Source organism: Paracoccus sp. Ld10, assembly GCF_045064235.1.
Taxonomy (GTDB): Bacteria; Pseudomonadota; Alphaproteobacteria; order Rhodobacterales; family Rhodobacteraceae; genus Paracoccus.
On sequence record NZ_JBISHD010000004.1, the window covers coordinates 1 to 57,671 of the forward strand.

General features: G+C 65.6%; 46 protein-coding genes. 23 read left to right on the forward strand and 23 right to left on the reverse strand.

Features of this window, described 5'->3' with window-relative positions:
• Nucleotides 1-230: 230 nt before the first annotated feature.
• Together ACJJVR_RS01350 and ACJJVR_RS01355 are read right to left on the reverse strand one after the other, a co-directional pair.
• Nucleotides 231-422: a hypothetical protein gene (locus ACJJVR_RS01350; protein ID WP_405401625.1), complete on the reverse strand. Its 192-nt coding sequence runs from the start codon at nucleotides 420-422 to the stop codon at nucleotides 231-233.
• A 310-nt stretch (nucleotides 423-732) separates the two neighbouring features.
• Nucleotides 733-3,720: a GAF domain-containing protein gene (locus tag ACJJVR_RS01355; RefSeq protein WP_405401626.1), complete on the reverse strand. Its 2,988-nt coding sequence runs from the start codon at nucleotides 3,718-3,720 to the stop codon at nucleotides 733-735.
• 108 nt (nucleotides 3,721-3,828) lie between these two features.
• Here ACJJVR_RS01355 and ACJJVR_RS01360 point away from each other — a divergent pair, with 108 nt between their 5' ends.
• The 3 genes from ACJJVR_RS01360 to ACJJVR_RS01370 all read left to right on the forward strand — a co-directional run bounded on the left by ACJJVR_RS01360 (nucleotide 3,829) and on the right by ACJJVR_RS01370 (nucleotide 7,940).
• Entirely contained in the window at nucleotides 3,829-5,715 is a 1,887-nt protein-coding gene (locus ACJJVR_RS01360) for a cation:proton antiporter (protein ID WP_405401628.1), read from the forward strand.
• Between the two features lie 78 nt (nucleotides 5,716-5,793).
• Entirely contained in the window at nucleotides 5,794-6,108 is a 315-nt protein-coding gene (locus tag ACJJVR_RS01365) for a hypothetical protein (RefSeq protein ID WP_405401630.1), read from the forward strand.
• 182 nt (nucleotides 6,109-6,290) lie between these two features.
• Nucleotides 6,291-7,940 (forward strand): BCCT family transporter, encoded by a 1,650-nt coding sequence (locus tag ACJJVR_RS01370; protein WP_405401631.1) that lies wholly within the window; start codon nucleotides 6,291-6,293, stop codon nucleotides 7,938-7,940.
• A 241-nt stretch (nucleotides 7,941-8,181) separates the two neighbouring features.
• Here ACJJVR_RS01370 and ACJJVR_RS01375 read toward each other — a convergent pair whose 3' ends face one another.
• On the reverse strand, nucleotides 8,182-8,745 hold the full coding sequence (locus tag ACJJVR_RS01375) for a carboxymuconolactone decarboxylase family protein (RefSeq protein WP_405401632.1): 564 nt from the start codon (nucleotides 8,743-8,745) through the stop codon (nucleotides 8,182-8,184).
• Between the two features lie 203 nt (nucleotides 8,746-8,948).
• On the opposite strand from ACJJVR_RS01375, the gene ACJJVR_RS01380 reads away from it, so the two are divergent.
• The 3 genes from ACJJVR_RS01380 (at nucleotide 8,949) to ACJJVR_RS01390 (ending at nucleotide 11,025) form a co-directional block, all read left to right on the forward strand.
• On the forward strand, nucleotides 8,949-9,533 hold the full coding sequence (locus ACJJVR_RS01380) for a TetR/AcrR family transcriptional regulator (protein ID WP_405401634.1): 585 nt from the start codon (nucleotides 8,949-8,951) through the stop codon (nucleotides 9,531-9,533).
• 293 nt (nucleotides 9,534-9,826) lie between these two features.
• Nucleotides 9,827-9,967 (forward strand): hypothetical protein, encoded by a 141-nt coding sequence (locus tag ACJJVR_RS01385; RefSeq protein ID WP_405401635.1) that lies wholly within the window; start codon nucleotides 9,827-9,829, stop codon nucleotides 9,965-9,967.
• A gap of 443 nt (nucleotides 9,968-10,410) precedes the next feature.
• Entirely contained in the window at nucleotides 10,411-11,025 is a 615-nt protein-coding gene (locus ACJJVR_RS01390) for a hypothetical protein (RefSeq protein ID WP_405401638.1), read from the forward strand.
• A gap of 164 nt (nucleotides 11,026-11,189) precedes the next feature.
• Here ACJJVR_RS01390 and ACJJVR_RS01395 read toward each other — a convergent pair whose 3' ends face one another.
• The 9 genes from ACJJVR_RS01395 to map form a co-directional block, all read right to left on the reverse strand.
• Complete coding sequence (locus ACJJVR_RS01395; protein WP_405401639.1) at nucleotides 11,190-13,778, reverse strand: molybdopterin-dependent oxidoreductase; 2,589 nt, start codon at nucleotides 13,776-13,778, stop codon at nucleotides 11,190-11,192.
• Nucleotides 13,775-14,101, reverse strand: a complete 327-nt coding sequence (gene nirD / locus ACJJVR_RS01400) for a nitrite reductase small subunit NirD (RefSeq protein WP_405401641.1) — start codon at nucleotides 14,099-14,101, stop codon at nucleotides 13,775-13,777. Before nirD ends, ACJJVR_RS01395 begins: the two co-directional genes overlap by 4 nt.
• Nucleotides 14,102-14,114: 13 nt before the next feature.
• Complete coding sequence (nirB, locus tag ACJJVR_RS01405; RefSeq protein WP_405401643.1) at nucleotides 14,115-16,544, reverse strand: nitrite reductase large subunit NirB; 2,430 nt, start codon at nucleotides 16,542-16,544, stop codon at nucleotides 14,115-14,117.
• Nucleotides 16,545-16,548: 4 nt separating this feature from the next.
• Entirely contained in the window at nucleotides 16,549-17,343 is a 795-nt protein-coding gene (locus ACJJVR_RS01410; protein ID WP_405401644.1) for an ABC transporter ATP-binding protein, read from the reverse strand.
• A gap of 11 nt (nucleotides 17,344-17,354) precedes the next feature.
• Nucleotides 17,355-18,242, reverse strand: a complete 888-nt coding sequence (gene ntrB, locus ACJJVR_RS01415; protein ID WP_405401645.1) for a nitrate ABC transporter permease — start codon at nucleotides 18,240-18,242, stop codon at nucleotides 17,355-17,357.
• 4 nt (nucleotides 18,243-18,246) lie between these two features.
• On the reverse strand, nucleotides 18,247-19,551 hold the full coding sequence (locus ACJJVR_RS01420) for an ABC transporter substrate-binding protein (protein ID WP_405401646.1): 1,305 nt from the start codon (nucleotides 19,549-19,551) through the stop codon (nucleotides 18,247-18,249).
• Nucleotides 19,552-19,818: 267 nt separating this feature from the next.
• A complete protein-coding gene (locus ACJJVR_RS01425; RefSeq protein ID WP_405401648.1) occupies nucleotides 19,819-20,991 on the reverse strand; it encodes an ABC transporter substrate-binding protein in 1,173 nt (390 codons plus the stop codon).
• Nucleotides 20,988-21,569 carry an ANTAR domain-containing response regulator gene (locus ACJJVR_RS01430; protein WP_405401650.1) on the reverse strand — a complete coding sequence of 194 codons (582 nt, stop codon included), beginning with the start codon at nucleotides 21,567-21,569 and terminating at the stop codon, nucleotides 20,988-20,990. The genes ACJJVR_RS01425 and ACJJVR_RS01430 overlap by 4 nt, the downstream gene beginning before the upstream one ends.
• 104 nt (nucleotides 21,570-21,673) lie before the next feature.
• A complete protein-coding gene (gene map / locus ACJJVR_RS01435) occupies nucleotides 21,674-22,423 on the reverse strand; it encodes a type I methionyl aminopeptidase (RefSeq protein WP_405401651.1) in 750 nt (249 codons plus the stop codon).
• A gap of 117 nt (nucleotides 22,424-22,540) precedes the next feature.
• Here map and ACJJVR_RS01440 point away from each other — a divergent pair, with 117 nt between their 5' ends.
• From ACJJVR_RS01440 to ACJJVR_RS01470, 7 genes are all read left to right on the forward strand, one after another.
• The gene (locus ACJJVR_RS01440; protein WP_405401653.1) at nucleotides 22,541-23,233 is read left to right on the forward strand and encodes a GntR family transcriptional regulator; all 693 of its coding nucleotides are present in this window, start codon (nucleotides 22,541-22,543) and stop codon (nucleotides 23,231-23,233) included.
• 37 nt (nucleotides 23,234-23,270) lie between these two features.
• Complete coding sequence (locus ACJJVR_RS01445) at nucleotides 23,271-24,236, forward strand: TRAP transporter substrate-binding protein (RefSeq protein ID WP_405401655.1); 966 nt, start codon at nucleotides 23,271-23,273, stop codon at nucleotides 24,234-24,236.
• Nucleotides 24,237-24,285: 49 nt separating this feature from the next.
• Nucleotides 24,286-24,786 carry a TRAP transporter small permease gene (locus tag ACJJVR_RS01450; protein ID WP_405401657.1) on the forward strand — a complete coding sequence of 167 codons (501 nt, stop codon included), beginning with the start codon at nucleotides 24,286-24,288 and terminating at the stop codon, nucleotides 24,784-24,786.
• Nucleotides 24,786-26,063: a TRAP transporter large permease gene (locus ACJJVR_RS01455; protein ID WP_405401658.1), complete on the forward strand. Its 1,278-nt coding sequence runs from the start codon at nucleotides 24,786-24,788 to the stop codon at nucleotides 26,061-26,063. Before ACJJVR_RS01450 ends, ACJJVR_RS01455 begins: the two co-directional genes overlap by 1 nt.
• 9 nt (nucleotides 26,064-26,072) lie before the next feature.
• On the forward strand, nucleotides 26,073-27,146 hold the full coding sequence (locus ACJJVR_RS01460; RefSeq protein WP_405401659.1) for an L-idonate 5-dehydrogenase: 1,074 nt from the start codon (nucleotides 26,073-26,075) through the stop codon (nucleotides 27,144-27,146).
• The gene (uxuA, locus tag ACJJVR_RS01465; protein ID WP_405401661.1) at nucleotides 27,143-28,360 is read left to right on the forward strand and encodes a mannonate dehydratase; all 1,218 of its coding nucleotides are present in this window, start codon (nucleotides 27,143-27,145) and stop codon (nucleotides 28,358-28,360) included. The genes ACJJVR_RS01460 and uxuA overlap by 4 nt, the downstream gene beginning before the upstream one ends.
• A gap of 69 nt (nucleotides 28,361-28,429) precedes the next feature.
• Entirely contained in the window at nucleotides 28,430-29,503 is a 1,074-nt protein-coding gene (locus ACJJVR_RS01470) for a Fic family protein (protein ID WP_405401662.1), read from the forward strand.
• Here ACJJVR_RS01470 and ACJJVR_RS01475 read toward each other — a convergent pair.
• Complete coding sequence (locus ACJJVR_RS01475) at nucleotides 29,500-30,666, reverse strand: replication initiation protein (protein WP_405401664.1); 1,167 nt, start codon at nucleotides 30,664-30,666, stop codon at nucleotides 29,500-29,502. The two genes, ACJJVR_RS01470 and ACJJVR_RS01475, sit on opposite strands and share 4 nt — an antisense overlap.
• Before the next feature lie 520 nt (nucleotides 30,667-31,186).
• On the opposite strand from ACJJVR_RS01475, the gene ACJJVR_RS01480 reads away from it, so the two are divergent.
• Together ACJJVR_RS01480 and ACJJVR_RS01485 are read left to right on the forward strand one after the other, a co-directional pair.
• On the forward strand, nucleotides 31,187-32,593 hold the full coding sequence (locus tag ACJJVR_RS01480) for an AAA family ATPase (protein WP_405401666.1): 1,407 nt from the start codon (nucleotides 31,187-31,189) through the stop codon (nucleotides 32,591-32,593).
• Complete coding sequence (locus tag ACJJVR_RS01485; RefSeq protein WP_405401667.1) at nucleotides 32,571-33,680, forward strand: ParB/RepB/Spo0J family partition protein; 1,110 nt, start codon at nucleotides 32,571-32,573, stop codon at nucleotides 33,678-33,680. Before ACJJVR_RS01480 ends, ACJJVR_RS01485 begins: the two co-directional genes overlap by 23 nt.
• Nucleotides 33,681-33,950: 270 nt before the next feature.
• Here ACJJVR_RS01485 and ACJJVR_RS01490 read toward each other — a convergent pair whose 3' ends face one another.
• The 6 genes from ACJJVR_RS01490 to ACJJVR_RS01515 form a co-directional block, all read right to left on the reverse strand.
• Nucleotides 33,951-35,375, reverse strand: coding sequence for a M20 family metallopeptidase (locus ACJJVR_RS01490; protein ID WP_405401668.1), 1,425 nt, complete (start codon nucleotides 35,373-35,375; stop codon nucleotides 33,951-33,953).
• 16 nt (nucleotides 35,376-35,391) lie between these two features.
• Nucleotides 35,392-36,393, reverse strand: a complete 1,002-nt coding sequence (locus ACJJVR_RS01495) for an ABC transporter ATP-binding protein (RefSeq protein WP_405401670.1) — start codon at nucleotides 36,391-36,393, stop codon at nucleotides 35,392-35,394.
• Complete coding sequence (locus tag ACJJVR_RS01500) at nucleotides 36,390-37,370, reverse strand: ABC transporter ATP-binding protein (RefSeq protein ID WP_405401671.1); 981 nt, start codon at nucleotides 37,368-37,370, stop codon at nucleotides 36,390-36,392. Before ACJJVR_RS01500 ends, ACJJVR_RS01495 begins: the two co-directional genes overlap by 4 nt.
• Nucleotides 37,367-38,281: an ABC transporter permease gene (locus tag ACJJVR_RS01505; RefSeq protein ID WP_405401673.1), complete on the reverse strand. Its 915-nt coding sequence runs from the start codon at nucleotides 38,279-38,281 to the stop codon at nucleotides 37,367-37,369. The genes ACJJVR_RS01500 and ACJJVR_RS01505 overlap by 4 nt, the downstream gene beginning before the upstream one ends.
• Nucleotides 38,278-39,255, reverse strand: a complete 978-nt coding sequence (locus tag ACJJVR_RS01510; RefSeq protein ID WP_405401675.1) for an ABC transporter permease — start codon at nucleotides 39,253-39,255, stop codon at nucleotides 38,278-38,280. The genes ACJJVR_RS01505 and ACJJVR_RS01510 overlap by 4 nt, the downstream gene beginning before the upstream one ends.
• 64 nt (nucleotides 39,256-39,319) lie before the next feature.
• Nucleotides 39,320-40,924: an ABC transporter substrate-binding protein gene (locus ACJJVR_RS01515; protein ID WP_405401677.1), complete on the reverse strand. Its 1,605-nt coding sequence runs from the start codon at nucleotides 40,922-40,924 to the stop codon at nucleotides 39,320-39,322.
• Between the two features lie 145 nt (nucleotides 40,925-41,069).
• Between ACJJVR_RS01515 and ACJJVR_RS01520 the strand changes: the two genes are divergently transcribed.
• Together ACJJVR_RS01520 and argE are read left to right on the forward strand one after the other, a co-directional pair.
• Nucleotides 41,070-42,026 carry a LysR substrate-binding domain-containing protein gene (locus ACJJVR_RS01520; protein WP_405401679.1) on the forward strand — a complete coding sequence of 319 codons (957 nt, stop codon included), beginning with the start codon at nucleotides 41,070-41,072 and terminating at the stop codon, nucleotides 42,024-42,026.
• 10 nt (nucleotides 42,027-42,036) lie between these two features.
• Nucleotides 42,037-43,203 carry an acetylornithine deacetylase gene (gene argE / locus ACJJVR_RS01525; protein WP_405401680.1) on the forward strand — a complete coding sequence of 389 codons (1,167 nt, stop codon included), beginning with the start codon at nucleotides 42,037-42,039 and terminating at the stop codon, nucleotides 43,201-43,203.
• A 15-nt stretch (nucleotides 43,204-43,218) separates the two neighbouring features.
• Here the strand turns inward: argE and ACJJVR_RS01530 are convergent, their stop codons facing one another.
• Nucleotides 43,219-44,055 carry a DUF1206 domain-containing protein gene (locus ACJJVR_RS01530; RefSeq protein WP_405401682.1) on the reverse strand — a complete coding sequence of 279 codons (837 nt, stop codon included), beginning with the start codon at nucleotides 44,053-44,055 and terminating at the stop codon, nucleotides 43,219-43,221.
• Nucleotides 44,056-44,248: 193 nt separating this feature from the next.
• Between ACJJVR_RS01530 and ACJJVR_RS01535 the strand changes: the two genes are divergently transcribed.
• Nucleotides 44,249-44,401 carry a hypothetical protein gene (locus tag ACJJVR_RS01535; RefSeq protein WP_405401683.1) on the forward strand — a complete coding sequence of 51 codons (153 nt, stop codon included), beginning with the start codon at nucleotides 44,249-44,251 and terminating at the stop codon, nucleotides 44,399-44,401.
• A 1-nt stretch (nucleotide 44,402) separates the two neighbouring features.
• Entirely contained in the window at nucleotides 44,403-44,972 is a 570-nt protein-coding gene (locus tag ACJJVR_RS01540; RefSeq protein WP_405401684.1) for a DUF2585 family protein, read from the forward strand.
• Here ACJJVR_RS01540 and ACJJVR_RS01545 read toward each other — a convergent pair.
• Nucleotides 44,935-46,179 carry a nucleotide disphospho-sugar-binding domain-containing protein gene (locus ACJJVR_RS01545; RefSeq protein ID WP_405401686.1) on the reverse strand — a complete coding sequence of 415 codons (1,245 nt, stop codon included), beginning with the start codon at nucleotides 46,177-46,179 and terminating at the stop codon, nucleotides 44,935-44,937. The genes ACJJVR_RS01540 and ACJJVR_RS01545 overlap by 38 nt on opposite strands.
• A 204-nt stretch (nucleotides 46,180-46,383) precedes the next feature.
• The gene (locus tag ACJJVR_RS01550; RefSeq protein ID WP_405401687.1) at nucleotides 46,384-47,130 is read right to left on the reverse strand and encodes a hypothetical protein; all 747 of its coding nucleotides are present in this window, start codon (nucleotides 47,128-47,130) and stop codon (nucleotides 46,384-46,386) included.
• Between the two features lie 386 nt (nucleotides 47,131-47,516).
• Between ACJJVR_RS01550 and ACJJVR_RS01555 the strand changes: the two genes are divergently transcribed.
• From ACJJVR_RS01555 to malQ, 4 genes are read left to right on the forward strand one after another with little or no spacing between them, the layout of a single operon-like run.
• Nucleotides 47,517-49,586, forward strand: a complete 2,070-nt coding sequence (locus ACJJVR_RS01555) for an alpha-1,4-glucan--maltose-1-phosphate maltosyltransferase (protein WP_405401689.1) — start codon at nucleotides 47,517-47,519, stop codon at nucleotides 49,584-49,586.
• Entirely contained in the window at nucleotides 49,583-52,882 is a 3,300-nt protein-coding gene (gene treS, locus ACJJVR_RS01560; protein ID WP_405401690.1) for a maltose alpha-D-glucosyltransferase, read from the forward strand. Before ACJJVR_RS01555 ends, treS begins: the two co-directional genes overlap by 4 nt.
• Entirely contained in the window at nucleotides 52,879-55,059 is a 2,181-nt protein-coding gene (gene glgB / locus ACJJVR_RS01565; RefSeq protein ID WP_405401692.1) for a 1,4-alpha-glucan branching protein GlgB, read from the forward strand. Before treS ends, glgB begins: the two co-directional genes overlap by 4 nt.
• Nucleotides 55,056-56,882 (forward strand): 4-alpha-glucanotransferase, encoded by a 1,827-nt coding sequence (gene malQ, locus ACJJVR_RS01570; protein WP_405401693.1) that lies wholly within the window; start codon nucleotides 55,056-55,058, stop codon nucleotides 56,880-56,882. Before glgB ends, malQ begins: the two co-directional genes overlap by 4 nt.
• Before the next feature lie 202 nt (nucleotides 56,883-57,084).
• Here the strand turns inward: malQ and ACJJVR_RS01575 are convergent, their stop codons facing one another.
• Nucleotides 57,085-57,441 (reverse strand): hypothetical protein, encoded by a 357-nt coding sequence (locus ACJJVR_RS01575; RefSeq protein ID WP_405401695.1) that lies wholly within the window; start codon nucleotides 57,439-57,441, stop codon nucleotides 57,085-57,087.
• Nucleotides 57,442-57,671 lie beyond the last annotated feature (230 nt).

A 57,671-nucleotide genomic window follows, 5' to 3' on the forward strand; every position in this document is an offset into this window, starting at 1 on the left:
CGCATGAGAGCTTGCTCAACTGTCGTCTCAGTTCCGTCTCCTACCTTGCGCATCTACACAAGTTGCGCCCGGTCCCGCCGGGTTAATTGCCATGGAACAGGAGGTTGACAACGACCATGAGAACAGGGTCTTGAGTGGTGCTCCCGGATAGGGCGGTCGGTCCGCGGATATCAGCCCTCAAGTTCCTGTTTTTGAGTTAAAATATCGACGCCGACGGATGAATGCGGCAGCTATTGCGTGCAGGTTTTCTGAATGCTGCCCGCGCCGATATCGATCTGAATACGAGCGTCCGCCCGACCCGCTTGCCAGAACAGCGCGTCAGGCAGGGCGAATGCATAGGCGTCCCACAGCACCCGCAAATCGCCGGACAGCCGTACCACACTGCATCCCACCCGCCCGCCGATGGCCACCTGCGATGGCATGGTGAGCGCACCATAAAACGCCGGATCATAGATCCTGTACCGACACCCCAACATCGCCGGCGACCGGTTTCATCAGGCTGTGTCGGCGCCCGGTCACCATGTGATTGCCCTCCACGCCGGTCGGCATGTGCCACACGGAACCAAGGTCGATCGGGCCCGATACCGGACCGACCGTCAGGCGTCCGCCATTCAGCGGATCCTATTTGTGATCAAGCCCCTTGATGATCCGGTTGCAAACCGCCCTGTGCCGCGCCTTTGACCTGGATCAGGACCAGCAGCGACGACAGTTTTTCATAGGCCCGGAATACCCTTACCTTGGGGCGTTTTGCGGGACGTCCTGTAGGGCCGACAGGCTGCCCGACAGACAGCATCGCAACCCCGCGGGGGGATAGTTGATCGTGACCGTGTCGATGCCCGACATGCCGGCGCGTATCAGACGCGAGCCAAAGCCCTCGTGTGTTGGGGGTTGCACGACCGGTCCCCCGGTCTCGATCCACTCAAACACAAGCTGCGGCGGTGTCGGGCCGTCGTCCTGCACGGTCCAGCGGACCTCGACCTGCCCATCCGGGGTGGACAGGGCGCCATATTTGCACGCGTTGGTCGTCAACTCGTGGCAGATCAGCACCAATGCCAGCGCGGAATCGGAACGGACGTCAATTTCAGGCCCGATGATGCGGATCCGCGCAGCCTCGGACAGCAGCGAGGTGGTCGACCCCACGATGTCGCGCAACGACGACGCATCCCGGCGTCCGGTCATCAGAACATCATGCGCCTTTCCAAGCGCGTGGATGCGTTCCCCAAGCGTGATGCGTGCCGATGCCAGATCAGGCGCCGTGCGCAGTGTCTGACTGACGATCGACTGCACCAGTGCAAGGTTGTTTTTCAGACGATGCGCCAGTTCACCGTGAAGGATGGCTTGGCGGTCCTCGGCTTCGAGCCGCGCCATCGCGGATCGCATCCGCAACGCGACATCCTCGACAAAGGCGGTTTCCGCGTCGGTCCAGTGCCGTACTGCGTCGTCATTGACGAACAGGATGGCCACCATGCGCCCACGCTCGACAATCGGGACATTGATCAGGCTGCGGATGCGCAGGCGATCCAATGGGTCGGTATCCGGCGCGGTGCGGGGGTCCAACCGGATGTCCGGAATGACGACGGTCCGGCCATCACGCAGATCGGCGGCATAGGTGCCAAAGTCGTCAAGGCGATAGCTGCCGACAGCACCGGGATGATCTCTGCGGGTCCAGTCGCCCGGGATTTTGACGGTAACGCCGTCGGCGGCCATCGAACCATACCCCACGCGCCCGACATCCAGGGTCGTGCCGACGATCCGTGCGGCCATGCCGGGCATTTCCTCGGGGCTGGACGCCTCCAGCAGGTCATCGTCCAATTCGCGCAGCGCCTCGCGACGGCGTTCCGCCAGCACACGGTCGGTGACCTCAAGGAAAATGACCGTGAAACAGTCGGTATCAGCAGGCTGACAGACGCCATCGAACCAGCGACCGATGGTCCCCAACTGCCGGGTGAATCGGACCGCCTGCCCGGTCTTGACGACATCAGCGAAATCGTTGACCCAGGCATCATCGATGCCGGGGAACAGCGTTCGGATGGTGTTGCCGACCGCCATCGCGGAATCGATGCCGAAAAGCTCTCCCCAGGCTTTGTTGACCTCCTCATAGGTCCAGTCGACGATCGTGCCATTCGCGTCGCGCACGACCCGTCCGACGATGAACCCCTCGTGCAGGTCGTGGAACAGGCCGCGCCACTTGGCCTCGCTGGCCACCAGGGCTGCCTGGCTTTCCGCCAGTCGCAGACTGCCAAGGTGCTGGTCGGTGCGATCGCGGACGATCTTGATGAACCCCAGATGTTCGCTCCGATCCCCCCAAAGCGGCATGACGTTGCCGCTGGCATAGAACCGCGATCCGTCCTTGCGGACGTGCCAGCGTTCATCGACGGCGGATCCATCCTGCAACGCACGATGCATTTCCACGCCTGACCGGCCAATCGATTTGTCATCGGCGGTATAGAACCGCGACGCGTCCGATCCCCGCATCTCCTCGGCACTCCAGCCAAAGATCAGTTCGGCGCCGGTATTCCATTCCGTCACGATACCGCCCCGGTCCATGACGATGATGCCGAACTCGGTCACGCTTTCAAAGGTCTGGCGATGGCGCGTCTCGGCATCGCGCAGGGCGCGGGCGGCACTAGCCTCGCTGGCGTCGCCGAATGCAGATCCGACCTGCGCGGCAAGGATCTGCATCATCACCAGATCGCGCGGCAAAAGAACATCCGCCTGTTGCGACGTGACCTTGAGGACGGCGATCGGCTGCCCGCGCCAGGTGACCGGCACCACGATCATGGACTTGATGCCAAGCCCGCGCATCAAGCCGGCGTCGATGCGGTTGTCCAGTTCCACGTCCCGGCAGATCAGGGGCCGTGCCTTATGCAATGACCGTCCTGACAGGGTATCCGCCAGGGGCACCCGCCTGCCGGCATGCGATGACAACGACCCGCCCACGACCGAGTAGATCAGGCAATCGCCGTCGACCAGTTCAACGACAGCACCGTCCGCCGCACCCACGATCGTCAGCGCCGCCTGAACGATAGCCGTGAACATCCCGTTCAGGTCCGATCCGGCCGCCGATACCGCGCCCTGACTGCCGATCAGCGCCTCCAGGCATGCCGCCTGCTCTCTTTCGTTCACCTGCCCCAGGGCCTGCTGAACGATCGCGTCGTCCCGCTCTGCCAGGGCACGGCGCAGCGCCAGTTGCGTCATCACCTGGTTGGCCAATGACACAAGGCCGCTCCGCTGTGCGACCGTCAGGCCACCGGGGCGCGGGACCATGTCGATCACGCATAGCGTCCCAAGTGTATGCCCGTCGGTCGTGTTCAACGGCACGCCGGCATAGAACCGCATGCCGGGCGGTGCCGTCACCAGCGGGTTCGACGCCGTTCTGGGATCATTGCGAAGATCCTCTATCTCCAGGATCTCCACCATGCCTATGGCATGCCGGCATACCGACGATTCAAGGTCGGTCTGGCACGGCTCGAAGCCCTGACGGGCCTTGAACCATTGCCGGTCACGGTCAACCAGACTGACAAGAGCGACCGGCGCGTCACAGATCTGCATGGCCAGGGCAACCAGATCGTCAAAGCCCTGCTCTGACGGCGTATCAAGGACGTCAAATCGGGCAAGGGCCGCCAGTCGGCCTGGGTCGTCGCTTTGCGTCACAAGGGACGGCCGGTATAATGGTGCATCAAATCCGATAAAGTCATTCAAAGTGCCTGCGTGTGGCATATCATGCCCGTTGCGCGGTAAATAGTCAGACTTTCGCGCGGCATGCAAATGTTAAGGAACCGTGCCGAGTATGGTGACTTGTCACCTCGGCACAGCAAAGGGACATTCATGGAAAGCGAAATCATGCAGGGGCTTACTCCCGTGCAGGTTGTGGCGCTGGTCGGCGTTCTTGGCGTGGGGGCGCAATGGCTGGCATGGCGGCTGCGGCTGCCCGCGATCGTCCTGATGCTGGGGGTCGGGCTGCTGGTGGGACCCGTGATGGGGCTGTTTCTGCCGGAACGCGATCTGGGGCCGATCTATCGTCCGCTGATCTCGGTCGCGGTTGCGATCATCCTGTTCGAGGGCGGGTTGACCCTGACACAACATCGCCTGGGTGACGCGCGCGGGCCGGTCCAGCGGCTGGTCTATCTGGGTGCGCCGTTGGGGTGGGCGTTGTCGACGCTTGTGCTGTGGCTGGCGGTGGGCCTTTCGTGGCAATCGTCGGCGGTGTTCGGCGGCGTCATGGTCGTCACCGGACCGACGGTCATCGCGCCGATGCTGCGTCAGGCAAAGCTGCGTGCCAGGCCGGCACAGATCCTGCAATGGGAGGCCATTCTGAACGACCCCCTCGGCGTTCTGATCGCCGTCCTGCTGCTGGAGGTCGTGCTGGTCCTTGAAACCGGCCTGTCGGCGGGGGCGGCCGTCTGGATCATCGGGTCGGGGATCGGCTTTGCCGCTCTTGCCGGATGGGCCGCCGGCGCCGGAATGGCGCTGGCGTTTCGCCGGGCCATGGTGCCCGAATACATGAAGGTGCCGGTTCTGTTCGTGACCGTGCTGGCCGTGTTCGCCGCCACCGACACCGTCCTGCACGAGACGGGCCTGCTGGCGGTCACCATCATGGGCATGGTTCTGGCCAACGCGAAACTGTCCTCCTACACCGAGATCCACCGCTTCAAAGAACATGCCACGATCCTGCTGGTGTCTGGTGTGTTCGTGCTGATGGCGGCATCGCTGGACTTTTCGACCCTGAACGAGCTGACGTGGCGCGCGGCACTGTTCGTTGTGCTCATGGTGGCACTGGCCCGCCCCCTCCAGGTGCTGCTGCCGCTGATCGGCAGCGATCTGCCCATGAAGGAACGCTGGCTGATCGCCCTGACCGGACCGCGCGGGGTGGTGATGGTCGCGGTTTCCGGCCTGTTCGGCGACAAGCTGGTTCAGGCGGGCATCGACGACGGTGCCGCGCTGGCGCCGCTGGCGTTCATCATCGTGCTGGCGACCGTCATCATCCACGGGTTCACGCTGGCGCCGATGGCCCGTCGTCTTGGCCTGTCCGGTCCGGAACGTCCGGCGCTGTTGATCGTCGGCGGCTCTCCGTTTGCGGTAGCCCTGGCGCAGGCGCTGGAGCGGGCAGAGGTCGGCACCCTGATCGCCGATACCAACCGCCAGCACCTGAACAACGCTCGCCAGGCGGGAATTCCGACCTATCACGGCGACATTCTGGGCGAGGTCGCGGAACACAAGGTCGAGTTCATCGCCTATCCCACCGTGCTGGTCGCATCCGACAATGACGCCTACAACACGTTGGTGGCGACGGACATGGGCCCGGATGTCGGCCGGGAATATGTCTGGCAGCTCAGCCGGGTCCGCGAACGGTCGCGCCATGCCCTGCCCGCGCAGTTGGGCGGGCAGCGTCTGCACGGAGGCCCGACCTTTGACGAGGTCAACCAACGCATCGCCGACGGATGGACGTTGCGCAGCACTCGCCTGACCGACGAATACAGCCTGGACGACTGGCGTCAGGACCGCCCCGATGCCGTGCCTCTGCTGACCATCAGCAAAGGAGAGTTGCGGTTTCTTCAAGAGAACGTTCCCCTTTCCGCGCAGCCCGAGGATTGGGTCACTGCCTTCCTGCCCGCAAAGGACAAGGATGGTTCAAACGCCGTACCCGCTGACGTCTCTGCCGAGGCATCCGCGGTCGTACATGATCACCGCAACACGCCCAAATCGGGAAATTAGGTGCCGGAGACGGCTTTTCATCGGGGCCCCTGATCCTGCATGGTCGGTTCCACCCTCGCCGCACGCAGGATACCGATCATGCGCCCTTTCCTGATGGCCGCCGCATTTGTGGCGGTGGCCCCGGCACTGGCATTCGCCCAGGCTGCCGCACCCGCCGGATCGACCCCGGCGCAACAGACGATGGTCGTTGACTGGGCAAGGTATTCGACTGCGTGCCGCGGCGGCGCGGTTGACGGCGCGCAAGACGTCGGGCTGGGATATTGCGGTGCGGCCAGCTATCTTCTGTATCGTCTCAGCGTCGAGGGCATCTGTCTGGACACGACCACCGCATCCTTCTTTTCACGATGCGCGCCGGGTTCGATACCCGATCCACTGGACGGTTACCCATTCTGATCTGCGGGGTGCGTTCCGCCCTGCCACGTTGGATTTACGCCGGTGACGGACGCCACCCACGCGTGATGCCATCGACATTCCGGCCATGCACGGCACGGGGGACGGTCCGCGAAACGCTTTGTCTGGAACGATGAGCCGTTGTGGGGATTATCCCAAGCGTATCAAAACGGCGGGGGAACGGCATGAAAAGATTGGCAAACACACTGGGCCTGCGGGTCGATCCGACGATTTTCTTTGTTTCTGCGGGGCTCAGTCTGATTTTTGTCGTGCTGCTGGTGGCCATGCCCGAAACGATCGGCGCGGCATTTTCGGTCAGCCGTGCGTGGATCGTGACCAACCTGGGCTGGTTCTTCATCCTGGCGGTGAACGTCTGGTTGGGCTTTCTGATCTATGCCGCGATGTCGCGCCATGGGCACATCCGACTTGGGCCCCGCAACTCGCGCCCGGAATACTCCAACCTGTCGTGGTTCACGATGCTGTTCGCGGGCGGTATCGGCACGGTGCTGATGTTCTGGGGCGTGGCCGAACCGATCAGCCATTACCAATCCCCGCCCCTGCCCGGAGTAGAGCCGTTCACCCTGGTCGCGGCCCAGGACGCCATCGCGATCTCGCTGTATCATCTGGCCCTGCACACCTGGACGATCTTTGCGCTGCCGGGACTGGCCTTTGCGTATTTCATCAACCGCTATGATCTGCCCGTGCGGGTCAGTTCGGTGTTTTATCCGTTGCTGCGCGAGGGCATTCACGGCCCCGTGGGCAAGACCATTGACATCGTCTCGATCCTTGGAACGCTGTTCGGTGTCGCGGTGTCGCTTGGGTTGGGGTCGTCGCAGGTGGCCGCAGGCCTGTCGGCGCTGTTCGGATGGGCAGACGACACGGCATTGCGTCTGGCGATCCTGGCCAGCCTGACGATCGTTGCGACGATCTCTATCGTCGCCGGGCTGGACAAGGGCGTCAAGGTTCTGTCGAACATCAATATCGGCATGGCTGTCGGTCTGATGGTGTTTGTGCTGATCACGGGATCGACCCTGTTCCTGTTGCGCGGCGTCGTCGAGACGATCGGCCTCTACCTGTCCAATCTGCCCCGGCTGGCGTTCTGGAACGACATGCTGCATGGCGGCGGAATGGGGACCGGCGAATGGGGCTGGCAGGGTGACTGGACGGTGTTCTATTGGGCGTGGACGGTCACGTGGTCGCCGTTCATCGGCTTGTTCGTGGCCCGGATCTCTCGTGGGCGCACGGTCCGGGAATTCGTCTTTGGGGTGCTGCTGGCACCGTCTTTGTTCACGGTCATCTGGTTCGCGATCTTTGGCTGGCAGGCCATGGCCCTCGACGGGCTGGGAGAGGCCGCCCGGACAGCGATGGGCCCCGCCGCCGGCAGCATCAGCAGCGCCGTGACCGAATCCGTCCCGCTGGCGATGTTCGCGTTCTTTGCCGAATTGCCGTGGGCACCATTGATGCAGGGCCTGGCCGTGTTGGTGGTGGCGATCTTTTTCGCGACGTCGTCGGATTCCGCATCGCTGGTTGTCGACATGCTGTGCACCGGCACTGCCGAACCCGGTCCGGTCCGCCAACGCGTCTTTTGGGGACTGGCCGAGGGCATGATCGCCGCAACCTTGATCCTGCTTGCGGGCGAGGCCGGGCTGACCGCGTTGCAGGAGGTCATTACCGTCGTCGGCCTGCCGATCTTTCTGCTGGTGTCGATGATGATCCCCGCGCTGATCCGGGGTTTCGCCGCAGAAGAGATCGACCACATCACCATCGGCAAGCGGCCTGCGCTGAGCGAATTTGACCCGTCAACACCGGACGAACCCCACACGGCAGCCGAATGACGCCGTCCCGGAATTCGACTGCCACATGGGATGCGCCATCGCCCTGAAATGCCAAAGCAGCGGCCGGGAAATCCCGTCCGCTGCTGATGGTGTATTTGGCACGCCACTGATCGTTTGCACGGTCATGTCGGGACGGGCCCACGGGTACAGGGAAAATCGTGAAAACACGGACGCCCGTCCGAAACGCTGACAGGCCATCGTGACCCAGCCCCGGCGCGTTTCCTTGCCGGGGCCGTTTTGTTTATCGCTCCGCTTTGGGCGTCCATGCAAACTGCTGCATCGGGGCATCGACAGGCGTGTTGGCGATGTGGTTGGTATAGTTGCTCATGACCTTCTGCGCGAGGCCGAGGATCACGTCCAGCACGTGGCGCTGCTCAAAGCCCGCATCGTAGAATGCCTGAAGCGTGGCATCATCAACGTTGCCACGTTCGCGCACCATGGCCAACGTGAACGTGCGCAGCGCTTCCAGCTTTGGCGTCGGAAGGGGCGTTTCGTCCCGCAGCGCGGTCGAAATCTCGTCGCTGACCTTCATCATCTTTGCGATGCCGGTATGGGCCGGGACGCAGTAATGGCACTGATGTTCGACGTTGATCGTCTGCCACACCACGGTCTTTTCGTCGGCATCGAATGCGGTCTCTTCGGCGAACAGACGGTGCAGGACCTGATAGCCCTCAAAGGCGGCGGGCGATGCCGCCAGAACGCTGTGCAGGCCCGGCAGGCGGCCAAAGGCTGCCTTGGATTTTTCGATCAGCGGGATCGACTTTTCCGGGGCATTGGTCTCGTCAAGGCGGTCTAGCGTGGTCATGAAATGATCCTTCCTGAATTGCGTCATGCAATGGATGTGGCACCTACATGCACGTTCTTGAGCGATCACTCAAGTCATAAAAGAGTGATCGCTCAAATTCGGCTATTCGTGGTTTTCGATCTGTCTGATGCGCGTCCAAGCGTGTACAAGGCGATATGCCACGCGCACCCGCATACAATCGCGAAACGGCCCTTGATGCAGCCATGACCCTGTTCTGGCTCAAGGGTTACAACGCGACCTCGCTCAAGGATCTGGAGGAGGCGCTGAAAATGCGTCCCGGCTCGATCTATGCGGCATTCCAAAGCAAGGAGGCATTGTTCCTCGCCGCATTGGAGCTTTATGCCGGACGCATGAGGACAGAGCTTGCGGCGACGATCGCCAATGCCCCATCCACCCTGACCGCGCTTCGGACCTATCTTGTGTCGCTTGGCGGACTGGATCGCTGTGACAAGCCGTCGACCGCCTGCATGCTCGTCAAGTCGCTGCTGGAGATCCAGACCGATCATCCGGCGCTGCGCCGCGTCGTTGTCGATCACCTCAACACCATCCTGACCCTGCTGGAGGATGGTTTCGCCAAGGCCCGTGCGGCCGGTGAACTGCCGCCCGACGCGGACCCGGCGCGGCTGGCCAAACGGATGCAGACCTATGTCTTTGGCCTGAAGATCCAGGCACAGCGAGAGACGGATCCGCTGGCCTTGCAACTATTGGCGCAGGACCTGGCCGATGAGATCAGCGCGCATCGTCAAACGGCCACAGCGTTGCACCACCAGGGTCTCAGCCCGGCCTGAAGGCACGAAAGACGGCACCCTGCCATCGCATCGCCCCTGCATGAACCCAGACAGGGGACAGTTCCGGCGGCTCGTCCCGCACCCGCGAACCTGCCGCGACATCCACGCAGCGCTTGGTTTGCATACGGCCCCATGGGAGTCGCCTGCGCCATGGGGATCCGGACACGGCCGGAAACCACGCGGCGCATCCTGCAACCCGGACCAAACGCCCAATGTCATCATGCAGACTGATGTCATGGCAGGGCTGCATTCCGCACTGGGCAGCGCCGCATTCGCCCAAGACGACCCAGCCCATGATCATCGCCGTCGATAATCATGAGCAGACACGAATGCGCAAACGGCAGCAGCCCGTGACAGGTGTTGGAGGGTCAACAGAGATGTCCTCCCGCGACGCTCGGATGCGGCGCGATGGCATTCGCGTGATCGGCCAATGACGCCGGCCTGCGCCCTTCTTAGGTCGCGGGCCGGCGGAACCGGTCGCGCGGCCTGCGTTGCGCCCGCGATGACATCCGCGGGCGCATAGGCAAAGCGCATCCCAATATGCGCAGTCTTGCGTGGTCGATGCGGTGGCACACATGCCCGTCCGGTCCGTCACGGAAAGGGGCCACGCAAACCCTCCGGCCGGTCGGGCGCCGCCTGCGGGCACGGCAGCGGCGTCACTGATCAGGGAACCGTCGTGCCTCATTTTCGAACAGATAGTCATTATGATTCCGCTGGACTGACGACGCCGCGCAGGCGGCTTTTTGCCAATTGCCGCGGATAACCTTAACTTTACGTGACAGGCGGGCACGTTTCGCTATGGATCCAGTCACTTGTGATCAAGACGTGCGGGTGACGGGATATCCGGGACGCACGCATCACCGCAAAGGTCCGTGCCATGATGCAACCCCATCGTCCGCTGAAAGCCCGTCTTGGGGCATTGTCCGTGATCGCCTGCCTGATCGCAACACAAGCCGGTGCCCAGACAGGCGGGGGCAATGGCCCGACTGCACGCGACATCTGGCGACATCTGCCCGCTCTGCCCGGGCAGATCGTGGAACCCGCGCCAGAGGCTCTGTCCGCTGCTCCGCCAGCGCCACGACCCGCGCGTCCCGCCGCAGCCGAACCCGCGCCGCAGACCTTGGCCTCCGCAGCCCCTGTGGCAGCAGTGCCCGTCGCGCGACCGCAGAACCCGCCGGCGGCAAATCCCGCCACATCGTCACGCACGCTCGGCCAGGCGCGCGTCGTTATCCATTATTCCGAACGTGACAACCCAGAGCGTGTCGAACAGGTCGCCCGCCTGCTTCGCGCGGTTGGCACAGGCGAGGTCGAGACGCGCCCCGTCCCCTATATCATCGACCGCCAAAGCATCCGTTACTTTTTCGCGGCTGACCGGGATGTGTCCGGAATCATCGGCGACGCGATCGGCGGAGGCGGCAGGGCGACCGTGTCGGATTTCACCTTCTTTCAGCCATCGCCAAGGGGCGGCACCGTAGAGATCTGGCTTCCCTGATCAGCGCGTGTGAAATCGCGCACGGTTCGCGGCCTGTTTCGACGCCGCATCACACGGGTGACCAACCCCGCCCCTGTCAGGCCGCGCCCGCCCCACGCGGACGACCTGTCACGCGACCCTCTGACAGCGCGGCGATCTCATCGCGACAGGATCTGGCCTGATCGCTATTCTGCGGCCTGTATCTGGGGTGGGCGGGCCAGCAGCGTCGCCAGTTCAGGCCGGCATGATCCACAATTCGTGCCCGCGCCGGTCGCCTTGCCCAGGGCTTCGACACTGCGACAGCCCCGCCCCATGGCCAGCCGGATCGTGTTCACCCCCACGCCATGACAGGCACAGACCACGGGCCCCGGATCGGGCATGTCCGTCCGGGGACGCCCGGCCAGTGCCCCCGCCGGTGCGCGCCCCAGCATCGCGGCCAGATGCGACCGCGACAACGCCACGGGGTCCGGGCCGACGAACAGCGCCGCCGCCAGACGGCCGTTTCGGTGGAACGCCATCCGGTACAGACCCCGCGCCGGATCGCCCAACTGCTGGGCGGGCGCACCCAGACCTAGCAGGCGTTCTGCCCACGCCTGCCAGTCGCCTTGGGCATGCGCTCCCGCCATCTCGACCTGCCAGCCGCCGGGCAGACGGCTTTGCGCCCAATAGGCGCAATCGGGCGTCACCGGGGCGTCGCTGACCAGATACGCATGCCATACCGTGGTCAGTCGACTGATCGTGACCGGTGCCGACTTGCTGGCTGGCTGGCCGGAAATCGGATCGACCTGTCCCGGCACCACCGTGTCGATGCGCCCGGCGGATGCGGTCTGCCCGCTCCAGTGAACCGGGGCAAAGGGGTGGCCGGGGCGCACGTCGTCGCTGATCATCACGCGCAGAATGGCGCGGCCCTGCGGGCTGTCCACCTGCGCGACATCGGCGGCGCTCAGCCCAAGGCGCACCGCATCGTCGGGGTGCAACTGCAGATAGGGTTCCGCCAGATGCCGCGCCAGACGGGGCGACAGGCCGGTGCGGGTCATCGTGTGCCACTGATCCCGCGTCCGCCCGGTGTTCAGCAGCATCCGCCCCGCGGAGCGTTCGGGAACCTGCGCGGCGACCGGCACCATCCGCGCGCGCCCGTCCGGCGTGTGGAACCGCCCCGTCCCAAAGAACCGCCCGCCGCGCTGTGCTGGCCCCTGCGGCCAATGCACAGGCGCCAGCGTTTCGTAATCTGTCGCGGCCAGGTCTGATATGTCGAAATCACTGCCCAACGCCCCCGCGACGCCGGAAAGCGCGGCGTGTTCCGCAAAGATCTGCCCCGGTTCGGTCCAGCCGAAACCGTCGAACCCCATCCGCCGCGCCACCTGCGCCACCGCCCACCAGTCGGGCCGCGCCTGCCCCGGCGCGGGCAGGGCCGCGCGTTGCCGGCTGATCAGGCGTTCGGAATTGGTGACCGTGCCCTCCTTTTCGCCCCATGCGGCGGCAGGCAACAGCACATGGGCCAGACGCGCGGTGTCGGTATCGGGCCAGGCCTCGCTGACGACGGTGAAATCGCACGCGGCGATGGCGCGGGCGACGCGGTCGGCATCAGGCATGGTGACGGCGGGGTTGGTGTGGATGATCCACAGCGCCTTGATGCGTCCCTCCTCGACCGCGCGGAACATGTCGACGGCCTTCAGGCCGGGGCGGTCGGCCATGCGGGGCGCGTTCCAGAACCCCGCGACCGCGTCGCGATGCGCCCCATCCTCCAGCGACAGATGGCAGGCCAGCATGTTCGACAGGCCGCCGACCTCGCGCCCGCCCATGGCGTTGGGCTGTCCGGTGACGCTGAACGGACCCATGCCGGGGCGACCGATGCGCCCCGTGGCCAGATGACAGTTCAGGATCGCGTTGACCTTGTCGGTGCCTGTGTCGGACTGGTTGATGCCTTGGGAGTAGACCGTGACGACCTTGTCGCACCCCGCCCACAGGTCCAGAAACGCGGCCAGATCGCGCGGGTTCAGCCCGGTGGCTGCCGGGTCGGCCAGCCGCGCCACGCTCAGCGCCGCGTCCAGCCCCGCGACATGGGGCAGGAAATCGGCATCCACCCGGCCCGTGTCGAACAGGTGGCACAGCAGCAGATTGAACAGATGCGCATCCGCCCCCGGCGCGATGGCCAGATGCAGGTCGGCCCCTTCGCAGGTGGCGGTGCGGCGCGGGTCGATGACGACGATGCGCATCTCGGGGCGCGCCGCGCGGGCGGCCATCAGCCGTTGGTGCAGGACCGGGTGGCACCACGCCAGGTTCGACCCGGTCAGCACGACCAGATCGGCCAGTTCCAGATCCTCGTACAGGCCCGGCACGGTGTCGCTGCCAAAGGCGCGGCGGTGCCCGGCAACCGACGACGCCATGCACAGGCGCGAATTGGTGTCGATGTTGGCGCTGCCGATGAACCCTTTCATCAGCTTGTTGGCGACATAGTAATCCTCGGTCAGCAATTGGCCGGACAGGTACAGGGCCACCGAATCCGGCCCGTGCTGCGCCACCGCATCAGCAAAACGGTCGGCCACCAAATCCAGCGCTACGTCCCATGGCGCATCCGCCCCGTCGATGCGCGGGGTCAGCAGGCGGCCCTCGGTCGCGACGGTTTCGCCCAACGCGGCGCCCTTGACGCACAGGCGGCCGTGGTTCGCGGGATGGTCCGGGTCGCCCCGGACCACCAGCCCGCCCTGCCCGTCCGGCGTGGCCAGCACCCCGCAGCCCACGCCGCAATAGGGGCAGGTGGTGCGCACCGTCATGCGACCCGCCGCAATGCGCAGATGTCCATCAGGATGCGGCCGCCCTCGACCCTCACGCGGTGGGTCGCGACATGGCCGCTGTCGGTGCCCTGCGCCTGCCCGGTCGCCATGTCGAACACCCAGTTGTGCAGCGGACAGGTGACGGACGTGCCATGCACGATGCCCTCGGACAGGGGGCCGCCCTTGTGCGGGCAGCGGTCGTCCAGCGCAAAGACCCGGTCGTCCGCGGTGCGAAACACCGCGACACAGCCCTGCGGCGTGCGCACCACGCGGGCGCCCTGTTGCGGAATGTCGTCCAGTGCGGCGATGTCGATCATGCTCATGCGACGGTCCCCCTCATTCTGCTGCGCGAAGTGTCAGGTCGGCCACCGGGGCCCATTCGGCGGGCCTGGCGGCGTGATCGGCCCAGGGGTCGGTCTGATAGACCGCCTGGCTGACCGCGAACCGCGCCACCAGCGCGGCCCGGATATCCAGGTCGGCCACCTGGTCGCGGCACCAGTCCAACCCCACCTTGTCCACCCATTTGTAGATGCGGTGCAGATAGCGGGCGTTCTCGCGATACAGCTGCACGAAGGCCGCGACCACGTCACAGACCGCGTCGGCATCAGGAACCGTCAGCAACGGCACGGTTTCGCGCACGTCCATGCCGGCCGCGCCCGCCACGCTGATCTGGAATCCGCTGTCGACACAGATGATGCCGATATCCTTGCAGGTCGCCTCGGCACAGTTGCGCGGACAGCCGGACACGCCCAGCTTGACCTTGGCGGGCGTCCACGACCCCCATAACAGCTTTTCCAACCGGATTCCCAAGCCCGTCGAATCCTGGGTGCCGAAACGGCAGAACTGTTCGCCGACGCAGGTCTTGACCGTCCGCAGACCCTTGGCATAGGCGTGGCCTGACACCATCCCGGCATCGTTGAAATCGGCCCAGATCGCGGGCAGGTCCTGTTTGCGCACGCCCAGCAGGTCGATGCGCTGGCCACCCGTGACCTTGATCATCGGCACCGTGTACCGGTCGGCGGCATCCGCGATAGCGCGCAGTTCGGCGGCGGTTGTGACGCCGCCCCACATGCGCGGGACGACCGAATAGGTGCCGTCCTTCTGGATGTTGGCGTGGTTCCGTTCGTTGACGAAACGGCTTTGTCGGTCGTCGCGGTATTCCGTCGGCCAATCCGCGATCAGGTAATAGTTCAGCGCCGGACGACAGGACGCACAGCCGCCGACACTTCGCCAGCCCAGATCCTGCATCACCGCCGGGATCGATTTCAGCCCCATCGACTTGATCAGGCGGCGCACGTCCTCATGGGTGTGGTCGGTGCACTTGCACATCGGCGGATTGGCATTGGCGGCAAAGTCGTCGCCCAATGTCAGTGCCATGACCTGTTCGACCAGCCCCGTGCACGTGCCACAGGACGCGCTGGCCTTGGTCAGGCCACGCACCGCGTCCAGGCTGTGCGCGCCGCCCTGAATCGCGGCGGTGATGGTTCCCTTGCATACGCCGTTGCACCCGCAGATCTCCGCCTCAGGCGGCAAGGCTGCAACGGCTGCCAAAGGGTCCGCTTGGGCCCCCCCGGCGAATGCGGGACCGAATATCAGCGTGTCGCGGTCGGCGGTGATGTCGGCCCCTGTGCGGATCTTGTCAAAAAACCACGCCCCGTCCGCCGTGTCGCCGTACATCACGGCACCGATCAGGCGGTCCCCCTCCAGGATCAGACGTTTATAGATGCCGCGTCCCGGATCGCGGAACACGATATCCTCGCGCCCCGGCGCATCGGCGAAATCGCCCGCGCTGAACAGATCGCAGCCCGTGACCTTCAGCTTCGTCGCGGTCTGGACGGGCCGGAACACGGCGTCCTGCCCCGCCAGCGTCGCGGCCAGCACGCGGGCCTGATCGTACAGCGGCGCGACCAGGCCGAACAGCTGCCCGTCATGTTCGACGCATTCCCCAAGCGCAAAGATCGCCGGGTCGCTGGTGGCCATCCGGTCATCGACGGTGATGCCGCGCGCGACCTCCAGCCCCGCATCGTTGGCCAGCCGCGTCTCGGGGCGGATGCCCACGGCCATGCAGACCAGATCGGCGGGATAGACGGTCCCGTCCTCCAGCAGAACCGCCTCGACCCGGTCCTCGCCAAGGATCGCCTTGGTGGCGCCCTGGCAATGGACGCGGATGCCGCGGCCCTCCAGATCGCGCTGCAGCAGATAGGCTGCGGCCGGGTCCAGCTGGCGTTCCATCAGGTGGCCCATCAGGTGGATCACCGTGACCTCCGCGCCCCGCGCGGCCATGCCGGCGGCGGCCTCCAGCCCCAGCAGACCGCCGCCGATCACGACCGCCTTTGCACCGGGGCGGCTGGCGGCGATCATCGCGTTGGTATCCTCCAGGTCGCGATAGGCCACGACACCGGGCAGCTTGTGCCCCGGCAGCGGGATGATGAACGGCGCCGATCCGGTCGCAACCACCAGCGCGTCATAGGGCACCGGCCCGTTCGCGCCGTGCACCACCTGCGCGTCGCGGTCGATTGCGGTCACGCTCTCTCCGAACCGGCAGGTGACGCCATGGGCGCCGTACCAGGCATCGTCATGTGTGACGATCTGCTCATAGGTCTTGTCGCCCGACAGCACCGGCGACAGCATCAGCCGGTTGTAATTGCCGCGTGCCTCGGCATTGAACAGCGTCACGGTCCACTGGCCGGGGGCCTGGTCGAACAGATGTTCCAGCATCCGGCCCGACGCCATGCCCGCGCCGATCACCACAAGGTTTCTGGTCATGGCGCTACTCCGCGGCTTCGACAAAGCGATGACGTTCATAGAGGAACCGCAGAACCCCTTCGCGTGCGCGGACGTAATCGGGCTGGCTGGCCAGCCGGATGCGGTCGCGCGGACGGGGCAGATCGACGGTCAGCACCTCTCCGATGGTGGCGGCGGGACCGTTGGTCATCATCACGATGCGGTCGGCCAGCAGCACGGCCTCGTCGACGTCATGGGTGATCATGATCATCGTGTTGCCAAGCCGGGCGTGGATCTCCATCACCGCGTCCTGCAGATGCGCGCGGGTCAGCGCGTCCAGCGCGCCGAACGGTTCGTCCAGCAACAGGACCTTTGGCTCCATCGCCAGGGCGCGGGCGATGCCCACCCGCTGGCGCATGCCGCCCGATATCTCGGCCGGGCGCTTGTCTGCGGCATGGCTCATCTGGACCAGATCCAGGTTCTGCATGATCCAGTCGTGGCGTTCGGCGCGCGTCTTGGTGCGGCCGAACACCTTGGTCACGGCCAGCTTGATGTTGTCATAGACAGTCAGCCACGGCAGCAGGGAGTGGTTCTGGAACACCACGGCGCGGTCGGGGCCGGGCGCATTGACCTCCTGCCCGTCCAGCAGGATGCCGCCTGTGGTCACGTCGGTCAGACCCGCGATCAGGTTTAGCAGCGTCGATTTCCCGCAACCGGAATGGCCGATGATGCTGACGAATTCGCCCTTGTCGATGGTCAGGGTGATGTCGGACAGCACATGCGCCGTCTTGGACCCGTTCACAAAGGATTTGGACAGATGTTCGATGGACAGATATTTCATGGTCATTCCCCTTACGCGGCCGTACCGCGAGAGACGACGCGTCCGATCCAGCCGACCAGACGATCCAGGATGAAGCCCGTGCCGCCGATATAGGCCAGGGCCACGATGATGTCGCTGAGGCGGGACGAATTCCACGCGTCCCAGATAAAGAACCCGATGCCCACGCCGCCGGTCAGCATCTCGGCCGCGACGATGGCCAGCCAGGACAGGCCCACCCCGATGCGCAGCCCCGAAAAGATATAGGGGGCGGCGGCGGGCACCATGATCTTCCAAAAGAACTCGACCTGGTTCAGGCGCAGGACGGCGGCGACGTTGCGGTAATCCTGCGGGATGGCGCGCACGCCCGCGGCGGTGTTGATGATCACCGGCCAGATCGCGGTGATGAAGATGACAAAGATCGCCGACGGTCCGCTATCCATGAACGCGGCCAGGCTGATGGGCAGCCATGCCAGTGGCGGCACCGTGCGCAGGATCTGAAAGATCGGGTCGAACCCGCGCATCATCAGCGCCGATTGCCCGATGACCGCGCCGGTCAGCACGCCCACCACGGCGGCAAGGCCAAACCCATAGGCGACGCGTTCCAGCGATGTCAGGACCCGCCAGCCCAGGCCGATGTCCTGGGTGCCATAGACATAGAACGGTTCCAGGATCAGGAAACCGCTGTCGATCCAGACCTGTACCGGCGTGGGCAGGCCGCTGCCCTCGCCCGATGCGCCGATCTGCCAGATCGTCATCAGGACGATCATCACGGCAAGCGGCGGCAGGACGTTACTGGCCAGCGACACGCCGCGTTTGCGCCAGGGGGCCAGGCGGTCGACGCTGCGGGGGGGCAGCGCCACGACGGGGGCTGCGGGCTTCGGGGTCAGGTCCAGACGGCGCTTGAGTGCTGTGACGTTCATTGGATCACACCATCGCCTTGATGGACTGGGCGTCCAGATAGGCATCGGGGTCCGCCGGATCAAAGGTCTTGCCGTCAAAGAACGTCTCGACCCCGCGGCTGTCGCCGAAATCGGGCGTCAGACCCAGACCCGCGGCGGCGGTCAGCCACAGGTCGCTGCGGTTGGTGCCGTCCACCAGTGCCTTGGTGTCCAGATCGCCCGGCAGGTACCCCCACCGCTTGTTCTCGGTGATGAACCACGCGTCCAGCGATTTCCACGGGTAGGACGTCTCGCCGTTCTGCCCCCAGAACTTCATCGCCAGCTCGGGGCGCAATTCGTTGCGGCCGTTGCCGTAATTGATCTGGCCCTGGATGCGGCCGACGATGTCCGCGACGGGGACGTTGTACCATTGGCGGCGGCTGATGATCTCGGCCATCTCCTGCTTGTTCTCGGGCAGGTCGCACCACATCTGGGCCTCCATGACCGCCATCATCAGCGCGATGGTGGCGTTCGGATTGGCGTCCACCCATTCGGCACGCATGCCCAGCACCTTTTCGGGGTGGCGCGCCCACAGCTCTCCGGTGGTGGCGGCGGTGAACCCGATGTTCTGGTTGACCAGCTGCTCGTTCCAAGGCTCTCCGACGCAGAACGCCTCCATGTTGCCGACCTTCATGTTGGCAACCATCTGCGGAGGCGGCACCACGATTAGGTCAACATCCGTGTTCGGGTCGATCCCGCCCGCCGCCAGCCAGTATCGCATCCACAGGTCATGCGTGCCGCCGGGGAATGTCATGGCGACCGGAATCTCCTCGCCCGCGGCGCGGCGGGCGGCAAAGATTTCCTTCAGTGGACCGCTGTCGATGCCCACGCCGCTGTCGGCGTATTCCTGGCGCACCGACAGGCCCTGCCCGTCCTCGTTCAGGTTCAGCAGGGTGTACATCGCCAAAGGCTGGCTGTTCTGCATCACGCTGCCGGTGGAATACAGGTGCACCTTGGGGCGCAGGATATGCCCGCCATCGATGCCGCCGGACGCCGACCCCAACGCCATGTTGTCGCGCGTGGCACCCCAGCTGGCCTGCTTTTCCACCAGCACGTCGGGCATGCCATATTTGGCGTACAGCCCCTTTTCGGACGCGATGATCAGTGGCGCGCTGTCGGTCAGGGCGATGTATCCCAGGGTGCAGCCGGTGACCTCGGGCGTGCCGGGGGTGGCGGCCCAGGCCCCTGCGGGCAGGGCCAGGCGGGCGGCGGCCATCGTGGCCAACGCGCCGGAGGTCTGCAGGAAACGGCGGCGCGAGGGGGGCGTGATCAGGGACGTGATCTGGGTCATGGGGCTGGTCCTTGGACTGGCGCGCAGCAGGGCGCACGAACACGAAAAGCCACCTGCCGCAGCCCCGGAAAAAGGGGCACGATCAGATGGCGTCATTGCCGAAAATGGGGAACCGCATCCTTGCGGTCGGGGGTCAAACGCGGTGCGCCGTTGCATCCGCCTTTTCCCGATCATTCGCCACGCGGGCCGCGTCGGTCAAGCGTTCGGGGCATCAATGCCCCCCCTGCCCCGCCGGACGCCGCGAATTGCGCCACCCTGCCCGCGAATTCAGCGCCGCGCGAACGCCCGGTCGAACCGATGGCCGTCAAAGAACGCATCCGCGCCCAGAATCATCTGGCCCTGTTCGGACGCGACCGGGGTCGGAACGGCCATCGCCCCCTCGACCTTGGCCGACGCGGCGGGCAGATGCGCCCCCGCCTCGCGCAGGTGCAGGCGGTACAGGTCGGTGCGGAAACACGCCGCCGCCCGCGCCATCGCCCGGTCCGGGTCCAGCCCGTGCCGCGCGGCCAGCCGTGCGCCCAGCATCGCCGCGGTGCTGCGCCACGGGAATGTCGCGCCCTGCGCGTGAAACCGGATGAACCCCGGACAGTCGCGCAGATCGCCCTCGGGCGTGACATGCAACCGGCCCAGCAGCCCGCGTTCGCACAGTTCCGGCGACAGGTTCAGCCATTCGGCACGCGACAGGATCTCGGCGGCGGTGCCGCGGTTGCCGGGCTGGTCCAGCCAGCGTCCCGCGCGCCACAGCGCCCGCATCAGACGGCCCGTGATGTCGGGGTGACCGTCGGCAAAGGCGCGGGTCATCACCAGCCCCTTTTCCGACGGCGCCGCCCAGATCGCGCAACCGGGCAGCAACAGCGCGCCCACGCCGCGTTCCACCGCGCGCGATGCCCACGGCTCTCCGACGCAATAGGCGTCGACCTCTCCGGCGGCCAGCGCATCGGCCATCCGCGGCGGCGGCACGGTGTGGATGGACAGGCGCCCCGCCAGCGCGGTCCCGTCCAGCCAGTGCCGCACCAGCTCGGCCTGGGTCGAGAACGGAAACGGCACCCCCACCCGCAGCGGCTCCGGATGCGCGCGTGCCAAAGCGTCGCGCGCCGCACGCGGGTCGCGGAAATCGAAACCGTGGCCCTGTTCGCGCATCCGCGCCGCGATGTCGCGCGACACCGCGATGGCCTGCCCGCCCTGCGACAAGATCATCAGCAGGTCGAAATCGGGAAATGCCGGGCCCAGCCCCAGCCCCTGCGCGATGGGCAGCGGCATCAGCATATGCGCCGCGACCACCGACCCCGTGCCCAGCATGTCGCGGCATTGCGCCCAGCTGCCGGCGCGGATCAGGTCCAGATCCAGCGCCTCCTCGGCGGCGAAACCCAGTTCGCGCGCGATGATCAGGGGGGCGGCATCGGTCAGCGGAACATAGCCAAGGCGCAGGCGGTCGGTCATGTCAGCAGCCCCGCCGCCATCACCAGCTGCTGCGCGATATCGGCCACGCGGCGTTTCTGGTCCATGGCGGTCTTGCGCAGCAGGGCATAGGCGGCCTCTTCGTCGATGCCGCGCGCCTTCATCAGGATGGCCTTGGCGCGGTCGATGATCTTGCGTTCCTCCAGCGCGGCCTTGGTGGCGATCAGCTCGGCGCGCATCTTGTGGAACAGGTGGAACCGCGCGATGGCCGCATCCAGGATCGGCTTGATGCGGTCGCGCTGCAGCCCGTCGACGACATAGGCGGACACGCCCGCCTCGATCGCGGCGCGGGTCAGCTGTTCGTCGGACCGGTCGACGAACATCGCCACCGGCCGGTCCAGTGGCCCCGACGCCAGGGCCAGCTCCTCCAACACGTCACGCGACGGGTCGGCCACGTCGATCAGCACGATGTCGGGCTGCGCCTGCGCGATGCGCCGCGCCAGCCCCGTCTCTTCGGCGATGACGGTGATCTGGTGGTCGCCGGATGCGCGCAGCCCGTCGACGATCCTGATCGCCCGGTCACGGTCGCGTTCGACCACGATGATTGACAGCCGTTCCATGCCGCCACTGACGACACCGGGCGGGCCGATGGCAAGCCCCACCCACACGCACCGGGTGCCGGGGCCGCGAACTGCCCAATCAGCGGGCAGTTGGCGGCGCGCGGTCAGTGCGGCAGGGTGACGATGATCGCGCCGCGGTCGGTGGCGACGACGGTGTGTTCGTATTGTACAACGGGCGCGCGGGGCTGGCTGAACAGGGTCCATTCGTCACGCCCGTCGGCGGCACGCAACCCGCCGCGCGACAGGAACGGCTCGACCGTCAGAACCAGCCCGCGGTTGATGCGGCGGCGGTCGCCCTTGGTGGGCCATGTCGCGATGACCTCGGGGGCCTCGTGCAGGGCGCGGCCTACGCCATGGCTGGCCAGGTTGCGGATCAGCGTATAGCCGCGGGCGGCGGCGAACCGGCCGATGGCATTGCCGATCCCGTCCAGCGGCTTGTCGGACCCGACCTGCGCAATGCCGATATCCATCGCGCGCCGTCCGTCGCGGCACAGCCGGTCGATGGCGGGTGCCACCGCACCCATGCCGAAACTGGCACCGGTATCGGCAAAATAGCCGTTCCTGAACGCCGACACGTCGATATTGACCAGATCGCCCGCCGCGATCACCCGGTCGCCGGGGATGCCATGCGCGATCTCTTCGTTGACGCTGATGCAGGTCGCACCGGGAAAGCCATAGCTGTCTTCGGGCGCAGGCACGGCACCCTCACGCTCCAGCAGGGCGCGGCCGATGTCGTCCAGTTCGCGCGTGGTCATGCCCGGCTCCATCGCGCCGGCCATCGTCTGCAGCGTCGTGGCGACGATGCGGCCGATGACCTGCAAACCCTCCAATTCGTCCTGGTTCGTGACGGTCATCGCGCCCTCTTTGTCATTACGTCGCCACCATAGCGCCGCAGACCAAACCCGCCACCTAGAAAAAGCCCTTTACTGGTATGGTAGTATAGTGTAGCGGTGCCGTCGGAGGAGATCACCATGGCCACGTCGTTCCGCACCCGTCCCGAACCGCTGCCCCAGACCCGCGTCAACGCGGCCTCGCAGCTGGCCGACCGGTTGCGCGCGGCGATCATGGACAACACCCTGCCCCCCGACACCCGCTTGTCCGAGGTCGAGACCGCCCAGCAATACGGCGTCAGCCGCCAGCCCGTCCGCGAGGCGTTCATTGCGCTGGCGGCGCAGGGCCTGTTGGATGTGCGCGCGCAGCGGGGAACCTTCGTCACGCGCATCTCTCGGGCGGCGGTGATGGACGCGCGCTTTGTGCGCGAGGCGATAGAGGCCGACATCGTCAAGCTGCTGGCCGCCGACCCGGACCCCGCGCTGATCGCGGACCTGGACGGACAGCTGGACCGCCAGATGGACCTGATCGGCGGATCGGCCCGCGATTTCCTGGACGCGGACGAACTGTTCCACCGCACCCTGGCCGAAGGCGCAGGCAAGGCCAGCGCATGGCGCGTCGTGGTCGAGATGAAATCCCAGATGGACCGCGTCCGCTTTCTGTCCAGCCGGCATTTCCCCGTCGACCGCCTGATCGACCAGCACCGCGCGCTGGTGGCGGGCATCCGGGCGGGCGACGTCCCGCATGCCGAAACCGCCATCCGCGCCCATCTGCGCGGCATCCTGGACGACCTGCCGGTCATCCGGGCCGACTGCCCCGACTATTTCACCTGATCCCGGCCCCGCCGGACAATCCTTGGAGGAGGACACCATGACACAGACCCGCATGATCGCCATTACCCTGGCCGCCGCCCTGACCACCAGCACCGCGATGGCCGCCGACGTCACGCTGAAGCTGGGCCACCTGGCCAACGAGGAAAACATCTGGCACCAGGCCGCCCTGCACTTCGCTGAAGAGGTCGCCGCCGGAACCGAGGGTCGCGTCGAGGTCCAGGTGTTCCCGAACGAATCCCTGGGCAAGGAGATCGACGTCATCAACGGCATGCAGCTGGGCACCGCCGACATGACCATCACCGGCGAAAGCCTGCAGAACTGGGCGCCCAAGGCCGCGCTGCTGGCGCTGCCCTATGCCTACCGCTCGCTGGAGCACATGGACGCGGTCGCCTCGGGCGAGATCGGTGAGCAGATCGAGGCCGAGATCATCGCCAATGCCGATATCCGTCCGCTGACCTATTTCGCACGTGGCCCGCGCAACCTGTCGTCGAACCGTCCCGTCACCACGCCCGACGAACTGGACGGGCTGAAACTGCGGGTGCCGAACGTGCCGCTGTTCGTGACCGCCTGGCAGGCGCTTGGCGCGAACCCCACGCCGATGGCCTTCTCCGAGGTGTTCACCTCGCTGCAGAATGGCACGATCGAGGGGCAGGAAAACCCGCTGGCGCTGTTCCAGTCCGGCGGCTTCTACGAGGTGCAAAAGACCGTCAACCTGACCGAACATGTCCGGTCGTGGATCTATCTGACCATCTCGGAAAACGCGTGGAACAAGCTGTCCGAGGCCGATCAGGCCGCCGTGCAGGCCGCCGCCGACAGCACCCAAGCGTTCGAGCGCGAGCTGTTCCTGACCGACGAAAAGGAACTGGTCGCCGAACTGGAGGCCGCTGGCGTCACCTTTGTCGAGGTCGATCAGCAGGCCTTTGCCGATGCCGCCCGCGACGCGGTGATCGGTGCCGTGGACGCGGACATCCGCCCGCTGGCCGAACAGATCTTCAACAACTGATGGCACGGCGGCGGGACAGCTTGGCCCCGCCCCCACCCGGAGACATCCCATGACACAGGCATTCAAGGGGTTGGAGCGGCTGTGCCGCCTGACGATCCTGACGGCGTTCCTGCTCTTGTCGGCATCGGTCCTGCTGCAGGTCTTTGCGCGCACCTTTCTGCCCACCGCTCCCGTCTGGACCGAGGAACTGACGCGCTTTTGCCTGATCTACATCGGCGCGATCGGCGCCGGGCTGGCGCTGCGCAGCGGCGACATGGTGAACGTGGACCTGCTCTGCGAGAGCCTGCCGGGACGCTGGCCATGGCTGTTGCGGCTCTTCAGCGCGGTGCTGACCGTGCTGTTCAGCGCTGGCCTGCTGGCGGCGGCGTGGCAATACACCCGCGTGGGCGTGCGCCAGACCGCGCCGTCCCTGGGCTGGCGGATGGATTTCGTGCACGCCTCGATGGTGGTGCTGTTCGCAACGCTCGGCCTGTGGGCGCTGATGCGCGTCTTCGAGATGCTGACCGGCCGCCATGACGGGCGCGCCATCCCGATATCGGAGGACCTGTGATGGGACTGACCCTGCTTCTGAGCGTATTCGTGCTGGGGCTGGCCATCGGCCTGCCGGTGGCGGTGACGCTTGGCCTGTCCTCGATGGCCTATCTGCTGTTCGCGGACATCCCCTTGGTGGTGATCCCGCAAAAGATGTATGCGGGCATGGACAGCTTTGTGCTGCTGTGCATTCCGGGCTTCATCCTGGCGGGCAACCTGATGAACTCGGGCGGCATCACCGAACGCATCATCCGCTTTGCCAATGCGCTGGTCGGATGGATGCGCGGCGGGCTGGCACAGGCCAACATCGCCGCCTCGATGCTGTTCGGCGGCATCTCGGGCACCGCGGTGGCCGACGTGGCCTCGGTCGGAGGCATGATGATCCCCGGCATGAAACGCGCGGGCTATCCGGCGGCGTTTTCCGCCGCCGTCACCGCCGCGTCCTCGACCGTGGGACCGATGATCCCGCCAAGCGTGCCGATGATCATCGTGGGCTCACTGTCGGGCATGTCGGTGGGCAAGCTGTTTCTGGGCGGCGCCATTCCGGGCATCCTGATGGGGCTTGCGATGATGGCCACCACCGTTGTCCTGGCGCGCAAGCAGGGCTTTCCCCGCGAACCCTGGCAGGGGTTGCGCGAACTGTTCAGCTCGTTCACCGGGGCGGTCTGGGCGATCGCCATGACGGTGCTGATCGTGGGCGGCCTGTTGACCGGCATCACCACGCCCACGGAAACCGCCATCGTGGCCTGCCTTTACGCGATGCTGGTCGGGCTGTTCGTCTATCGCGAACTGCCCGTGCGGGCGATCCCGCGCATCGTCACCAACAGCGCGATCAGCGCCGCCGGAATCCTGGTGCTGGTCGGCACGGCCAACGTCTTCGGCTGGATCCTGGTGTCGGAACGCATCCCCCAGATGCTGGCCGACGGGGTGTTGTCAATGACCCAGAACAAGTTCGTGGTGATCCTGCTGATCAACCTGCTGCTGCTGTTCGTCGGCATGTTCATGGAAACCATCGCGGCGCTGATCATCCTGTTCGTGCCGCTGCAGACGCTGGCGCTGGCGGTGGGCATCGACCCGCTGCATTTCGCGGTCTTTGCGGTGATGAACCTGATGATCGGGCTGACCACGCCGCCGGTGGGGGTGTGCCTGTTCGTGGCCGCCAATATCGCGCGCCTGCCGCTGTCGCCGGTGATCCGGGCGATCACGCCTTATATCGTCACCAACCTGATCATGCTGCTGATGGTCAGCTATTTCCCGCCGCTGTCCACCTGGCTGCCCAACCGCCTGATGCCGTAAGGAGGCACCATGACCCCGACCCGATGCGTCCGCCTGAACGGACAGGACGACCTGACCATCGCCACGACCGACCTGACCGCCCCTGGCCCGGATCAGGTCCGCGTCGCCGTCCTGGCGGGCGGTATCTGCGGATCGGACCTGCATTACTGGCAGGAGGGCGGCATCGGCACCATCCGCGTGCGCGAACCGATCATCCTGGGCCACGAGGCCGCCGGCCGGATCGAGGCCGTGGGCGCGGATGTGACCGGGCTGACCGTAGGCCAGCTGGTCGCCATGAACCCCTCGCATCCCTGCGGGCGGTGCGAGTTCTGCCGGGGCGGGCTGCCGCATCACTGCATGGCGATGCGGTTCAAGGGGTCGGCGATGTACCTGCCCCACGAACAGGGCATGTTCCGCGACGCCATGACCATCGGCGCCGCGCAATGCCACCCCCTGCCCGACACCATCACCCCCGGCGCCGCCGCCTGCGCGGAACCGCTGGCCGTGTGCCTGCACGCCGCGAACCGGGCCGAGGCGATCGCCGGCCCCCTGACCGGCAAGACCGTCCTGGTCACCGGCGCGGGCCCCATCGGCGCGCTGTGCGTGGCGGTCGCCCGCCTGCGCGGGGCCGCGACGATCATCGTGACCGACATCCAGGACGCAACGCTGGCCGTCGCGCGCCGGATGGGCGCCGATCACGCGGTGAACCCGATGGCCGACCCACAGGCACTGACCCCCTGGCAGGACGGCAAGGGCCGGGTCGATCTGGTATTCGAATGTTCGGCGGCGGCATCGGCCATCCGCGACGCGGTGGCCTGCCTGCGCCCGCTTGGCGCGTTGGTTCAGGTCGGCGTCGCGGGGCCGACCCCCCTGCCCCTGAACCTGATGGTCGGCAAGGAGATCCTGTTCGCGGGCTCTCATCGGTTCGACACCGAATTCGCCGATGCCGTCGCCCTGATCGGCACGGGCGCCATCGACCCCCGCCCGATCATCACCGCCACATTCCCCATGACCGACGCCGATGCGGCGTTCCGCACCGCCGCCGACCGCGCGCGGTCCGTCAAGGTGCAACTTTCCTTTGCCGAAAAAGAGACCCAATCATGAGACAGACCTGGCGCTGGTTCGGACCCAAGGATCTGGTGTCCATCGACGACATGCTGCAGGCGGGCGTCGAAGGCGTCGTGACCGCCCTGCACCACGTCCCCACCGGCCAGGTCTGGCAGCCCGACCAGATCGCGGAGCGCCAGTCCCGGCTGGCCGTGATGCGTGACGGCGCGCCGTCCAACCTGGCATGGGAGGTCGTCGAGAGCCTGCCCGTTTCCGAGGACATCAAGCGCCAGACCGGCGACTGGCGCACCCATATCGAGGCGTGGAAGGTCTCGATGCGCAACCTGCATGCCGCGGGCCTGCGGGTCATCTGCTATAACTTCATGCCGATCCTGGACTGGACGCGGACCGATCTGGTCTATCGTCTGCCCAACGGCGCGACCTGCATGCGCTATGACGCGATCGATTTCGCGGCGTTCGATCTGTTCATCCTGCAACGCCGGGGCGCGGCCGACGACTATGCCCCGCAGGTTGCGGAAACTGCCCGCGCCCGGCTGGCCACCATGTCCGATGACCGCCGCCAACAGCTGACCGGCAACGTGGTCTTCGGCCTGCCGGGTGCCGCCGAACGCATGACGCTGGACGACGTGCGTCACCATCTGGCCCGTTACGACGACATCAGCCCCGACCGCCTGCGCGCCCATCTGGTCGATTTTCTGGCCGAGGTTACGCCGCTTGCGCAGGAACTGGGCATGCGCCTGTGCTGCCACCCCGACGATCCGCCGTTTCCGCTGCTGGGCCTGCCTCGCATCATGTCGACCGAGGCCGATTATCGCGCTGTCATGGACGCGGTGGACCTCTCCGCCAACGGTATCACCCTGTGTACCGGGTCGCTTGGCGCGCGCGCCGACAACGACCTGCCCGGCATGATGGACCGTTTGGGCGACCGGGTGCATTTCCTGCACCTGCGCAACGTCGCGCTGGAGGACACGCATCTGGGCGGGTCCTTCCACGAGGCCGCGCATCTGGAGGGTAACACCGACATGGTCGCGATGATCGCCGCGATCCTGACGGAAGAACAACGCCGCCGCGCACAGGGCCGCGACGACTGGCAGATCCCCTTCCGCCCCGACCACGGCCAGGACATCCTGGACGACCAGTCCCGCCAGACACAGCCCGGCTATCCCGCCATTGGACGGCTCAAGGGTCTGGCCGAACTGCGCGGCATCGAAACCGCCTTGTCCCATCCGCTGATGACCCAACGCGGCTGAGGCGATTGCGCGGATTATTCGCATCATGAAACACCTTGTCATGATGCGAATAACCGCCATAATCCCCTCATGCAGATCTGGCAAAGCCCTGCCTGGCCGAACTTTCGCCACGACCCGTCCCTGACCGAAGGGCGGCTGGCGGCGTTTTCCGCACGCCTTGGTGCCATCACCGGCCTGCACCACGCCCTGACCCCTGATGAACGGCGCGAGGCCTTCCTGCGCGCCGTCACGACCGAGGCCGTGTCCTCATTCGCGATCGAAGGGGCCAGCCTGCCCGCGGCCCAGGTCCAGGCCTCGGTCGTGGCCTCCATGGCACATCGCGGCGCGGAACCCGTGCGCCGCAGCGACGCCATCGCCGACCTGATGCTGCAGGCCCGCGCCGGGGGACCGTCCCTGGACACGCCCACCCTGTGGCACTGGCACCGCCTGCTGTTCCACGGGCTCGAGGTCGAGGACAAGGGCCGCTGGCGGCGTTTCGCCATGGTTATTACCCGCAGCGCGACCGCCGGCCGGGACGAGGTCCTCTATGCCGCCCCGCCCGCCGACCACGTCCCCGCAATGATGGACGCCTTTCTGGCCGCGCTGCAGACCGACGACCGCCCCGCCCCGATCCGCGCGGCGCTGGCGCATCTATGGTTCGAATCGATCCACCCGTTTTCCGACGGCAACGGGCGGCTTGGCCGGGCGCTGGTCGAACATGTTTTCGCACGCGACGGGACCGCCCTGCCCTTTTCGCTGTCGCGCCAGATAGAGGCCGACAAGCGCGGCTATTACGCGGCGCTTCAGGCCGGGCGGCAGGTTGTGGGCGACGCGATCGACGCCACGCCCTTTGTACTGTGGTTCCTGGACCGGCTGATCGCAGGGGTCGATGATGCGGTCGCGGATGCCCGCTTCCTGGTCGCGCGCAACGCCTTCTTTCTGCGCCACCACCCTGCCCCGCGCGCCGAACGCGTCCTGCGCCGCCTGTTCGCCGAAGGCCCGGCCCGCGTGGAACAGGGCATTTCGGCCGCGCCCTATGGCCGCATCGCGGGCGTGTCCGCCGCGACCGCCACCCGCGACCTGACCGACCTGGAGGCCGCCGGAATCCTGCGCCGCGGCCCCGAGGGCGGCCGCTCGACCCGCTATCTGCTGGTCATGCCCTAGCCGAACAGCCCCGGCGACATGTCCTCCCAGAACGCCCCGATCCGCGCGGCGTTCAGTGGCGACATCCAGCCGTGACGCTCGAAATCGGCGCGTGCGGCGCGGTCGGTCAGCTGGTTCAGAAACAGCCGCCGGTCGGCGTCGCGCTGTGTGGGCGTGCGCTGGCGGATCACCTCCAGAATGCGGCGCAACCGTTCGGCCTGCGGGTTCGGCGGTTCGACCGTCACCGGGTCGGGCGTGCCGAAATCACCGTCCAGCGCGGCGCTCAGATAGCCGACCTTGCTGACCACGTTCTGCCGCGCCTCGACATAATCCAGCTTGGTCTGCACGACCTCCTCGCCATGCGCCGACAGCCATTGCCGCGCCAGCCGGTCGCTGACCCCAAGCGCGCGCAGCCGGGCATAGACCGCACCGTGGCGCGCGCCCTCGCCGTCATCCATGTCCAGGATCGCCAGCTGCGGGTTCTCCTTGATCAGGAACCGGATATGGGTGACCGCCCTGCCCTGCTTCTTGGTCTCGGGGGTCAGGATGATGTTCGAGGTCTTGTTCACCTCGGTCACGGCGGGCTTGATGATCTTGGCGTTCAGCTGCTTGAACACCTCGTAATAGGCCGACCCCTCGACCCCCATCAGCCGCCGGAACAGGTCCAGCGGCCACCACCCCGTCGATCCGGTCCGCACGAAACGGTAACAGTTCTCGTACAGCGCCAGCGCATGCCCTGACGTGAACCGCCGCTGCATGTTCAGGTTGATCAGCGCGAACACCTTGGGGTCGTGCAGCTTTTCCGCCAGCGCCGGGGAATAGGCGTATTCGCAGATCCCACCCTTCAGCTTGGCATAGCTCAGCAGGCTGGACACGCCCCATTCCTGCCGGCCCTTGTCATCCAGCATGTCCCATTCCGCCACCGTCTCGACCAGGCCGCGCAGCGACTGCTTCAGCGTGTCCATGTCGTTGCTGTTGTACCCGATCATCAGGGACAGCGTTCGCGCATCGATCTGGTGGCTGGGTCGCGACATCAGCGTGTCATAGGCATTCAGCAACAGCACGTTGGACAGCTTTCGCTGCAACAGCGTCAGCTTGCCTGACACATGGATCGCGGCCACGTGCTTCTTGACCGCGCCACGCCGAAGCGCGCCGGACAGCTGGTTGCGTGGAATGTCGTCCATGGGGTCTGCCATTGTCCTGCCTACATGCCCATGCTGCCGCAAAGGGAACCCTTGGGCAACATGCTTTCAGGCACCCTTATCCCGCTGTGGCCTGTCCCGGAAACGGGCACCTTGGTTCCGAACAGCGCGCATTAGGAACCCGTTTCCGGGATGGCATTGCGCCCAGACCGCGTCGCTGTAGGGTTTTTCGCGCCCAAATTGGCCTCTCCCGTTCAACGGCACCCATCAACCCGCGAATCGGCACCGCTCCCCCCGTTTCCGGGCACCCATCGTCCTGCAAAGGGGTGCCCTTCGTCCTGCTGACGGGCACCCCTTTTTCGCTATACAATTGGCAAATATCGCTTTTTTATATGCAAAGACTCTAAAGACCTTAAACAAAATACAAGCTTTATGCGGCTGCTTTCCTGCATATGGACAAGGTTTCGCGGCGAAACCGGTCAATTCCGTTCCCAATCGGGCACCGATGTGCGATAGAAAGCGCAGTACGCCTCGGAACACGATACATCGCAGCAGGAACGAGATGTCAGGCAAAGAGCCGCTTCCCCCCTATTTCAGCATAGACCCCGCCCGCGCCGCCAAACGCCTGTCAGAACCGATCGGCACCGCCCGATTCGCCAAGGCCGCCGCCTTTGCGGCCCGCGGACGCCAGGACCTGGCAGAGCGGGGTTATGCCCCCGACGGGCGCAAACGCCTGCGCCGGTTTTCCACATGGGAGATTTGCCGCTATCTGATCCCCGTCGCAACCGCGCATTTTCGCCGCGTCTTGCGCAAGAATCCCGACCTCCCCCAAGGCGTGGGCGAGGGAAATTCCAAGTGGTTCACCCTCGACGACGTTCTGCGCCTGCGCGACCATTTTGCCCAGGAAGGCGCCGCCGACCGGGAATACCGCCCGTGGCGCCCGGAGGGCCTGCCGGCCAAGATCCTGGCCGTGGCGAACTTCAAGGGCGGGGTCGGCAAAACCTCGACCGCGGCGCACCTGGCCATGTCGGCGGCGCTGGACGGCTATAAGGTGCTGGTCATCGATCTGGACAGCCAAGGCAGCATGACCTCGATTATGGGCGGTCAGGTGACCGACGAATGGTCCACGGCCTTCCCGTTGCTGGCCAAGGACTATGCCTTGGCCCTGCAGGACGAGAACCGCGTCCGCGAGGCCCGCAACCAGCCCCCCCTGCCCTTTGACGAGACCCTGACCGAGGCGCTCAAGATCGGCGCCCGCGACCTGATTCAAAAGACGCACTGGTCCAATATCGACCTGCTGGGCGCACAGCTGAACCTGTACTGGGCCGAATTTCAGGTACCTGTCTGGCGGATGGGCCTGCGCGGCTGGCCGCTGTGGGATGCGCTGTCGAACGGTCTGACCCATGATGGGGTGGTGAACGATTATGACATCATCATCATCGACACGCCTCCTGCTCTTGGGTACCTGACGATCAACGCACTGGCGGCGGCCGATATTCTGCTGGTCCCTCTTGGCGCGACTTTCCTGGAGTTCGACTCGACAGGCCGGTTCTTTGATATGCTCTATTCAACCTTCGCCAGCGTCGAGGATGGAGAGAACACCGCCCGCCGCCGCGACGGCCTGCCAGAGATGCGGTTCGAATGGGATGCTGTCCGCGCCATCATCACCCGCTTCGAGGCCGGTCAGCAGACTGACCTTGCCAACGTGATCCAGGCCTATTTCGGCGACTTCATGACCACCTATCGCCAGGAACTGACCGCGATGGTGGGTCAGGCCGGAGAGCAGGTGAACGGCATCTATGAGGCCGATTACCGAGAGTTCAACCGCGACACCTATGTCCGGGGGCGCGAGACCTTTGATCGCACCTGGGCCGAGGTCAAGGAGCTGATCCTGGGGGCATGGTGGCGCGATCTTCAGATGGAACAGCAGGAACAGGAGCCGACCGATGGTCAAGCGCAGACGTCTTGAAGCCCCCAGCACCGATGACCTGACCCGCATCGAGGCAGAGTTTCGCAGCGAAACCTTTGACCGGGCGGCGGCGGTCCGGGGCATCGCGCCGATCGCCCAGGTGGCGGCCGACAGCGCCTCGCAGTTCCAGCCCGATGGGGCGGACGCCCGCACGGCGCGCGCCCGCGCCGAGGCCGATGCCGCGCGCCTGCACGCGGCGCAGGAGGGCGGGTTGCTGATGGTCGAGCTGCCGCTGGAGCAGATCGACGAGGACGCGATGATCCGCGACCGCATGACCATGGGCGAGGCCGAGATGCTGGAGTTGCGCCAGTCGATCGCGGCGCACGGGTTGCGATTGCCCATCGAAGTGTTCGAACTGGAACAGGAGGGCAGGGCCGGGCAGCGGTTTGGCCTGTTGTCGGGCTATCGCCGTCTGCTGGCCACGCGGGGTCTGCGCGACCTGACGCAGGCCGACAAGTACGCCACGATCCGCGCAATCATCCGACCTCGTGCCGATGCGGGCAACGCCTTTGTCCAGATGATCGAGGAGAACGAGGTCCGTGAGAACCTGAGCCATTTCGAACGCGGCCGGATCGCCGTGATCGCCGCGAACCACGGCGCCTTTGCCAATACCGAAGACGCCGTGGACAAGTTGTTCGGGACGGGATCAAAGGCAAAACGGTCAAAGATCCGGTCTTTCTCTCTGATCTTCGAAGAGCTTGGGGATATGTTGCAGTTCCCCGAGCAGTTGACCGAACGTCGCGGGCTGCAGCTGGCGACTGCTTTGCGGCAAGGGGCGGAGAGCCAGGTCAGGCAGGCCTTGTCCCATGCAGCGCCCGACGACGCGGATGCCGAATGGGCCTTAATCGAGCCGGTGATCCGGCAGCAGGATCAGGTCGTGCGGGATCCGACGCGGGGAGGGCGCCCAAAGCGTCCCGGAACCGTGCATGGCTGGCTGGATGACAAGACGCTGCGGACATCAAGCGGCGTGACGATACGGCGGTCCAGCGACAGCAGGGGGCATCTGTTGCGGCTTGAAGGGTCGGCATTGACGACGGAGTTGATGGACAGCCTGATGCTGGAAATTCGGGCGCTGTTAGAGCGATAGGGTTTCGCAGCGAAACATCACATTTGCGGGCAGGGCAGGGTGCCCTGTTCATGCTTAATCGGGTATTTAGCTATAGCACATTGTTTTTAAATAGTAATATAGAAAAAGTGGTGCGTGTCATCGGACACCTGTCTAACGCGCAATCTGTTTTACGTCAGCCAACATCCTGCCGACGATCGACGATCGTCGGCACATGGAATGCGGTGATACTAGGGCACATCCCGCCAGCGGCCGCCGTCGAATGTGGCGGCCGCTGGCGGTCGCGTGGTGTCACATGGTGCTAGAGACTGTCGACCGGGGGCGTGTCTCGGGGGGGATGGGGCAACGATAGGGCTGGCCCTCCAGATGGTCGGCATGGGCGGTCTTGGCGGCCCGGATCAGGGAGGGGTCGGTCAGGGCGGCATGGGCAGTCGCGGCCATGACCTTGGCTGCGTGCAGCATGCCCTTGTGCGCGGCGGGGGCCTTGCCCTGGGCGGTCTGCTGCCAGCTGTGCAGCGCGGTGCCGACCGCGCAGGTGGCCACGCGGGCCTGGACCGTGGGCACGGCCCAGCTGACATCGCCCACGTCGGTCGAGCCCATGCCGCCCATGAACGGCCGTTCCAGCGGCGCGATGAAGTCGCACAGGGGCAGGTCGTAATCGGGTTTCATCGCCAGCCGCTTGAACGTGTCGGCGATGTCCTCGCGCGTGAGGCTTTCGCGGATTTCGGTGGCAAAGGTCGTGTCGGCGGCGTCGAAGGGGACGGGGCCCAGGGCCTCGAACTGGGCCTGCATGGCGCGGGACAGGGGCAGGTTCTCTGTCAGGTTGGACACGGCCGAAAACACGCGCGAGGTCACGGTCGTGCCCGACATCAGCGCCGCGCCATCGGCGATCTTGCGCACGCGGTCGACCAGCGAGGACAGGCCCGCAAGGTCGGGGCTGCGGATCAGCTGGCGGACGGTGGCCCTGGCCTGGACCACGTTGGGGGCGATGCCGCCCGCGTCCAGATAGGCGTAATGGACCCGCGCGGCGTCGGGCATGTGTTCGCGCATGTAGTTGACGCCGATGTTCATCAGTTCGACCGCGTCCAGCGCGGAGCGGCCCAGTTCCGGCGCGCCCGCCGCATGGGCGGCCTTGCCGTGGAAGGTGAAATCGATTCGCGTGTTGGCCAGCGAGCGCATGTCATCGACCGCGTTGAAGCTGGCCGGGTGCCATGTGATGGCGATGTCGACATCGTCGAACAGCCCGTCGCGGACCATGTAGGTCTTGGCCGCGCCGCCTTCCTCGGCCGGGCAGCCATAGTAGCGGACGCGACCGGCGACGCCCTGCGCCTCGAGCCAGTCCTTGACGGCGGTGGCGGCGGAGAGCGCGGCCGAGCCCAGCAGGTTGTGGCCGCAGCCGTGGCCAAAGCCGTGATCGGCGATCTGGTGCGGCTTGGCCAGACCGGGTTGCTGGGACAGGCCGGGCAGGGCGTCGTATTCGCCAAGGATGGCGATGACCGGGCCGCCGGTGCCCGCCTCTCCCATCACGGCGGTGGGGATGCCGGCCAGGTTCTCGGTCACGCGAAAGCCCTGGTCGCGCAGCATCCGGGTGTGGGCGGCGCAGGATTTGACCTCGCCATAGGCCAGTTCGGGCGTGTCGAAGACGGCGTCGGCCAGACCGGTGAAGGCGTCTGCGCGGGCATCGACCAGCGGCCAGAGGGGGTTGTCGTTTCGCATCGGGGGTTCCTTTGGTTCAGGCGCGGTCGTTCAGGTGACAGGCGGAGAGGCGGCCCGCGGCCACCTCGCGCAGGGCAGGGACCTCGACCCGGCAGCGGTCGTGGGCGTGGGGACAGCGGGGGTGGAAATGGCACCCCGGCGGCGGGTTCAGGGGCGAGGGGATCTCTCCCTTGATGGCGTGATAGGTCTTTTTCCCGGTCTCGAAGGTCGGGATCTCGGCCACCAGGGCCTGGGTATAAGGGTGGTTGGCGCGCGCGATCAGGTCCTGGGCCTCGCCCAGTTCCACAAGGCGCCCCAGATACATGACCGCGATCCGGTCCGAGATGTGTTCGACCACGCCCAGATCATGGCTGACGAACAGGTAGGTCAGGTCGAAGTCCTGTCGCAGCTGAACGAACAGGTTCAGAACCTGTGCTTGGATCGACACGTCCAGGGCGGCCACGGATTCGTCGCAGACCAGGAAGTCGGGGCGCACTGCCAGTGCGCGGGCGATACCGACGCGCGCGCGCTGCCCGCCCGAGAACTGGTGCGGATAGCGCTTGCCCATGCTGGGATCGAGGCCCACCTGTTCCAGCATCCGTTCGACATAGGCAGGGATGTCGCGGCGTGGCACGATGCCGTGGACGCGCGGCGCCTCTCCGACGATGTCGCGGACCTGCAGGCGGGGGTTCAGCGACGACATGGGGTCCTGAAACACCATCTGGATCTTCAGCGCCGCGTCACGGGCGGCGGCGCCCCTGAGGGTGGCGACGTCCTGGCCGTTATAGAGGATGCGCCCCTGGCTGGGGCGGGACAGCCCCGCGACCATGCGGCCAAGCGTGGATTTGCCGCAGCCGGATTCGCCGACCAGCCCCAGCACCTCACCGCGCCGGACGGACAGGTCGATGCCGTCGACGGCGTGGACGGTCACCGGGGCGATTTTTGCGCCGAGCGTGCGGGCGGTGCGTTCGGCGATGTCGAGGTCCTTGGTGAACCGTTTGGACACGCCGTCGATCTGCAGGATGGGTTGTGATGTCACGGGGTGACCTCGTGGTCGGCATGGGGGTGGTGGCAGCGCACCTGGCGGCCGGGGCCGGCGGGGGTCAGGGCGGGTTCGACCTGGCAGGCGGCATCGGCGCGCGGACAGCGGGGCGCGAATTTGCACCCCTGCGGCAGGTTCAGCAGTGACGGCGTCATGCCCTTGATCTGCGTCAGCATCGCGCCGTGGCGTTTGCCGTGGGGCACGCTGTCGATCAGGCCGCGCGTATAGGGGTGGCGAGGGTTCGCGATGATCGCGGCGGTGGGCCCGTCCTCGATGATGCGGCCCGCGTACATGACCGCCAGGCGGTCGGCCAGGCCCGACACCACGGCGAGATCATGGGTGATCCAGATCAGCGCGGTGCCCGATTGCGCGCAGAGTTTCTGGACCTCGGACAGGATCTGGGCCTGAATGGTGACGTCCAGCGCGGTGGTGGGTTCGTCGGCGATGATCAGGTCGGGCTTGTGCAACAGCGCGATGGCGATGGCCACGCGCTGGCGCATGCCGCCGGAAAACTGGTGCGGATAGCTTTTCAACCGCTCGTCGGGCGACGAGATGCCGACCTGGACCAGTGCCTCGCGGCAGCGGCGCAGGGCCTCGGACCGGGAGACGGTTTCGTGGGCGCGGACGGTCTCTATCATCTGGGTGTCGATGCGCAGGACCGGGTTCAGCGTCATCATCGGGTCCTGAAAGATCATCGCGATGCGCTTGCCGCGCAGGGGGCGCATGGCCGCCTCGCCACCCGCGATCAGGTCGGTGCCGTCAAAGACGATCTGACCCCCGACCACGCGGCCCGGCGGATCGACCAGTCCCAGGATCGAGAAACCGGTGACCGATTTCCCCGACCCGGATTCGCCCACCAGGCCCAGGATCTGGCCCCGGTCCAGGGTAAAGCTGACCCCGTCCACGGCGCGGGCGGTGCCGTCGCGGGTCATGAAATGCGTCTGCAGGTCGCGGACGTCCAGAAGGGGGCTCATGTCTGCAACCTCGGATTCAGGACATCGCGCAGGCGGTCGCCCACCAGATTGATGGCGATGATGGTGACGACCAGCGCGATGCCGGGAAAGACGCTGACCCAGTAGCGGCCCGACAGCAGGTAGTCGTAGCCATTGGCGATCAAGAGGCCCAGGGAGGGTTCGGTGATGGGCACGCCCACGCCCAGGAAGGACAGCGTCGCCTCCAGCGCGATGGCCTGGGCGATCTGGACGGTGGCGACCACGATCAGGGGGGGCACGCAATTGGGCAGTAGGTGGCGGAACATGATCCGCCGGTCGGACAGGGCCAGACAGCGGGCGGCGTCGATGTAATCCTTGCGGGTTTCCACCATCGCGGAGCTGCGCACGGTGCGCGCGTAATAGGCCCATTGCACGATGACCAGCGCCAGGATCACCTTGTCCACGCCGCGTCCCAGCAGCGCCAGCAGGATCAGCGCGATCAGGATGGCGGGAAAGGACAGCTGCAGGTCGACGATGCGCATCACGAAACTGTCGAAGCGCCCGCCGAAATAGGCCGCGGCGACGCCGACGACGGTGCCGATGGTGATGGCCAGCGTCAGCGACACGACCGCGACCATCAGGCTGATGCGCAGCCCGTACATGATGCCCGACAGCATGTCGCGGCCCTGCTGGTCGGTGCCCAGCCAGAAGGTCTGGCCGGTGGCCATGCTGACCTCTCCGGGTGGCAGGCCGCCGTCCATGATGCTGAGCTGCATCAGGTCGTAGGGGTTCTGGGGCGCGATCCAGGGCGCGGCGATGGCGATGATCGCGATCAGCACGAACAGGATCAGGCCCAGAACGGCGATGCGGTCCTCGACGAACTGCTTGGCGATGCGTTTGGCGGGGCTGTCGATGCGGATCGGGACGGGGGAGGGGGGTGCGATATCGGTCATCCCTTCATCTCCGACAGGCGGATGCGGGGGTCGAGCGCCGAATAGATCACGTCCACCAACAGGTTGATGCCCACGATGATCAGCACCGTCAGCATCAGATAGGCCACGATCACCGGCCGATCCAGCAGGTTGATGCTGTCGATCAGCAGCTTGCCCATGCCCGGCCAGGCGAACACGGTTTCGGTCACGATGGCGAATGCCACCATCGAGCCCAGTTCCAGCCCGATGATGGTCACCACCGGGATCATGATGTTTTTCAGCACATGGACCAGCACCACGCGGCGGGGCGACAGGCCCTTGGCGCGGGCGAATTTCACATAGTCCTGCATGCAGACTTCGCGCGTGTTGGCGCGGGCCAGGCGGATGATCAGCGACATCTTGAACAGCGCCAGGTTGATGGCGGGCAGGATCAGGTGCGAGAGTCCGTCCCATGTCAGAAAGCTGACGCGCATGCCCAGAAATTCGGTCGTCTCGCCGCGCCCGCCGGCGGGCAGCCAGCCCAGCAGCACCGCAAAGACCAGGATCAGCAGCATGCCCTGCCAGAAATTGGGCAGCGAGAAGCCCAGGATCGAGCCGCCCATGATCGTGCGGCCCGCGACACTGTCGGGCCGCAGTCCGGCCCACACCCCAAGCGGAATGCCGATGCCCACCGACAAGGCCAGCGCCACCAGCGCCAGTTCCAGCGTGGCGGGCAGGCGGTCCAGGATGATCTCCAGCGCGGGGCGGCCATAGACGAAGGAGGTGCCCAGATCGCCATGAAGGGCGTTCCAGACAAAGATCCCGAACTGTTCATAGAGCGGCCGGTCCAAGCCAAGCCGTTCGACGGTGGCGGTGATCTGGGCCTGGCTGGCCTCGGGGCTGACCAGCACATCGACCGGGTTGCCGATGAAAAAGACGCCGATGAAGACCAGCACGGCCATGGCCATGACGGCCAGCAGGCTTTGGCCCACGCGGCGGACAAGATAGACGATCATGACGGGGTCCCTGTAATGAGGCTGTGGTCCGGCACCCCGCGACGCGAGGTGCCGGAGGGGCGCATCATTCGGCGGCGGGTTTCACCTCGGCGGCCAGGGTGTACTGGTCGACGCGGGGTTCGTAGGTCAGGTCGGACTTCATCGCCCAGACCGTCTGTTCGTAATGCAGCGGGATGATCCCGGTATCGTCCAGCACAAGGGTCTGGGCATCCTGCAGCATCTGGTCGCGTTCGGCATCGTCGATGGTGGCCATCGCGGTCGTCAGCAACGCGTCCATTTCCGGGTTTGAATAGCGGCCGGCATTGGTCGGGCCCATGCCCGTCACCTCGTCATAGGTGGCCACCAGCGATTTCAGCGGCGAGGACATGTCGCCCGAGGACGCACCCCAACCCGCCATGTAGATCGGGAATTCCAGCGCGTTGCGGCGGGAAAAGAACTGGCTGGCGGTGCTGGCATCCACACTGACGGTGATGCCGATCTGGGCCAGCATCTGGGCCACCGCCTGCGCCACCTGTTCGTCGTTGATATAGCGGTCGTTGGGCGTGCCAAGCGTGATCGAGAACCCGTCGGGATAGCCCGCCTCGGCCAGCAGGGCGCGCGCGGCCTCGGGGTCATAGGTCTCGACCGGGCGATCGGACGTGCCGAACATCGGCGGGGGCAGCAGTTCACCCGCGGGCTGGGCATAGCCGCCCATGATGCGGTCGGTGATCGCCTGACGGTTGATCGACATGGATATGGCCTTGCGCACCCGCGCGTCCATCAGCGGGTTTTCCCCGTCGGTGCCGCCGATGCCGGGCGCGTCGGGCTGTTGCAGCATGTGCAGATAGATCACCCGGTTGGACAGCGCGTCCACGATGGTGAAACCACCCTGTTCGATGCGCGGAATGTCCTGGATGGGCGGCGATTCGATCATGTCGACATCGCCCGCCAGCAGGGCCGCCACGCGGGGGCCGTCGCTGGTGATGGGGCGCAGGGTGACCTGTTCCCATTGCGGCGTGCCGCCCCAATAGTCGTCAAAGCGATTCACCACGACCTCGGACCCGCGGTTATAGCGGTCCAGCACATAGGGGCCGGTGCCGACCGCGACCGCGGGGTCGTTGAAGGCCGGGGCCTGCGGCACGTCGCCCATACCGGTGCAGGTGCCGTCGGGGCCGTAGGTCACCTGGTCCTCGGCGCCAAGCGCGTCGGCGGACAGGACCGCAAGGCTCCACAGGTCGGTGGGCAGCAGGGGGTTCGTGGCCTTGGTGGTGATGGTCAGCGTGTGATCATCCTCGGCCGTCATGTCGGCGATGCCGCCGGTGAAGATGGTATAGGCCGAGGGCGAATTCTCGACCAGCGGCACCCGGCAGAACGAATAGATCACGTCGCGGGCGGTGAAATCGCCGCCGTCGTGGAATTTCACGCCCTGGCGCAGCTTGAACCGCCAGGTGGTGTCGTCCACCGCCTCCCAGCTTTCGGCAAGGCCGGGGGTGACCATCTGCAGCGCGTCCTGTGTGGTCAGCGCCTCGAAGATGTTCTTGGAGACCTGGATGTTGGTGGACAGCTGGTGGAACAGCGGGTCCATCGACGTGGCCTCGGATTTCAGGCCGATGGACAGGGTCTGGGCCGTTGCCGGGGCAAGTCCCGCCACGACGACGCCCGCGATCAGGGGCAAGCCGAATGCTCTCATTGCAAGATCCTCTCTGTTGCTGGTGCGCGGTCCGGTCGCCCCGGGGTTTGGCCCCCGGTGGTGCAATCCCGCTTGGCCTTCAGCGTATGATGCGATAACCAGATGTCAATCGCGAATATCGATGCGTTTTTCTCATAGGGTGCCGATGGAACCGGATGACACTGCCGCCGACCGGGACCGCCGGGCCGGAATATCGCTGCGCGAACTGGAGGTTCTTCAGGCGCTGGTGGGTGCCGGCACGGCCATCAGTGCCGCGCGCCGGCTGGACATATCGCAGTCGGCGGTCAGCCGCAGGCTGGCACAGCTGGAGGAGCGGCTTGGCTTCAAGCTGTTCCTGCGCACCAACGGCCGCCTGGTCCCCACGATCGAGGCCCTGTCGCTGAGCGAGCAGCTGGCGCCGGTGCTGGAGACGCTGGCGCGGCTGGTGCATCGCGCGGACCGGCCGCAGGGCGCGCATGAGGGTACGTTGTCCATCGTCGCCCCACCGACCATCGCGCACCGGTTCCTGCCAAGCCGCATCGCCGCGTTCAAGAAGGCCAATCCGGGCTGCCAGATCACCTTTGACGTACTGGCCAGCGACAGCCTGCTGACCGGCATTGCCGAAGGGCGCTTTGACATCGGGATGAGCGACAGCACCGTTGCCCATGAAGGCATCACATCCGAACTGTTGCTGGAAACGCAGGCAATCTGTGTCCTGCCCCGCGACCATCACCTGGCCGCGTTCGAGGTCATCCGCCCCGAAGACCTGCAGGACGAGCCGTTCATCGCCCTGTCGCGCCGCCATTCCAGCCGCGCCGCCATCGACCGCCTGTTCGACCGCGCGGGCCTGACCCCGCGGATCGTGCTGGAGGTGTCGACCAACGTCTCGTTGATCCAGTTCGTGCGCGAGGGGTTGGGCGTGTCGTTGCTGAACCCGTTCCCGCTGATCCACCAGATGGGCGACCGGGTGGTGATGCGCCCGTTCCTGCCCGCGATCCGCTACAGCACGCATTACCTGTTGCCGTCCAGCCGGGCGCCCTCCGCGGTGACGCGGGCCTTCGTGCAGGACGTGACCGACAGCCTGGACCGCTCTGCCTATCCGACCCCCACCGCCCTGCGATAAAGGAATTCCGATGCAGACCCCCACCAGCCAGCAGATCCTGGCACAGTTGATCGCCTTTGACACGACCAGTCACCGGTCCAACCTGGGGCTGATCGACCATGTCCGCGCCTATCTGGCGGAATACGGGGTGGACAGTCGGCTCGTCATGGATGCCACCGGGCAGAAGGCCAACCTGTGGGCCACCATCGGGCCCGCCGACCGGGCGGGGGTGATTTTGTCGGGCCATACCGACACCGTGCCGGTGGAGGGCCAGGACTGGACCAGCGACCCCTATGCCCTGACCGAGCGGGACGGGCGGCTGTACGGGCGGGGCAGCTGTGACATGAAGGGGTTTCTGGCCTGCGTGCTGGCCGCGGTGCCTGACCTGGTGGCGCGCGATCTGGACCGGCCCGTGCATCTGGCGTTTTCGTATGACGAGGAGGTCGGCTGCGTGGGCGTCGTCGACCTGCTGGAGATGTTGCGCGACGAGGGTATCCGCCCCGCGCTGTGCATTGTCGGGGAACCCACGTCGATGCAGGTGGTGATCGGGCACAAGGCGAAACGGTCGATGCGGGTCACGGTGCGGGGCAGGGGGTGTCATTCGTCACTGGCGCCGCAGGGGGTCAATGCGGTCGATTATGCCGCGCGGCTGGTCGTGCGCATGCAGGACATCGCCGCCCGGTTGGCGACGACGGGTGGGCGCGACACCGATTATGACATCACCCACAGCACCGCCCATACCGGCACCATCCGCGGCGGCACGGCGCTGAACATCGTTCCCGACCTGTGCACGCTGGACTGCGAGTTCCGGGTGCTGCCGCACGAGGATGCCGATGCCCTGGTCGACGAGCTGCGCGCCTATGCCCGCGACGATCTGGAACCGATGATGCGGCGCACGGCCCCCGAAGCCGGGATCGAGATCGAGGTCTTTGCCCAGTTCCCCGGGCTGGAGACACCGCCCGACGCCGAGGTGGTCACTCTGGTCAAGCGCCTGACCGGCAGCAACGGCCATTCCAAGGTCGCGTTCGGCACCGAAGGGGGGCGCTTTGCCGAGATGCTGGGGGTGCCGACGGTGGTCTGCGGGCCGGGCGCGATTGCGCAGGCGCACAAGCCGGACGAATATATCGAAATGTCGCAACTGGATGCCTGTGACGGTTTCCTGCGGCGTCTGGCCGATTGGGCGACGCGGGAGGCGTAAGGACGCCCCCCGGTCTCAGCGCGGCATCAGCTTGGCGGCCAGGGTCTGAACGTCGGGGCCCGACACCTTGGGCACGATCCGGTATGCGGCATTCACAAGGCAGAACAGCGCAAAGCCCAGCAACCCCACGCAGATGGCCGTGACCAGGATCTGGCCATAGATCTGACCGGACAGCCATGAGAACGCCTCTCCGGTGCCACCGGCCTGTTCGGGGTTGGCCTGCCACGCCGCGAAACCGAACAGCAGGCCCACCACGCCGACCACCACCCCGTGCGCGATCAGGCCCGCCTTGAGCACCGGGTTCCAGCGTGTCGTGACGGGGTTCGCGCGCAGATGCTGGCGGTATTCGTTCGTCCATCCCTGGCGCATGTAATGCGCGCCCGCGGCGACGATCAGCAGGGCCACCGCTCCGATGATCCAGCGACCGCCGGGCCATGACATGATGGTGCCGACATGGCGCGGGATGGAGGAGCCTTCGCCGGACCCGCCGCCGCTGCCGAACAGCAGCGAAAAGACGGTGACCCCAATGCCCAGATGGACAGCGCCCGTGACCAGCATGCCGATGCGGGCGACGATGCCCTTGGCCTCGCGGCCGTAATCCTCAAGGTCGAAGGTGGCGTCCAGAACGCGCCACAGCGCATAGGCGACCATCCCCACCAGGATGACGAACAGCGTGACGCCGCCGCCCCATGTCGTGTCCAGCCAGCCCAAGGCCGACGACGTGTCCCGCGCGTTCCCGCCGCGCCAGATCGAATAGAGGGAAATGCCCGCGACAGCCAGATAGACCAGTCCCTTGCCGATATAACCCGCCCGCATCAGCGGGACCGCCCAGCCTAGTTTGCTTTCGGTCATGGTCCTCGTCCGTGTTGTGCCTTGCGCGGAACCCACCGCATGGCCCGCGCCCCCTTTCAAGTGATGGGAACGGCATCGGTTCCCCGCCCCTGGCGCGCAGGTCACCCCGCGACCCATTGACCGATCGGGAGAGGCGAACGGAACATCGCCCCGATCAGGATGTTGATGCGGACAAGACAGAAAGGACCGCGTCATGGACGACAAGAAGAAATCCGACCCTGTGGTGCCCCGGCAGAACGGGCAGGGACAAGGTCAGGGCGTGCCGCACGCGCCAGAGGAATTCGACGTGATGAACCCTGCCAAGATGAAAAGGCCGCCCGCCGAAGAAACCCCGCCCAAGACCTGACATGACCGCGCATACCGACGCCGCCCCGCAGACCGCGCGGTCGCGCCAGACCGTTCAGGCGGTGGCGGTGATCGTCATCGCGACCGCGATCAAGCTGGCCGTCCTAGCTGCGTTGGACCGGCCATGGGGTTGCGGGTGCGGACAGGTCTGGGCGATGCCGGGCGATCCGACGCTGAATTCGCGGACCCTGCTGGACCCGTACACGGCGCTGCATGCGGTGACTGGTGCGTTGCTGATCATGATGGTGGCGCGGGTGCGGCCGGATCTGGGCCTGTGGGCCCTGCTGGCCGTCGTCGTCGCCAGCAGCACGACATGGGAGGTGATAGAGAACCTGCCAATTAGCATTCGCCTGTTCGCATACGACGCCTCTGATCCGTTGGCGTATCATGGCGACAGTCGGGTGAATGCATTGGCCGACACGGCGGCGGCCGTGACAGGGGCGATGCTTTCGCGGACGGCGTCGCCCATGGTCGTCATCGTGCTGGCCGTGGTGACAGAGATCGCGCTGTCACTGTGGATTCAGGACGGTTTCATCATTGCCGCCATTCGTGCCGTTCGGCAGGCGGCATGACCAGCGCCGGAGGTCGGCCCAGCACATGTTCCACCGCATCGACGGCCCCGCGCGCGCGCGGCCAATGGCAGGCATCCTGTGCGAATGCGTCGGCATTCATGCGAAACGACGGATCGGTCAACAGGCTGCGCACCGCCGTGCGGATGCGCGCCTCGGTCGCCAGAACGGGCGACAGGCGCAGGCCGGTTCCGGTCCGCGCAATGCGGGCAGCGACGCCGGGCTGATCGTTGGTCAACGGCAGGGCCAGCATCGGCACACCCTGTTCCAGACATTCCATGACAGTATTCAGGCCCGCATGCGTCACGCAAACCTGCGCCCGGCCCAGAACGGCGCGTTGCGGGACATAACTGCGGACCCAATCGGCGGGGATGTCGTGCGCCTGTTCTGCCGGTTGGCCGCCAAGGGACACCAGCACCTGTGCGCCCGCCGTCCGGCAGGCCCGCGCGATGCGGGCCAACAGCCGATGCCGATGCCCCTGCAACGTGCCAAGGCTGACATAGACCAGTGGCCGCGTCGGGTCGGGGCGGATGTCACAGGGCATGGGTTCCGCGACGGGGTCGCGAAACAGGCCCATGTGATGTACGTGATTGCCGGTGACAGGCCGCGGATGGTCGAACCCGGGCACGGTTTGCGCCAGCGTCATCAGGGGCGACACGCAATCACTGAAATCGCGCAGGGGGCCCAGGCCCCACTCCAGCGCAACCGTACGGATGACCATGGATTGGCGTCGCATCACCCATTGCGCAATCCGGCGCGCCGTCTGCAACCGCCTTGCCCCGCGTTCGGACCGATCGGGCTGCCAGCCAAGGAACGGGATCGGCACACCAGGTTCGTCGTCAAAAGGCAGCGCGCAGGCGATGGAGATCATGGGAATGTCCAGATGGCGCGACAGAAGGCCCGCTGCCGGTTCCGTCTGGTCACCCAGTATCAGATCGGGCCGATAGGTGGCGATGGCTGCTGGTCCATGCTTGCACAGCATCCGCGTGCGATCGGCCCCTGCGGCGATTTCTGCGTGCAGGTGCGCGGGTTGTCGGTGGACGTCCGGAGGGCAGGGCAGGGACCGGACCATGCCACCATCGAGAAACCGGATATGATGTCCACGCGCGCGCAACGCCTCGGCCAGTGCGGCAAAGGCTTGCCGGTGGCTGGGATAGGGCGGGCAGATCATCAGGATGCGCGCGGCAAGCCGGTCGTATTGTACCATCATCGTCCTCTTGCACGCCCAACGATCATGTCGGGCATTCGTTGCAAACGTCCTGTCATATCGATGCAACATGGACGGATGGCCGGTCCCGCGCGCGCCATGACGCGGTGCAGTGGTTGCGATGGGGGCCGCCTTTGGGGCTGCCGACGGTGGCTGCGCGATCGTGTCCACGTGGCGGGACCCGGTTTCCGGGCCCCGCGGCTTGGATCAGTCGTTTCGGTCGTCGACGATGATGGTCAGGTCGGCACCGTCCCGATGCAGCGCGATGACATCGTCGGCGGTGTAGTCCGCAGATTCCAGCGCCTCGGTGACGGCGTCCTGTCCAGACAGGGCCATGCGCAAGGCCGACAGGGTGTCCTGCGCCTGAGCTAGTGCCGTGTCGATGTCGCCGGGCGTCCCTTCGGAAATCGTCGCGGTCTGGGTCCCCCCACCGGTCGACAGGCCGGTGGCGATCCCGTCCGGCGCATCCGTGGCGCCGCCGCCCAATGCCCCCGCCATGTCGCTGGATGGCGCCATCGCCGTCCCGGTCGTGTCGTTCGTGGTCTGCCCACCGGTCATCGGGGGCGTGCCGTCCTCTGCCGTGGACACGGCACCGCCGCCCACCTGTTCCAGCGCGCTCAGGCCCGTGACGGTGACAGATGTGTCCGCGTTCATGCCGTCCAGCAGCTCGGTGAAATCGCGGCCTGATTGCAGGTCGATCACCACGCGCTCATATGTCAGCGCCGTGTCGGCGGAGCCACCCGATTGGGCGGCCGAACCGGTATTTTCACCGCTGCCGGTCATCGTCGACATGTCGGCGGTGCTGCCATTGTCGTCGGTCGCATCGGGCATTGCGTCATCTGTCGCAGGCGCGGTGGCCTGGGCGTATGCCAGATGCGGCACGGCCAGCGACGACGCGGCAAGGGCGGTGGCGACAAGGGCGGCACGGCTGGTCTGGGACAGTGTCAAGGTCATGGTTGGTTCTCCGAGATCAAATCTTGCGTCATCTGCGCATGGACGGTCCCAACCGGGGCAATCGGCATATGTTCCCGGTCACCCGCGCAGATGTGAACCGCATCCGATGTGTCGTCGGCGCGCATGGTGAGACTGATCCGCGCGCGATCTTCGATACCGCCGGGCCGTCGGTCGCATCAAGGGCATCGCGACGCGCATCGCGGCGGGGCGGTTTGAATGCGTTCGGTAAATGCCGTCCAGCAGGCGGCACCGTGATGCGCGCAAACCCCGCCCGGTCGGTCATATCGTGCCGTCAGGGCAGGCAAATCAACCCTTGTTTCGCCTTGGACAGGAACATTCACGGGCGATGCCTGTTCTGTTCCTGTCCGATCCAAGGAGGCATATCCGTGTCCAACGAGCAGCCCGCCACGACATCCCCCTCAATCTCCGGTCCCGCAGGTGTCGTCCACCGGGCGGCGCATCACAGTGGCGATACAGACCCTAACCTGACGCGCCTTGCCGCGGCGCGGCTGGCGATCGAGGGGATTTCCCATCAGGTGGACGGTGGTCGCTTTGCGGCAAAGGTGGTTGCGGGACAGGCCGACCAGTTTCAGGCGGACATCTTTTCGGACGGGCATGACATCATCGCTGCGGCCCTGCTGTGGCGTCCAATCAGTCAGGACGGATTTGCCGAGGTGCCGATGACCTTTGTGATCAACGATCGCTGGCAGGCCAGCCATGTTTTCGACCAACCAGGCGAGCACCAGATCGCCTTTGCCGCGTGGCGCGACCTGTTCGCGACCTGGCGGAAGGAGGTTCTGGCCAAACACGCAGCCGGTCAGGCCATATCGCTGGAACTGACCGAGGGGCGCGCCCTGCTGGAGGCAGCGATAGGCCCCAAGGGTCGTGCAACGGCCCAGGACAAAGCCGCGCTAAAGGCGGTTCTGGAACAGGACGACGCCCTGTCGGCGCAGGGCGATACGCCGCGTTTGACCGCATTCACAGCAGAGGGGGTGACGGCGCTGATGGATCGTTCGGCACCCCGCACCGATCTGACGATGTCCGACATCCTGCCGCTGTACGTCGACCGCCTGGCCGCTGCGTTCAGCGCGTGGTACGAGCTGATGCCCCGGTCGCAATCGGGCAGCATGGAGCGGCACGGCACGTTCGACGACGTGATCGCGCGGCTGCCCTATGTGCGCGATCTGGGCTTTGACGTGCTGTATTTCCCGCCGATCCACCCGATCGGACGCACGAACCGCAAGGGTCCGAACAACAGCCTGACCGCCGGACCGGACGATCCGGGCAGCCCCTATGCCATCGGGTCGGTCGACGGCGGTCATGATGCGATCCACCCGGAACTGGGCGATTTCGACGATTTCCGGCGATTGATCGATGCCGCCCGCGATCACGGGCTGGAGATCGCGCTGGATTTCGCGATCCAATGTTCGCCGGACCATCCGTGGATCAGGGAACATCCCGAATGGTTCGACTGGCGCCCCGACGGCACCATCAAGTTCGCCGAGAACCCGCCCAAGAAATACGAGGACATCGTCAACGTCCATTTCTATCGCGATGCGCTGCCGGGCCTGTGGTACGCGCTGCGTGACGTGGTGCTGTTCTGGGTCAATCACGGGGTGCGCATCTTTCGCGTGGACAACCCGCACACCAAGCCGTTCCCGTTCTGGGAATGGATGATCGCCGAGGTTCGCCGCGTCGATCCCGGCGTCATCTTTCTGGCCGAGGCGTTCACCCGGCCCAAGGTGATGAAGCGGCTGGCCAAGGTGGGCTTTTCGCAATCCTATTCCTATTTCACCTGGCGCAACGAAAAGACCGAGATCACCGAATACCTGACAGAGCTGACGCAGACCGACAGCCGTCTGGTGATGAACCCGAACTTCTTTGTGAACACGCCCGACATCAACCCGCGCTTTCTGCAGTCCAGCGGCAGGCCGGGGTTCCGTATCCGGCTGGCGCTGGCGGCCACCCTGGGCGGCAACTACGGCGTCTATAGCGGGTTCGAGGTCTGCGATGCAGCGCCTGTGCCGGGCAAGGAAGAATACCTGAACAGCGAGAAATACCAGTTGCGGGTGTGGGACATGGACCAGCCGGGCAACATTCAGGACGACATCCGCCTGATGAACCGTCTGCGCCGCGATCACCCGGCGCTGCGACAGTTCACCGACCTGACCTTTCACGTGGCCGACAACGACAAGGTGCTGGCCTATGCCAAGCGCGCTGGCGACGATTACGTGCTGATCCATGTGAACCTGGACCCCCACGAAACCCAGACCTTCCAGTTCGAGGTTCCGATGTGGGAATTCGGGCTGCCCGACGATGCCTCGATCGAGGTCCGCGACCTGATCAACGGCAACAGCTTTACTTGGCATGGCAAGGCCCAGACCCTGGATCTTGATCCCCAGACCCGTCCCTATGCCGTCTGGCAACTCATCGCACCCGGAGCGCCGCGCCCATGAACATCCCGAACCCCAAGCGCGACGGCGCAACCTTTGCCATGACCGGCGGTATCGACCGTGACCAGTCGGACTGGTACAAGGATGCCGTCATCTATCAGTTGCACATCAAGGCGTTCATGGATTCGAACGGCGACGGCATCGGCGATTTCGCCGGCCTGATGCAGCGGCTGGATTATGTTCAGGAACTGGGCGTGACGGCGATCTGGCTGTTGCCGTTCTATCCGTCGCCGCTGCGCGATGACGGGTACGACATCGCGGATTACCGGTCGATCAACCCGTCCTATGGCGCGATGCGCGACTTCAAGGCCTTCGTGACCGAGGCGCATCGGCGGGGTATCCGCGTCATCACCGAACTGGTGATCAACCACACCAGCGATCAGCATCCGTGGTTCCAGAAGGCCCGTCATGCCAAGCCCGGTTCGGCGGCGCGCGATTTTTATGTCTGGTCAGATACGGACGAGAAATGGCCCGAGACCCGGATCATCTTTCTGGACACCGAAAAGTCGAACTGGACCTGGGATCCGGTCGCCGGGGCCTATTACTGGCACCGGTTCTATTCGCATCAGCCGGACCTGAACTTTGACAACCCCAAGGTGCTGGCCGAGGTGCTCAAGGTCATGCGCATGTGGTTGGAGATGGGCGTCGACGGGCTGCGTCTGGACGCGATCCCCTATCTGGTCGAACGCGACGGGACCAATAACGAGAACCTGCCCGAGACGCATGACGTCCTCAAGGCCATCCGCGCCGATCTTGACAAGCATTTCCCCGACCGGATGCTGTTGGCAGAGGCCAACCAGTGGCCTGAGGACACCCGCCCCTATTTCGGCGAGGGTGATGAATGCCACATGGGGTTCCACTTTCCGCTGATGCCGCGCATGTACATGGCGCTGGCACAGGCGGATCGTCACCCGATCACCGACATCATCCGGCAGACGCCCGAGATCCCCGAGAACTGTCAGTGGGGCATCTTTCTGCGCAACCATGACGAACTGACGCTTGAAATGGTGACGTCCGAGGAGCGCGACTATCTGTGGCAGACCTATGCCACCGACACGCGGGCGCGCATCAACCTGGGCATCCGGCGCCGTCTGGCGCCCCTGATGCAGAACGACCGCCGCAAGATCGAGCTGTTGAATTCGCTGCTGCTGTCGATGCCCGGGACGCCGATCATCTATTACGGCGACGAGATCGGCATGGGCGACAACTATTACCTTGGCGACCGGGACGGGGTGCGTACGCCCATGCAGTGGTCGGGCGACCGCAATGCGGGCTTTTCCACGGCGAAACCGCAGCAGCTTTACCTGCCCACGATCATCGATGCCGTCTATGGCCATCAGGTCATCAACGTCGAGGCGCAGGCGGACGACCCGTCTTCGCTGTTGAACTGGATGCGCCGGATGATCACCGTGCGCGGTCAGCACCCGGCGTTTGGCCGTGGGGAAATGACGCTGCTCTATCCGCGCAACCGCAAGATCCTGGCCTATATCCGCGAATACGAGGGGCGGGCCTATCTGTGCGTCGCCAACCTGTCGGACAGCGCGCAGGCGGTCGAGCTGGACCTGGCCAGCCGCCGGGGCATGGTGCCGGTGGAACTGACCGGGCGGTCGGCATTCCCGCCGATCGGCGATCTGCCCTATATGCTGACGCTGCCGGCCTATGGGTTCTTCTGGTTCGCCCTGTCGGGCGAGGAGGAGATGCCGTCGTGGCACGAACAGTTGCCCGACATCCTGCCCGAGTTCATGACCCTGACCACCCGCGACGGCAAGGTCAGCACCGCATTGGCCGGACGCGAAGGGGCGCAACTGCAGGCAGAGGTCCTGCCGCAATGGCTGCCGTTGCAGCGTTGGTTCGCCGCCAAGGACCAGACCGTGCCCCCCCGTGCCCGCCTGCGTCAGCTGGGCGATCTGGGACAGGGGGAACACGCGATGGTCGCGCTGGACGTGACGCCCGGCGGTGACGGAGAGGAACAGAGCTATTTCCTGCCCCTGTCGGCCCGGTGGGGCGACGAGAACCTGCGCCCTGGCGCGCCCAAGCTGTCCTGGACGCTGGCCAAGATCCGCCACACCGCGCGGGTGGGGGCACTGGTCGACGGTGCATTCGACGAACGCCTGCCGCAGTTGCTGCTGGACGGAATGATCGAGGGCACGCCCCAGGGCGATCTGAAATTCCACGGCACCGATGCGCTGCGTGCCATCACCGAACCGGGAACGCCGCGCCAGATGGGGGTCGAACAGTCGAACCTGTCGATTGCGTTCTCGGACCAGATCATCCTGAAACTGTATCGCCGTCTGCGCAGCGGGCATCAGCCCGATGTCGAGGTCGCACAGTTCCTGACCACCGTCGCGGGTTACGCCAACACGCCGCGTTATCTGGGCCATCTGGACCACGAGGGTAATCATAATACGACGCTGGCGGCGGCATTCGCGTTCGTCCCGAACCGGGGCGATGCGTGGACGGGTATCGTCGATGCGCTGATGCTGGAGTTGAACGAGAGCGACGGCTGGACGTCGGCGGGCGATGCCGCACCGGTGCGGCACGGGTATGATTTCCCGCTGTCGATCGGCACGCTGCTGGGACAGCGGACGGCGGAACTGCACCGTGCCTTGGCAACGCCGACCGACGATCCGGCATTCGCGTTGCAGGATCTGACCGCGGACACGCTGCGCGGATGGGCTGATGACGCAGTCGCTGATGCTACGGCAATGCTGGACCGGCTGGAGCAGGCGGACCTGCCCGAGGACGCCGCGCCGCTGGCCGAACAGGTGCTGGCACAACGTGATCAGTTGCTGGACCGGCTGCGCCGCGTGGCCGACCTGACCCCGTCGGGTGGGATGTCGCGCATTCATGGGGATTATCACCTGGGTCAGGTTCTGCTGGCGCAGAACGACGTTGCGATCATCGACTTCGAGGGCGAACCTGCGCGGTCGCTGGACGAACGTCGGGCGCTGTCGTCGCCGTTGCGCGATGTGGCGGGAATGCTGCGGTCGTTCGATTATGCGGCACTGACCGTGGTTGCGCGGCACCGTACCAGCTTTGGCGGGACTGCCGAACAGGCGTTGGAGCGGATCGAGGATTGGCGGCGCACGGCCAGCGCGTCGTTCCTGGAGAGCTATCGCGACCATATCGACGGGGCGGCCAACCTGCCGTCCGATCGCGCCGCGGCCGATGCGTTGCTGGATCTGTTCCTGCTGCAAAAGGCCATCTACGAAACCGGGTACGAGCTGGGCAACCGCCCTGCATGGGTCGGCATTCCGCTGGCCGGTATCCTGGAACTGCTGTCGCAGGAGAACGCATGACCGATCTCGCATATCTGCCCGATGGGCTGACGTCTTCCGGGATCGAGGCGATCCTGCGCGGACAGCATCACGACCCGTTTGCCATTCTGGGCCCGCATGACGGGCAGCTGCGGGTGTTTGCACCCCAGGCCGCCGAGGTTCAGGCCGTGACCGATGACGGTGTCTTTTCGCTGGACCGGATCCATCCCGAAGGGTTCTTTTGCGGCCCCGGTCCGCAGGGGGCGTACCGGTTGGCGGTGCGGGCGGGGGACCATGAATGGCAGGTCGACGACCCCTATCGTTTTGGCCCTGTGCTGGGAGAGATGGACGAATACCTGATCGCCGAAGGCAGCCACCGCCGCCTGTATGACAAGCTAGGCGCGCGTCCGGTCACCCATCAAGGCGTCGAGGGTGTTGCCTTTGCGGTCTGGGCGCCCAATGCCCGCCGTGTCAGCGTGGTGGGTCATTTCAACGCGTGGGACGGGCGCCGCCACCCGATGCGCCGCCGCCTTGGGCCCGGCATCTGGGAACTGTTCATCCCCGGCCTGACCACCGGCGAAGTCTATAAATACGAGATCCTCAGCGCGCATGGCGAACGCCTGCCGCTCAAGGCGGACCCGGTCGGGTTCGCCCATCAGCAGTCGCCGGAAACCGCATCGGTCGTGCACGGGTTGCCCGACCATGACTGGCGCGATGCCGAGTGGCTGACCGTGCGGGCGCGCCGTCAGGACCGTCAGGCCCCGATCTCGATCTATGAGGTGCATCTGGGGTCGTGGCGCCGGGGTGGCGATGACGAGATTCTGGACTATGACGCGATGGCGGATCTTCTGGTGCCCTATCTGGAACACATGGCCTTTACCCATGTCGAATTCCTGCCGGTGGGCGAACATCCCTTTACCGGATCGTGGGGCTATCAGCCCGTCGGCCTGTTCGCGCCCACCAGTCGTTTTGGCTCCCCCGAGGCATTTGCGCGGATGGTCGACCGTCTGCATCAGGCGGGCATCGGCGTCATCATGGATTGGGTACCGGCGCATTTCCCGTCCGACGCGCACGGACTGGCCGGGTTCGACGGCACGTCCCTGTATGAGCATGCGGATCCGCGTCAGGGGTTCCATCAGGATTGGAACACGCTGATCTATAATTTCGGCCGCCGCGAGGTCGCGAATTTCCTGCAGGCCAGCGCGCTGTACTGGGTGGACAAGTTCCATGTCGATGCGTTGCGCGTCGATGCGGTCGCGTCGATGCTGTATCTGGATTATTCGCGCCAGCCCGGTGAGTGGGTGCCCAACCGTCATGGTGGCAACCAGAACCTGGAGGCCATCGATTTCCTGCGCGAGGTGAACACCCGCGTCACCAGCGACCACCCCGGCGCAATCACCATCGCCGAGGAATCGACCGCCTTTCCGATGGTCAGCCGCCCCGTCGACCAAGGGGGTCTTGGGTTTGCGTTCAAATGGAACATGGGCTGGATGAACGACACCCTGTCCTATTTCCGCCTTGATCCGATCCACCGTCAGCATCATCAGCACGACCTGACATTCGGTCTGGTCTATGCCTTTTCCGAAGATTTCGTCCTGCCGCTGAGCCATGACGAGGTGGTGCATGGCAAAGGATCGCTGATCCGTCAGATGGCCGGCGATCGCTGGCAGAAATTCGCGAACCTGCGGGCCTATTACACGTTCATGTGGACGCATCCGGGCAAGAAGCTGCTGTTCATGGGCTGTGAATTTGCCCAGGATCGCGAATGGAACCACGACCAGTCGCTGGACTGGCATCTGCTGGATGATCCGCTGCATGCGGGGGTTCAGTCGCTGGTCGCGGACCTGAACCGCCTGTACCGCGACACGCCGGCCCTGCACCGGCTGGATTGCGACCCTGACGGGTTTGAATGGATCGACAACAGCGATAGTGCCCAAAGCGTGCTGGTCTGGATGCGCAAGTCCGATGACGGTGCACCCCCGGCCATCGTCGTAAGCAACCTGACCCCCGTGGTGCGCGAAGATTACCGGATCGGCGTGCCGCTGCCCGGTGCGTGGCGCGAAGTGCTGAACAGCGACGATCAAGCCTATGGCGGATCAGGCGTCGGCAACCCCGCGGTGCGTGACGCCGAAGCCGTCGTCTGGCATGGTCGCGACCAATCGCTGAGCCTGACGCTGCCACCGCTGGCGACCGTCGTGCTGATGCCGGTGCAGGAATGATATCGGCCCGTCCGACGGGGGGTGAGGGCAACCCCCTGCACGCCCGCGCCCGCGCCTATGGCATCCAACCGCAATACGATCTGATCGGGGGCGCGGTGCATGATGCACCCGACGACACGTTGCGTGGGTTGCTGGCGGCATTCGAAGCGGACACCCTGCCGCCGCTGGCATCGGAACCGCGCCTGACCGCGCCTGCCGGTGCCCTGTGCCACGTGCCGGGTCAGGGTCGTCACTGGGGGATCGCGTTGCAGCTGTATCAACTGCGCAGCGATCGCAACTGGGGCATTGGTGATTTTGGCGACCTGCATGTGCTGGCCGGGCATGCCGCACGGGTGGGGGCGGCCTTTCTGGGGCTGAACCCGCTGCATGCGATGTTTCTGGCCGATCCGTCGCGGTGCAGCCCGTTTTCGCCATCGAACCGGCGGTTCCTGAACCCGCTGTATCTGGCCGTCGATCAGGTGCCCGGCTATCGCGCTGATATGGCCGATGGCGCAGTGCTGGATGCACTGCGGGGGGCGTCGCTGGTCGATTATCCCGGCGTGGCTGCGGCGAAACTGTCCGCGCTGCGCGCCATCTGGGATGATGGGGCAACCCTACCGGATGCTTTCGTCGCTGAGGGCGGTGACGACCTGCACCGCCACGCCCTGTTCGAGGTCGCGTCGGCCGCGATGGTCGATGCCGGACATGGTGCCGGTTGGCTCAGCTGGCCCGAGGCATGGCGCGACATTGACGGCGATGCCATGCGCCAGCTGGCGCAGGACCGCGCGGATGACATCGCGTTCCACATGTGGCTGCAATTCCTGTGTCAGACGCAATTGCAGGCCCTGCGTGATCACTGTCGTGACCTTGGCATGGTGATCGGTCTGTATCTGGATTTCGCCGTCGGAGAGGCCGCGGACGGGTCCGGCAGTTGGGGCAGCGACATCGTGTTGCCAGACGTGCGCATCGGCGCCCCGCCCGATTATTTCAATGAACAGGGTCAGGACTGGGGCCTTGCGCCATTGTCCCCCGTGGCAATGGCCGCAACCCACGCGGCGCCGTTCCGCGACCTGATCCGCCATGCCGCGCGACAGGCGGGTGCGCTGCGCATCGACCACGCCATGGGACTGTGGCAGCTGTTCCTGATGCCGCAGGGGGCAGGCGCTGCTGACGGCACCTATGCCCGTTATCCGCTGGAGGACATGCTGTCCGCACTGGCTGATGCGTCGCGGGAAAACGAAACGACCATCATCGGAGAGGATCTGGGCAACGTCCCTCCGGGGTTCCGCGCGGTGATGGAGGCGTGCCGCATCCTGTCCTATCGAATCTTCTTTTTCGAGCGTGGTTCGGATGGGTTCACTCCCCCTGCAGACTATCCGCGCGACGCCCTGGCTTGTCTGTCCACCCATGACCTGCCGACCTTTCGCGGCTGGTGGCGGGCCGACGACGTGGCGCTGCGTCAGCGTTTCGGCTTTATCAGCGATGCTGCGGCGGTCGAACAGCGCGATGCGCGTGATACTGAACGGGCCGACCTGTTGGCCGACCTTGTCGCGGCAGGGCTGCTGGCGCCTGATGTTGCCGACGGGATCGACCCGGATGATGCCCCCGCGGCGCTGACGATTGCGGTGCATCGCCACCTCTCTGGCGCGCCGTCACGCCTGTTCGCCGTCCGGCTGGAAGACCTGGCGGCGGAATTGCACCCGGTCAATGTTCCATCAACAGTCGATGAATACCCCAACTGGCGTCGCAAACTGTCCATGCCGCTGAACGATTTGATCGCTACGCCGCTGTTTCGCGACCTGACGGCTGGACTGGCATTGGAAAGGCGGTCGGGCCACGCTTGATCAAGAGCCGGTAACGCGGTGCCGCTATTGGGACACTTATCGGAAAAGCGGCCCTCATGGATAAGGCGAATGAAAGGGTCGTGGCACCGGACTGTAGAAAACCAGGTGCCAAAGGGGCGTGACGGATCGGCCGGTCAAGAAAAAATCCCGGTACAAATACCGGGATTTTTAAATTGGTGGTCACTGGCGACAATTACTGCGGTTATTCGCTGTGACCCTGCACGACTTGTGCGTGCTGAACCACAGTCCAGTCCTCGTGCGCTCTTTTACGATAGACAGAGGTACAGGCGGCGGTGAACTTTGTGTCCCCTTTGTGCGCCTGGACTTCGTATCCCACGACAATCAAGCCCTCTTGCGGACGCGAGATCTGCTGGTTCGAAAAACTGACCTCGTCCCATTCCGGCGTTCCGGTGACCGCGTCGACCGCTGCCTGTCCCTGAAACAGGTATGGTGCGTGGCTAAGCGCCATGACGCATTCCGGGTCGACCCGTTCGTGATAGCGTCCCTCCGATGCGCGCCAAAGGCTTTCCTCAAAGTTCCAGACCCTGGTGTCATCCATCTCATCGTCTCCCGTTTGCGATCATGATCAACAGAACGGATTGCAGGCAGTTCCCGCGCATAAGGCACAGTCATGTGATGTGGCCCACCAAGAGCATCCATGCCCATCACCGGCCCGCCAAGGGGCGGGGTCGTATGTGCGTCATTCAGGGAAAGATAAACAACCGGGAAAAGAACTTACAAACCAACCACTCAACATTCCCGGTTGTTAAGGGTATTATGCCTAAAATT

What these genes read in the sequence shown, in the direction of transcription:
- ACJJVR_RS01380 (WP_405401634.1), top strand. Translation starts at nt 8,949, where the DNA reads ATGACCCTGTTCTGGCTCAAGGGTTACAACGCGACCTCGCTCAAGGAT.
- ACJJVR_RS01350 (WP_405401625.1), bottom strand. Translation starts at nt 422, where the DNA reads ATGCCATCGCAGGTGGCCATCGGCGGGCGGGTGGGATGCAGTGTGGTA.
- ACJJVR_RS01480 (WP_405401666.1), top strand. Translation starts at nt 31,187, where the DNA reads ATGTCAGGCAAAGAGCCGCTTCCCCCCTATTTCAGCATAGACCCCGCC.
- malQ (WP_405401693.1), top strand. Translation starts at nt 55,056, where the DNA reads ATGATATCGGCCCGTCCGACGGGGGGTGAGGGCAACCCCCTGCACGCC.
- nirB (WP_405401643.1), bottom strand. Translation starts at nt 16,544, where the DNA reads ATGACCAGAAACCTTGTGGTGATCGGCGCGGGCATGGCGTCGGGCCGG.
- ACJJVR_RS01355 (WP_405401626.1), bottom strand. Translation starts at nt 3,720, where the DNA reads ATGCCACACGCAGGCACTTTGAATGACTTTATCGGATTTGATGCACCA.
- ACJJVR_RS01520 (WP_405401679.1), top strand. Translation starts at nt 41,070, where the DNA reads ATGGAACCGGATGACACTGCCGCCGACCGGGACCGCCGGGCCGGAATA.
- ACJJVR_RS01390 (WP_405401638.1), top strand. Translation starts at nt 10,411, where the DNA reads ATGATGCAACCCCATCGTCCGCTGAAAGCCCGTCTTGGGGCATTGTCC.
- ACJJVR_RS01450 (WP_405401657.1), top strand. Translation starts at nt 24,286, where the DNA reads ATGACACAGGCATTCAAGGGGTTGGAGCGGCTGTGCCGCCTGACGATC.
- ACJJVR_RS01455 (WP_405401658.1), top strand. Translation starts at nt 24,786, where the DNA reads ATGGGACTGACCCTGCTTCTGAGCGTATTCGTGCTGGGGCTGGCCATC.
- ACJJVR_RS01535 (WP_405401683.1), top strand. Translation starts at nt 44,249, where the DNA reads ATGGACGACAAGAAGAAATCCGACCCTGTGGTGCCCCGGCAGAACGGG.
- ACJJVR_RS01530 (WP_405401682.1), bottom strand. Translation starts at nt 44,055, where the DNA reads ATGACCGAAAGCAAACTAGGCTGGGCGGTCCCGCTGATGCGGGCGGGT.
- ACJJVR_RS01410 (WP_405401644.1), bottom strand. Translation starts at nt 17,343, where the DNA reads ATGAAATATCTGTCCATCGAACATCTGTCCAAATCCTTTGTGAACGGG.
- ACJJVR_RS01550 (WP_405401687.1), bottom strand. Translation starts at nt 47,130, where the DNA reads ATGACCTTGACACTGTCCCAGACCAGCCGTGCCGCCCTTGTCGCCACC.
- uxuA (WP_405401661.1), top strand. Translation starts at nt 27,143, where the DNA reads ATGAGACAGACCTGGCGCTGGTTCGGACCCAAGGATCTGGTGTCCATC.
- ACJJVR_RS01490 (WP_405401668.1), bottom strand. Translation starts at nt 35,375, where the DNA reads ATGCGAAACGACAACCCCCTCTGGCCGCTGGTCGATGCCCGCGCAGAC.
- argE (WP_405401680.1), top strand. Translation starts at nt 42,037, where the DNA reads ATGCAGACCCCCACCAGCCAGCAGATCCTGGCACAGTTGATCGCCTTT.
- ACJJVR_RS01365 (WP_405401630.1), top strand. Translation starts at nt 5,794, where the DNA reads ATGCGCCCTTTCCTGATGGCCGCCGCATTTGTGGCGGTGGCCCCGGCA.
- ACJJVR_RS01385 (WP_405401635.1), top strand. Translation starts at nt 9,827, where the DNA reads ATGATCATCGCCGTCGATAATCATGAGCAGACACGAATGCGCAAACGG.
- ACJJVR_RS01500 (WP_405401671.1), bottom strand. Translation starts at nt 37,370, where the DNA reads ATGAGCCCCCTTCTGGACGTCCGCGACCTGCAGACGCATTTCATGACC.
- ACJJVR_RS01375 (WP_405401632.1), bottom strand. Translation starts at nt 8,745, where the DNA reads ATGACCACGCTAGACCGCCTTGACGAGACCAATGCCCCGGAAAAGTCG.
- ACJJVR_RS01505 (WP_405401673.1), bottom strand. Translation starts at nt 38,281, where the DNA reads ATGACCGATATCGCACCCCCCTCCCCCGTCCCGATCCGCATCGACAGC.
- ACJJVR_RS01475 (WP_405401664.1), bottom strand. Translation starts at nt 30,666, where the DNA reads ATGGACGACATTCCACGCAACCAGCTGTCCGGCGCGCTTCGGCGTGGC.
- ACJJVR_RS01545 (WP_405401686.1), bottom strand. Translation starts at nt 46,179, where the DNA reads ATGATGGTACAATACGACCGGCTTGCCGCGCGCATCCTGATGATCTGC.
- map (WP_405401651.1), bottom strand. Translation starts at nt 22,423, where the DNA reads ATGACCGTCACGAACCAGGACGAATTGGAGGGTTTGCAGGTCATCGGC.
- ACJJVR_RS01370 (WP_405401631.1), top strand. Translation starts at nt 6,291, where the DNA reads ATGAAAAGATTGGCAAACACACTGGGCCTGCGGGTCGATCCGACGATT.
- ACJJVR_RS01470 (WP_405401662.1), top strand. Translation starts at nt 28,430, where the DNA reads ATGCAGATCTGGCAAAGCCCTGCCTGGCCGAACTTTCGCCACGACCCG.
- ACJJVR_RS01445 (WP_405401655.1), top strand. Translation starts at nt 23,271, where the DNA reads ATGACACAGACCCGCATGATCGCCATTACCCTGGCCGCCGCCCTGACC.
- ACJJVR_RS01510 (WP_405401675.1), bottom strand. Translation starts at nt 39,255, where the DNA reads ATGATCGTCTATCTTGTCCGCCGCGTGGGCCAAAGCCTGCTGGCCGTC.
- ACJJVR_RS01430 (WP_405401650.1), bottom strand. Translation starts at nt 21,569, where the DNA reads ATGGAACGGCTGTCAATCATCGTGGTCGAACGCGACCGTGACCGGGCG.
- glgB (WP_405401692.1), top strand. Translation starts at nt 52,879, where the DNA reads ATGACCGATCTCGCATATCTGCCCGATGGGCTGACGTCTTCCGGGATC.
- ACJJVR_RS01420 (WP_405401646.1), bottom strand. Translation starts at nt 19,551, where the DNA reads ATGACCCAGATCACGTCCCTGATCACGCCCCCCTCGCGCCGCCGTTTC.
- ACJJVR_RS01395 (WP_405401639.1), bottom strand. Translation starts at nt 13,778, where the DNA reads ATGACGGTGCGCACCACCTGCCCCTATTGCGGCGTGGGCTGCGGGGTG.
- ACJJVR_RS01515 (WP_405401677.1), bottom strand. Translation starts at nt 40,924, where the DNA reads ATGAGAGCATTCGGCTTGCCCCTGATCGCGGGCGTCGTCGTGGCGGGA.
- ACJJVR_RS01485 (WP_405401667.1), top strand. Translation starts at nt 32,571, where the DNA reads ATGGTCAAGCGCAGACGTCTTGAAGCCCCCAGCACCGATGACCTGACC.
- ACJJVR_RS01540 (WP_405401684.1), top strand. Translation starts at nt 44,403, where the DNA reads ATGACCGCGCATACCGACGCCGCCCCGCAGACCGCGCGGTCGCGCCAG.
- ACJJVR_RS01425 (WP_405401648.1), bottom strand. Translation starts at nt 20,991, where the DNA reads ATGACCGACCGCCTGCGCCTTGGCTATGTTCCGCTGACCGATGCCGCC.
- nirD (WP_405401641.1), bottom strand. Translation starts at nt 14,101, where the DNA reads ATGAGCATGATCGACATCGCCGCACTGGACGACATTCCGCAACAGGGC.
- ntrB (WP_405401645.1), bottom strand. Translation starts at nt 18,242, where the DNA reads ATGAACGTCACAGCACTCAAGCGCCGTCTGGACCTGACCCCGAAGCCC.
- ACJJVR_RS01575 (WP_405401695.1), bottom strand. Translation starts at nt 57,441, where the DNA reads ATGGATGACACCAGGGTCTGGAACTTTGAGGAAAGCCTTTGGCGCGCA.
- ACJJVR_RS01460 (WP_405401659.1), top strand. Translation starts at nt 26,073, where the DNA reads ATGACCCCGACCCGATGCGTCCGCCTGAACGGACAGGACGACCTGACC.
- ACJJVR_RS01360 (WP_405401628.1), top strand. Translation starts at nt 3,829, where the DNA reads ATGGAAAGCGAAATCATGCAGGGGCTTACTCCCGTGCAGGTTGTGGCG.
- ACJJVR_RS01440 (WP_405401653.1), top strand. Translation starts at nt 22,541, where the DNA reads ATGGCCACGTCGTTCCGCACCCGTCCCGAACCGCTGCCCCAGACCCGC.
- treS (WP_405401690.1), top strand. Translation starts at nt 49,583, where the DNA reads ATGAACATCCCGAACCCCAAGCGCGACGGCGCAACCTTTGCCATGACC.